Origin of the sequence: Haliscomenobacter sp., assembly GCF_040403615.1 — a bacterium.
Lineage (GTDB): Bacteria > Bacteroidota > Bacteroidia > Chitinophagales > Saprospiraceae > Haliscomenobacter.
Window position 1 is genome coordinate 17,673 of the sequence record NZ_JBBAKG010000013.1, and the last position, 57,671, is coordinate 75,343.

The following is a 57,671-nucleotide window of genomic DNA, read 5'->3' on the forward strand; positions in this document are numbered from 1 at the left end:
CCCTTCGGGGTTTTGGATTTAGGGGCATCCACGTAGGGATGCCCCTACTGTTTGCGTTTTTCTTTACCCAATTCCGCGTACTTCACGTTCGCTTCGATGCGGTGACCGGGGCGCGACCATTTGATTCCTTCTCCGGCTACGACCTCTTCTTCCTTGATTTCCGGAACAAAACCATCCGCAAAGGGGCGCTTGGGAATCAACCCCAGAGCCTTGAACATGTCCATGTCTTCGTAGGCATCAGGATTGGGAGTGGTGAGCAGTTTTTCACCTGCAAAGATCGAACCTGCTCCGGCCATAAAGCACAAAGCCTGACCTTCCTGGCTCATTTCAGTCCGGCCTGCCGACAAGCGCACGGTGGTTTGAGGAATCACAATCCGGGTAGTGGCCACCATCCGGATGATGTCCCACATGGGGATCGGTTCCAGATTTTCCATCGGTGTACCTTCTACCGCCACCAGGGCGTTGATGGGAATAGATTCGGGTACAGGATTCAATTGAGACAAGGTCAAGAGCATTTTACAGCGGTCTTCCACCGATTCGCCCATGCCGACAATACCTCCTGAACAAACGGTCAGGTTGGCTTTGCGCACATTGGAGAGGGTTTTCAGGCGATCATCATAGCTGCGGGTAGAGATGATGTCGTCGTAGAATTCCTCAGAAGTATCCAGGTTGTGGTTGTAAGCGTATAAGCCTGCATTGGCAAGGCGTTGCGCCTGGTGTTCGTTGAGCATGCCCAGCGTACAACAAACCTCCATATCTAGCTCACGAACGGTTTTGACCATCTCAATCACATGGTCAAAATCGGCATCGTCTTTTACTGCTCTCCAGGCTGCTCCCATGCACAAACGAGAAGCACCAATGGCCTGTGCCTGCATGGCCGCAGAACGCACCGCATCCACACTCATCATCGGTTCGTTTTCTACACCGGTATGGTAACGGGCTGCTTGGGGGCAGTACCCACAATCTTCAGGACATCCGCCTGTTTTGACTGAAACCAGCGTACTGATTTGTACCTCACGTGGGTTATGGTGCTGACGATGTACCGTAGCAGCCTGAAATACAAGCTCCAACAAAGGGGTGTGGTAAACTTCCAGAATTTCCGCTAAGGTCCATTGTTTTTGTGTAGCTGCCATTATTCAGTTTTTGAATCCACTATCGTTTGCTTTTGGCAAAAAACAGTGATCTCCATGTATTAATATTTGTTTCCCTTTCTCAGCAAAATACTCACCGCATTTCCGCCAAACCCCTGCGCATTGACCAACATGGTTTCCAAAGGACGGTTTGCTGCTGAAGCGGCGGCAAGATAGGGAATTCCGATAAATCGATCATTCATTAACATCAACAAGGCGAATTCCAGGCTCAAGCCGCCCGAAGCGCCCAGGGTATGGCCAATCTTCCATTTGTTGTTGGTGATCAGCGGCAGGTCTTCTCCAAACACTGCCTGAATGGCTTTCATTTCCGCCGCGTCTCCTTGTTTGGTACCCGGAGCGTGGGTTACGATTGCATCTACTTTTGGGCAACCTGCTTCTTCCCAGGCCATGCGCATGGCCCGTTGCATGCCATCCGCATCTTTTGAAACATTGGTTGGCGTACCGCCCCATTCGGTTGAAAAACCTATCCCTTCGATCCAGGCCAAGGCTTCGCTGGGTTCTTTTTCCATACAAAAACAAGCGGCGCCTTCGCCAATGGCCATGGTATTGGCGGTTTTTTCCAAATCCAGCGCCCGCACCGGATAATCGTAGTCATCCACCCCCGCCATGATGCGCAGAGCTTTCATTTGGGCGATGGTGAAGGGTGTAAGGGGCGCTTCGGTTCCGCCAGCCAGGTAGCGGGTCACCCTGCCGCTTTCCAGCCAGGTTACCCCACTGAGGATGGCGTGCAAGGCGGTGCTGCAAGTAACCGAATGCTCGGCTACCATATCGCCCGAGCGCAGGTGATAGCCCACCCAAGAAGACAAGTTTCCGAGAGTAGTGAGCGGCGAGGTCATCGGAGACAAGCCGCCTTCGATGCCGCCTTCCCATTGTTGGTAGTAATGTTCCCAGGTATTGGTGGCCCCACGAGAAGACCCGATTTGAATGCCCAAACCCGGCCCTGCTTGCCAGCCCGCACGGGTTAACGCTTGCTCTGCCGCAGTGATGGCCAGAAGTACCGAGCGGTCGACCTGGAAATAGTACTTGTCGCTGGAGCACATTTTGATGATCCGGGACTCTGCGGCAACGGGCAGTCGCCCCATCCAATGCCCGTAAGCATCTTGTACCAGGTAATGCCGTTCCAATTGCTGGTAGCTGCCCCAAGGATCAAAGCCTAAAGCGGAGATGCTGCCCCAGCCCGTTATGCCGATTTTGTTTTTTCCCATTGTCGTTGATTTCGGAATCGGGACTTTAAACTTTCGGCTCTCCCAACGCACACTTGATTACAGCGTAAAATTAGAAGCCTACCATTCAAAATCCAGTGCCGCTTCCAGCGCCGTATACACTTGGTCCAATTGCGGATCGGTGATACAATACGGCGGCAAAACGTACACCACATTTCCTAAAGGCCGCAAAATTAAGCCACGTTGAAGGAAAAAACGGTACAAAAGGTCTCTTAAATTATTAAAATATCCGCTTTGCGTGTCGGTCTTGAATTCGATGGCCAGAATGGTTCCGGTTTGACGAGCGTTCTGCACTTGGGGGTGATTTTTGATTTTCACCAAAAAATCGGATTGCCGTTTCACCACCCTTTCGATATTCCCTTGTGTTTCAGCAGACAGCAGTAAATCCAGGCTCGCCAAGGCCACCGCACAGCCTAGGGGGTTGCCCGTAAAGGAGTGGCCGTGGTACAAAGCCTTCATTTTGTCATCTGCATAAAAGGCCTGGTAAATGGCCTCGGTGCAGGTCGTTAGGGCCATGGGCAGCATGCCTCCAGTCAGGCCTTTGGAAAGGGCAATGATGTCGGGCGTCTCCTGGCAATGTAGGGTCGCAAAAAGCTTACCGGTGCGCCCAAAACCGGTCATGACTTCGTCGGCAATGCACAAGGCGCCATGTTTTTTGCAAAGCGCCATCAGTTGATCAAGCACATCAGGGCTGTACATCAGCATTCCACCTGCTCCCAGCACCAGGGGTTCGAAAACGAATGCAGCCACATCGCCTTTTTGAAGGTATTCTTCCAATGCAATAAGGCAAGCTTCCTCTTGGCCAGGGATGGGTGTAGGTATGCGTTCCACCTGGTACAAAAAATCCTGAAAGGCGTTGTGAAACGACAAATCTCCACCTACCGACATGGTACCAAAGGTATCGCCGTGGTAGGCCAAATCAAATGCGATGACTTTTTTACGCGCTATGCCCTGGTTGTAAAAATACTGGATGGCCATTTTGATGCCCACTTCCACTGCGGTGGAACCATTGTCGGTAAAGAAAGCCTTGCTTTGGCCTGCTGGCAACAAGGGCAACAAACGTTCGGCCAGCTCTATCGCGCTCGGGTGGGTGAAACCTGCAAAGATGACGTGTTCCAGGGTACGGGCTTGTTCGGCCAGTTTTTCGGCCATATAGGGGTGCGCGTGGCCATGGATATTGGTCCACCAGGAGGCTACGGCGTCGAGGTAGACCTTGCCCGTTTCGTCGAACAGTTCGGCGCCTTTGCCCGCCACGATGGCGATTGGGGCGTCGGCGGTTTTCATTTGGGTGTAGGGGTGCCAGATGTGGGCACGATCGCGGGTGATCCAGTTGGGTTGTGTCGACATTTTAATAACAGTTTGGTTTAGACCCATGCGGGTTCTATTAGAGTCAGCAAAAATGTGGACACAAAGTTCATTTTTTCAAGAAAGCGAGCAAATTTTTGAAGTCAGGAAATTCATTTTCGAGTTTGGTGGCATCTAAACGTTTGAGTAATTCAACGGCGTGTTTGATCTCATGGTACTCACCTTTTTTAGTTCCTTTGGTTGCTTTTTTGAGTATATCCTTAGGTTCAGGAATTTCCGCAGGCCTTCTTTTGGGGAGTTTTTTGGTAATATCAGCGTTAAAATAGTCATCTAATATGTCAGGTTGCGAAATGAACCAGGCTTCAACTGCTTGAATCATGTAGAAAATTTGATCCTTGTATTTTTCCAGTTTTTGTGCTTGCAAATCCTTGGTGCGATTCGTTTCGGGCTGATCCAAATCCATCAATAACCCAACCTCTTCACCTTCGTTTTTGAAGTGTAGGAACTTCTTTATTGCCTGGGATTTTCCGTTCCCAAGGATGATTTTGGGCTTATTTTGATCCATCTTTTTAGAAAGCAGCTTATCAAAACCTTGACGAAGGTCTCCATTGGTGGCATCACTACTTCCTTCAATGATTAAGGTCTTTTTAGTTGCCATATCTCACTCCCCCAAAGTCGCCTTGTTTCCACATTTGGCCGATGGTGTAATCTTCGTACCATTCAGCGAATTGGTCGGTGGAGAAGGATTTTACGATAGTTCCGTTTTGTTCGTCTTTTTCGAAAACTCGGAGATTTTCAATATCAAAGTAATTCAATAAACTCTCAGAATGGGTTAAAATGACAAAAGTCGAAGTTGCAGAAGCGTCTTTAATTGCATTTGCTAAATTTAGAATCATATCGGGATGCAAGCCCAATTCTGGTTCATCAATACAGATTAGTTTCCCGCGATTGGGATTAAAAAATATAGCTAAAAGGCATAAATATCTGAGTGTCCCGTCAGAAAAATTTGAAATAGGAATAGAGCGAGCAAACTCACGTTCTTCAAGTTGCAACTCAATATTTCCAGCAATGAAATGAAAATCAAAGCCCGTAAAATTAGGGTTGACCTCCTTAAATAATTCTTCAATTTTTCGAAAATTCCTCTTGTCATTAATCTTAATGATATTTAATAACTGAGTCAAATTTGCGCCGTCTAAAGAGAGTGCTTTTGTCGAATTTGAGTTCACCATTCTGCGAATGCCACTATTGGGGGAAGTATCAAAAGATTCATATACAAAGATTTCTTTTATGTTCTTTTTAAGTACCTCCAAGGCATTTAAATCGTCTTCATTTCTGAGTACGATGGAGCCTAACATTAACTCTTGTTCATCAAATCCTTTATTGTAATATACACTTTTACCATCTTCCTCAAATCCAAGCATAGAGAAAAAATATTTATAACCATCCGAACGCCAAAGGCTTTCTTCTGTAAAATAATCCGCCCCACCACCTATTTTACGATTTAATGTAATTGTATAGACTAAACTATCATCTTCAAATTTGTATTCATCCTTATATTTAAATTTACTGGTATCAAATGTAAACTCAAGTTCAATTTTATTTGAGTTTAATTCTCCTGGAAGCACAGTTCTATTGTAAACAGTATCAAACCCTCCTAAGTGGCGTACAAAATAATTGTATAACCCAATTCCATTTACTCCTTCCTTTAATATCCGAAGTGCTCTCAAGAAATTGGATTTCCCTGAGCCATTTATCCCAACCAAAATGTTGACTTCAGGGTGCAACTCAATTGTCGTTTTCCCAAAACTATAAAAATTCGTTAGCTCAACTTTTTTGATCATCGACCTCGATTTTGTACTGCAAGCTACAAAAATTACCCTGGATTCACAAAGGTTTCCCGCAACAACTCCGCTTGTTGCGCAATCGCCTCAGGCGAAATATGCCCCATCTCCCCCACTCTCCCCAACACCTTCACCCCACTCAGCGCCTCAATCGCTTTTTCCGAAGCCACATTCTCCGCTCCGTTGTACAACAATCCAGCCAGCACAATCCCCCGCGAACGCAATACCTCCAAACTCAACAAGGTATGGTTGATGCTGCCCAAATAATGCCGAACTACCAGGATAACGGGCAAGCCCAGGTTTTGCATCAAATCCAGCATGGTTTCCTGATGGTTGAGCGGCACCATCAAGCCCCCAGCACCTTCAACAATCAAAGGGCGATCGGTGGATGGCAATTGAAAGTCGGAAACCTTGATTTCCACCCCATCGATGGCAGCTGACGCGTGCGGAGACAAAGGCATAGTCAAACGAAACCGCTCGGGGAATATCCGGGTTTGGGTATTGCTGATCCAGTTTTGCACTTTCATGGAATCGGTATGATCCAGGTCGCCAGATTGAATGGGTTTCCAATAATCGGCTTGCAGGGCTTCGACCAGAGTTGCCGCAACCACGGTTTTGCCTATTTCGGTACCGATGCCGGTTACAAAGTATTGATGGTGCATGGTTGTTGAACTTGATGTTCACCACAAACATAAGTCCTCCCGATTTTTTGAAATACCCACTTTAAAGCCCCGTAGGGGCGAAATATGGGTAGAAAATGCGCCCGAGCTCCAATTCAAAGTCCCGTCAGGGACGAAATGTGGGTTAATTACATCCTAAATACCCACATTTCGTCCCTGACGGGACTATTAAAAGGTGCTGGTTATGCTTTAGCTACCCATATTTCGCCCCCAACGGGGCTTCAAACAAACCACGGTTATTATCAAAAATTCGATATAACTCCTATTTATGGCAAAATTTTTTTCTCCAATAAATCCAATAAAAGCCTAATCTGTTCTTCCGTATTAAAACTGTGCAAACAAATCCGCAGTCGCTCCTGTCCCTTGGGCACCGTTGGATGCAGAATCGGCCAAACCGCAAACCCTTGGTCTTGCAGCGTTTTTGCCAGTTCCCGCACCGCCGAGTTGCCCGGATAAACCAAACTCTGGATTGCACTGCGGCTCGGAATAAACTGTGGACGCAATGAAGCAGGAATTTGTTCGGTAAAAAAGCGGATATTTTGCTGCAAGGCTTCCAATGCCATTCCCTTTTGCATTTGATGGTAGGCAGCTTGCACACCCACCAAACCATGCCAGGGCAAGGCGGTCGTATAGATGAAAGGTTTGGAAAAATTGATCAGGTAGTCGATCAAATAACCTGGGCCACAAATCGCGGCGCCATGCCCACCCAAAGCCTTGCCAAAGGTGTAAATCCGAGCCCAAATCTGCTCTTCCAAGCCCAATTCAGCCACCAATCCACGTCCTTCAGGTCCCAATACCCCGGTCGCATGTGCTTCATCCACGATCAAGGCAGTACCGTATTTTTCACACAATTCGAGCATTTCGATCAAAGGAGCTTCGTCGCCATCCATCGAATACACACTTTCCACCACCACAAAAATCTGGCCTTTGGACACTTGCAATTTTTGCTCCAAATGCTGCAGGTCATTGTGCCGAAAAGAATAATGGGTAGCCAAACTCAGTTTCAATCCTTCCCGCAAAGAGGCGTGAATCAACTGGTCGTAAAGGATCGTATCGTGCCGTTCAGCCATACAAGACAACAAACCTTGATTGGCAGCATACCCTGAATTGAACAAAAGTGCTTTTTCACTGCGATGAAAAGCCGCCAAAAACTGCTCAAAGACTTCCATTTCCTGACGATTGCCACTGATCAGACGTGACCCGGTTGCACCCAAAGGGCCATCTTCCATTAATGCGGTTTGAATGGCTTGCTTCACTGCGGGGCTATGTGAAAATCCCAAATAATCATTGCTGAAAAAATCAATCAGGTTCCGTTCAGCGGGTAAGCGCCTCAACGCATCCGCAGAACGGCGTTCTGCCAAGGCGATTTCCATTTTTCCAGCAATGTTTAAGATCCTTTTCAGCATAAACTCCTTTTCTCTCGAACAAAATTTCAACGTTAAGCTTTCAATGATCAGCCCGACTTCGTCAGGCTGGGTAGTGTTTACTAGCAACAAATTTCACAAATTTTCACAAATCAAATTCTTCACAAATTCTATTTGTGAAAATTTGTGCAATTTGTGGCTAATAAAATTTCTTGAAATCATGGAATTTGGGAAACTCCCTGACATCAGCAAAGTCGATTTTAGCCTCCCAGGAGATGCTCCTGGTACGGCTACCACGCTGCGAAAGTACGATAAGTCGGAAAAATTTCGCGTTTACATTGGTGGCACAGGATGGTCGATGAAGGAATGGGTGGGTAGCATTTACCCGACAGGTACCAAAGCGGCAGATTATTTGCGGGCTTATGGCCTGCAATTCAACACGATCGAGTTGAATACCACCCACTACCGCATTCCCGATTTGGCCACCATCGAACGCTGGAAGGCGGACACGCCAGGTGATTTTCGGTTTTGCCCTAAAATCCCGCAAATACTGAGTCACAGTCGGGATTTGGGCTTGAGCAATCCTGCTTTTGGTCAGTTTTGCGAAGCGGTATTGGCTTTAGAAGAAAAATTGGGCGCTTGTTTTTTGCAAGTGCCGCCTCATTTTGGTATAAAATCGAGAGGCGTGCTGGAAAAATTCATCCACCATTGGCCTCAAGGCATTCCCTTGAATTTGGAAATGCGCCACGAATCCTGGTTCGATGGAGAGGCTACAACCGAAGTAGAGGAAGTTTTTGGCCTCATGTCCGAAACGGAAATGGGAACGGTTTTAACCGACGTTGCAGGCAGACGCGACGTACTGCACATGCACCTGACCTCGTCCATCGCCATGATCAGATTTGTAGGCAATGGCTTGCATCCCACCGATTACAGCCGGATTGATGCCTGGATTCCCCGTTTGCGCCAATGGCATCAGCAAGGGCTTAAGGAGGTGTATTTTTTCACCCATGAACCCGACAACCTTTTGGCTCCGGAGCTGGCCAAATACCTGGCCACGGCTTTGAAGGCGTTTCCTGAAATTGAATCCCGCGGCCCGCAAAAAATAAATTCCGACAGCGCTGGTCAAATGAGTCTATTTTGATGAAAGCACTCGAACTCAATACTGACTTTAAAATTGCCCTTGACCTGATCGAAAAAGAAGGCAAGAACTTATTCATCACCGGACGAGCAGGTACGGGTAAGTCAACATTGTTGCAATTGTTTCGCAATACCACCCGCAAAAAAGCGGTCGTGCTGGCGCCAACTGGTGTAGCCGCCCTCAATGTACAAGGCCAAACCATCCACTCTTTTTTTGGTTTTCCGCCCCGCTTGATTTCAACTCGTGAGATCAGCAAACGCAAAGACCGCAGGCTGTATCGCAACATGGAAGTGTTGATCATCGACGAAATATCCATGGTGCGTGCCGACATGCTGGACAACATCGATTACTTCCTGCGCCTCAATCGCGACAGTCCGCTGCCCTTTGGTGGGGTGCAAGTGGTGTTTTTTGGAGACTTGTTTCAACTTCCCCCCGTTGTAGCCAGCGATTTTGAGCAAGAGGTTTTTAGCACCTCGTACGATTCCGCTTTTTTCTTTTCTGCTCAGGTTTTCAAGCGGGGATTTGAAATCGAGATGTTGGAATTGCGGAAAGTGTACCGCCAGGACAATCGGCATTTCCTGCGCCTCCTGGACGGTATTCGGCTCAACCACGCCGATCAGGACGATTTGGATGAATTGAACGAACGTTTTGATCCAAATTTTGAGCCCGAAGATTTTTACATCACGCTCAGCGCCCGCAATGCGACCTCCGACCGCATCAATCAGCGGGAATTGGGCAAAATTGACTTGCCCGAGCGCAAGTACCTGGCCACAGTAACCGGAGAATTCAACCCGACCCAATATCCTGCGGAGGCAGCCCTAAGCCTGAAAATCGATGCCCAGGTGATGTTGCTCAAAAATGACCCGGATCGCCGGTACGTCAATGGTACGATTGGCAAAATTGTGGCATTGGGCAATGAATTCATCAAAATTCAGATTGAAGAGAAAAGTGGCGATTTGAAGGAGATAGACATCGCACCAGTCACTTGGGAAATCATCCGTTACAAGAACGATCCCACGCAAACCGAAGACATTCAAACCGAAGTAGTTGGCACTTTTACACAGTTTCCTCTACGTTTGGCCTGGGCCGTGACCATCCATAAAGCACAAGGCAAAACCTTTGATCGGGTGATTATTGATTTAGGTGGCGGGGCTTTTGAGCATGGCCAAACCTATGTGGCACTCAGCCGCTGTCGAACGTTGGAAGGCATCGTACTGCGCCAAAGAATTCGGTCTCAGGATATTTTAACGGATATGCGCATTCTGGATTTTTACCAACAAATGAGGGGCCAATAATTATGGCTGAACAGTAACTCAAATTGCGCAATAGCAGCTTCGCTGCTGTAATTCTTTCACCACCTTAGGCACCTAAGATTAACCTTAGAATCCAAATTGTATTGCCTCAGGTGACTCTTAGGTGTCTGAAGTGCCTCAGGTGGTGGAAAATAGAAGCAGCGAAGCTGCTCGCAATGCGAGTCAATAACTCCGATATCCCCGAATGCCCGAAAAAATCCGCTCAATAAATCGCCGCTCTTCCGTGATGATGCGGGCTTCGCCGAACAATTCCTCGTCGGTAGGCACTTGCTTTCTGGCAGTTGTCATCATTTCTCTTGAAAATGCAACTTCTATGGGTACTTCAACTTTCTGGCCATCGTCTCGTGGAGAAAGCGATTTCCAAACAACCCGACCTTCCAATACGCCATATTCTTGATAATCCAGACTTTCCAGACGCACGATTACTTTTTGGTTCACTTTAACCTTACCAGAGCGTTGAAACGGAATAAACATTTTGCCTACAATCTCTTTGTCTTTGGTGGGCACGATGACCATCAATTGCTCATCCTTGTATACAAAGTTGTTTTCGGAGACGTTGCTGCCTACAATTTGCACCAACCCACTCGTTGGCGCTTCAATGATGTAGCGTTGCTTCCAGGTAATTACCCCTGCGCGCAGGCGCAAAAAGGATTCCCGCAATACGTCTGAGGCAAAATTGGACTCGTTGTCTGCTCCGCTTTCAATGCTACGTATTTTAATCCGCAAAGCAGAAAGTTCTGACTCCCGATCCCGAATCTCACTTTCCGTGCGCGACAATTCCTTGTTCAAGTCCATAATGCGGCGGATTACCACGTTGACATGATCCTGCGAAGCTTGATTCACCGACACCAGGTGTTCTTTGTTTTTGCGTTCTTGATCTGCCTCCGCAATTTGCTCCTGGATTTGAGCCCGTATTTTTTTTTGGAAATCAAGGCTTCGATCCAGGCGACCAATCTGACCTTGAGAAGAGCGCAAATCCGAGGTTGACAGGTTTTTGTACATTTCAGAATTGTACTTGACCTGCACATCCTGAAATTCATACAAATCTGCTTGAAGTTCGCCCAAAACCAGGTTGCTGGGCACTTTAAATTTCAGCAAATCCTCATCTCGCAAGCTGGACAAAGCCGTGATGTAATCTTCCAAAGTCAATACATGTCGAAAATTGGCGGTACTTCGAAAAGCAATCAAAGCCTGTCCAGAATCAACCCGCGTATTGTTGCGCACGATGACCTCTTCAATCCGAATGGCATTGGGTGCAGTCAACCGTACCGGGGGGTCTTTGGAAACCAGGCGGATGTTGGCTTCTACCACTTCAGGGTATTTGACCAGGAAAGCCAGCCACATCAACAACACAAAAATGGCGAGCGCAGTCAGGCTTCCCCAACGCACCATCCAGGATGGCGGTGTACCCAGGATTTCCTGTACCTCCTCACTGCGGATTTCTATGTTGTCCAGTTCCTTCACTTCTTTTATTTGCTAGAACTACGATCCGAGTTCCAACTGATTTTTTACCAGTTGGTAATAAGCCCCACGCATGTAGGTCAATTCTGCATGCGTGCCCTGCTCTACGATTTCACCATCTTCCAGTACGATGATGTTGTCGGCGTTCATCACCGTACTCAAGCGGTGCGCAACAATAATGATCGTTTTCCTTCGGAAGTACTCATTGAGGTTTTCCATGATCACCATTTCGTTGAACACATCGAGCGCGGTGGTGGCTTCGTCAAAAAACAGGTAATCCGGATTTTTGTATACTGCTCTAGCAATGTACAAACGCTGTTTTTGTCCCTGACTCAACCCCAATCCTTCCGAGCCAATCTTCGTATTGTAGCCCATGGGCAAAGCTTCAATAAAGCTCTGGATATTGGCTACTTTTACTGCACGAAGCAGTTTTTCCTTGTCAATGATCTCGTCTCCAAGTGCTACGTTACGGGCAATGGTATCATTGAAAATATAGCCTTCTTGCATGACCACCCCACATTTTTCACGCCAAATGCGGTTGCTGAGGTTGCGCATCAGCACATCACCAACCCGAATGGTGCCTTCGGTGGGGTCATAAAAATTGAGGAGCAATTTGAGTAGCGTGGTTTTACCGCTGCCACTGCGGCCCACGATGGCGGTGGTTTTGCCTTTGGGGATGCGCAGTTCTATGCCCTTCAATACCATCGGAGAGCTGGGGCCTTCATAATGAAAACTGAGGTTATCAATGACGATGTCGCCGGTTTCGGGCAAGATGGTCATTTTCTCCTGTGGATTCTCCTCGTCTTCCTTGAGGTGGATTTCGTTGATGCGTTCCATGCTGATCGAGGCTTCCTGCCAGGATTGCATAAAATCTACGACCCGGTTGATTTGGCTATTCAATTGACCAATGATGTATTGCGCCGCGACCAACATCCCGAGACTCATTTGGGATTTGACAACAGCTTGGGCAATCAGGTAAATGATCAGCAGGTTTTTGCCTTCATTGATGGCGATCGCACCTGCGCGTTGAAGTTGTTCTATGCGCAGTTCGCTCATGTTGGTGCGAAACAAGCGGGCTTGTCCGCGCTCCCAGGCCCAGCGTTTTTGCTTCTCGGCATTGTACAACTTGATCTCCTGCATACCGTTGACCATCTCCATCAGGTTGACCTGGTTTTCGGAAGACTGGGCAAAATGGCGGTAATCCAACTCCCTTCTTTTCTGCATAAACCAGCTTACCCAGAGAAAATTGATAAAGGTACCCACCAAAAAAACCAGAAATACCCGAAGGTTCCAAGAAGCCAGGATGATGCCAAAAGCCAGAAGGTTGAAAAACGAAAAGGCCGAGAGCAAGGTCGTGGAACTCAAAAAACGCTGTACGCGCTCGTGATCCGAAATGCGTTGCAACAAATCACCAGTAACCCGACTATCAAAAAAACGAATGGGCAGCCGGGTCAATTTGATCAAATAATCTGAAATTAAACTGATGTTGACCCTTACCCCAACGTGTAAAAGGATAAAGGTGCGGATGTATTCAACAATAACCTGAGTCAAAAACAATACGCCTTGTGCCACCAATACCAGCGTAATAAAATTGAGGTTGCGGTTGCCGATGCCCACATCTACAACGCCCCTGATCAGGAAAGGAAAGATCAATTGCAACAACATACCCAAAAACAAGCCCACACAAAGCTGAATGACCAGATTGGAATAGTTGCGGAAATACTTGGCAATGTAGGCGATGCCCCCTTTGTTTTGTTTTTCCCCATCGCGAGAATAGAACTCTGGCGTGGTTTGCATCAGCAAAACGATGCCATGAGACTCTTCTTCTTCGGATTCAGAAATCCAGTGGCGCAAAAACTCATCTTTGTCCAATTGATATCGGCCCTTGGCGGGGTCAGCAATCCAAACGCGGTTTTTGTAAATGCGGTATACAACAACGAAGTGTTCATTCTCCCAATGGACAATACAAGGCATCGGGATCACGGAAGACAATTGCTCAAACGTGGTTTCAACGGCCAGGGTTTGCATACCGATCGATTCGGCGGCGTCGCTGATGCCCAACAAAGTCACGCCTTGACGTCCAACGTGGCTCAATTCTCGCAGGTGTTCCAGCGAATAATACCGACCGTAATGGCGTGCAATCATCCGTAGACAGGTTGCACCGCAGTCCATTTTGTCGAGTTGTTGGTATGTTGGAAAGCCGTCGTAAATCATGGTTTTCTCTCCGCTGTAGGGCAGTTTTATTGTTGTATTACTGCCAGTGGTTGCCTTTAGACGTAAAATTCTTTACGCTGATACAAATATTAAAGGGCAATATAAGTTTTTTGATTGAAAAATGTAACTATTTGGTTAAAATCTAAAATTAAAGTATAAGCTAAGCCTCTAATTTTCATTTTTTTACCAAGTAAAGATACTTCCGTTCCCATTTTTCCAACAGCGTTCTTTTTTCTTTGCCCTTGATCATTTTTACTTCAAAGCACTTTTTTTCAAGCCAATTGTCTTGTTCATCATAGCGGTATTCGTAGGCATGTTGGGGGTCTTTGATCAGCTCGCCTTGTTCGTTGTACTTTTCGCCAGGAGCAGGAATTTCGGACACCTTCAGCGGATCCAGCACGAAAGTATCACGGGAGGATTCCTTGCCCATAGCGTTGGTTTTTTTGACAATGTAGCGATTGATTTCGGGCAAATATTCTGCTTCTTCACTGGAGCCTTGAGGGTTGTCATTGCCATCGAATTTATCCAGTAAATAGGGCAAGCCCCGACCCTGATTTTTGATGCGGGTTTCATAGCGCAGATAACCCTTTTCACTGAATTCCCGAATGCGCACCAAAAAGCCCCGTGTATCGTAGATGTAGTTTTCGGTACGGCGCTGGTAGCTGCCATTGACATCCCAGGTTTCCAAAATGGAGGCTTTTTTTACCCCCCCAGGACTGTAGTAAGTGATGGTGTCTTTGGAAAGTCGCTTGTCACCTTCAAATACTTCTTGCAAGATGAGTTTTTGCATGGCGTCAAAACGTTGCAGGACTTTGGTTTTGGGGGCACTTTTTTCTTGTACAGGAAGGTGTGTTTCCAGTACCTCCAGCACAATTTTTTCGCCTCGAAAAACTACTGGATGATTGAGGTACAATGCCCTGCTCAGGTTTTGGGCAGAAGCATACCCGCAACCCATCAGGAACAACGGCAAAAGTAGAATCAACAGCGGCTTCATATCGTTATTTTGCCCACAAAATAGACCTATTTTTCGTACATTTAAGGCAACAATATCACCACTATGAATGTAGAAGAACTTTGTGCGTATTGCCTGAACAAAAAAGCCGCAGAAGATACTTTCCCTTTTGGCGAAACAACCATGGTGTTTAAAGTTATGGGGAAAATGTTCGCCATCCTGCCATTGGATGTAGAAGAAACCAGCATCGCCCTCAAATGTGACCCCGATCGCGCCATCGAATTGCGGGAAACTTACCCCGATGAAATTGTTCCAGGCTATCACTTGAACAAACAGCATTGGAATACGGTACATACCGAAAATGGCCTTTCTCCCAAAATTATCCAGGAATTGATTGATCACTCCTATGAGTTGATCGTCAAAAGTTTACCCAAAAAAATCCAGGCTGAACTGGAAAATCTTATATGAAAGTTGATTTCTTGATTGTTGGCCAGGGACTGGCTGGCTCCCTTTTGGCCCATTTCCTGGAAAAAAAAGGCGCATCCATCTTTGTGATCGACCCCGACGGCGAAGGTTCCGCTTCTCGCCGCGCAGCAGGGTTGATCAATCCGGTTACAGGGCGTTATTTCGTGAAATCTTGGCGGGTCGATGAGCTGATTCCTTTTGCGAGGGAAACTTATCAAAGCCTTGAAGCCTTGTTGGGCGGTTCTTTTTACCACGAACGCTGTATTTTGCGCGCCCTCGGCTCTCCCAAAGAAGAAAACGATTGGCTATCCCGTGCCGGAGATCCAGGTTATCAACAGTACATGGGAGACCATGCTCCTGCTGGCGATTTTCAAAACCTCCTTTACCCTACTCTAGCCTACGGCCAAACCCTACAAAGTGCGCAGCTCAACGTCGCAGTTTTTTTGGGTTTTTATCAAAAATATTTGATGAGGAAAAATTGGCTGAGTAAAAATAAATTCCATTACGATGAATTGATCAGGCGGGATGGAGGCATCACTTACCAGGACATCCAGGCCAAGGCGGTTCTTTTTTGCGAAGGCTTTGGTGCGGTCAAAAATCCGTTTTTCAACTACCTCCCCTTCCGAGGCGACAAGGGAGAAGCACTGATTGTAAGGGTACCCGAAGCCAATTTTGACCAGATCGTCAAGCAAAACAACACCTTTATCGCTCCGCTCGAAAATGATTTGTACTGGATTGGTGCTACCTACGAATGGCATTTTGACAATGACGCCCCCACGGAGAAAGCCCGTCTGGAGCTATTGGATCGCCTGGATACCGTGCTGAAAATGCCTTATGAGGTGATCGAGCATTGGGCAGCCATCCGTCCAACGGTAAAGGATCGAAGGCCGTTTTTGGGGCAACATCCTCAATTTCCTCAACTGTGGATATTCAATGGATTGGGTACAAAAGGAGCTTCATTGGCACCGTTTTGGGCAAATCATTTGAGTGAAGCGATCCTGAATGATTCGGCATTAGATCCAGAAGTGTCCATTGAGCGTTTTAAGCAATAAAATCAAACCGGAAATAGTTAAGAAACGGAAACATTAAAAGCCCAGATCAATCATTTTTTGTGTAATTTTATACGTCTTTGCATCCGGTGCTAGATAAACATACCAAGATGAAAAACAATCGAAAATCACTAATCCAATGGACATTCCTAATCCTCACAAGTTTGCTGGTCATTCTGACGGGGTTTAGTAAAAACGTTTTTTCAAGCAAACGGCCAATGATCCTAAAAGACTATCCAAAAGAATGGAAACAGATCGACTCTCTGGAAAGCCAGGGGCTGCTGCGGTCTGCCCTCGAAAAAGTAGAGGCCCTTTACACCAGGGCCAAACAGGAAAAAGAATCCGCACAATTGCTCAAAGCCCTGATTTACCGCTGCAAGTACATCAACAACCTGGAAGAAAACGGTGAAGTACTGGCCATCAATCGTATGCGCGAAGAGCTGAATGCAGCCGATTTCCCCGAAAAACCCATCATTCAATCCATGCTGGGTCAATTGTACCAAAAGTACCAGGACGAAAATTACTGGCGTTTCAATGATCGCACCACGATAGAAGCATACAAACCCGCTGACCTGGCTACCTGGTCACTGGAACAAATTCAGGATGAAAGTGCCAAGCTTTACCTGGCTTCAGTTGAAGACCAGCGTTTGCGCAGCAGTACGCTCAAATCCCTGGATCCAATTTTGCTGCCCGGCATCAACACCGAAGGCCTGCGCCCTACCCTCTTTGATGTGTTGGCCCATCGCGCCATCGCACATTTCTCCAACTCCCGCAGTAGAATAGCTACTCCAGCCTACAAGTTCAACCTCGATTCGCCCCTGGCTTTTGCGGAAGCGGCCAGTTTTGTCAATGCCAATTTCCCCAGCAAAGACGAAGTTTCGTACCAACGCCGTGCCTTGCTCTTGTACCAGGAAGTGATCAAATGGCACCTGAAAGACGCCCAACCCGATGCCTTGATTGACGCGGATTTGTTGCGCCTCGATTTTGTCTACGAAAACGCAACTTTGCCCAACAAGGATGAATTGTACCTGGCGGCTTTGGTAAATTTGGGTAAAAAATACCCCACGCATCCTGCCTCTGCAGGTGCTGCCTACCGCACTGCGCAATATTATGCCTCAAAAGGACGCCAGTACAATGCCCAAGATAAAAATACCGAAAAATACCGCCTGGATCTGAAAAAGGCCAAAGCGATTTGTGAAGACTGCATCAAAATATTCCCCAAATCCAGTGGTGCAAAATCCTGCAAAAACCTGATATTCAGCCTACTCAATCGCAGCCTCAACCTGCAGTTGGAGGAAGTCAGCAGTCCGAAAAACCCGATCCTTATCCAGCTTGGTTTTCGCAACACCCCTAAGACCTTCATGCGCTTGGTGCTCCTTAGCCCCGAGCTACGCGACAAACACCGCAAATTGCGCCAAGAAGAAGGCGATGCTTTGCTGCGCAAAATCAAACCCTTGCGCAAATGGATGGCCACGCTACCCGATGATGGAGACCTTCAGGAGCACTTCACCGAAATCAAAACCGAGGGACTCGACCTGGGTTTTTATGCCCTCCTCGCCGCCGATGATGAAGCGATGGGCACCAAAGACAATCGCCCGGCGATTGCGTTTTTCCACGTGTCCAATTTTGGCATCCTGACCCGCAACGACGATACCGGCGCCTTAAACCTGGTGGTAGTCAATCGCGAAACGGGCGAACCTATTTCTGGCGTCGAAGCCACTTTCTTCAGCAATGAATACAACCGCAGCTCGCGGGTTTACGAGGACAATGAAATTGGCAAAGGAAAAACCGATCAGGATGGATTCATTTCTTCCAACATCCGCGATCGTTCCATTCGGGTGCGTTTCACCCAAGGTAAAGACCAATTGTACCTCAACGACAGTTATTACAGCTACAGCCGGGAAATTCGGGAAGACATTACCCAACATACCCACTTTTTCCTGGATCGCGCCATCTATCGCCCCGGCCAAACAGTATATTTCAAAGGCATTGCTGTAGAAAACCGCAGCAACGAGAAGCCAGTTATTTTGGCCAATACCAAAGTCACCGTAACTTTTTTTGACGCCAACCAACAGGAAATTGAACGCAAGGAATTGGTCTCCAATGCCTACGGATCTTTCAACGGTACTTTTGTAGCCCCTCCTGGAGGCTTGCGCGGGCGCATGAGCCTGATCAGCAGCATTGGCGCTTCTTCCACTGGTTTCAACGTCGAAGAATACAAACGCCCTACGTTTGAAGTGGCACTGAAGCCATTGGAAGGCGAAGCCAAACTCGACGAGCAAATCACCGTAAAAGGAGAAGCAACGGCCTTTGCTGGAAACAACATCACTGGAGCGAAGGTGACCTACCGCGTAGTACGCCAAACCCGCATCCCCTGGTGGATGATGTGGCGCTGGGGTGGTTTTTGGCCAGGCAAATCTGAAGAGCAAGAGATTGCGCTGGGTGAAACCCAAACCGACGACCAAGGAAAATTCAGCGTAAGCTTCCAGGCGCAACCCGATCGGGATGTAGCACCTGCGGATAAACCAGAGTTTCAGTTTACGGTATATGCCGATGTAGTGGACATCACGGGTGAAACCCACTCCAGCGAGCGCAGCGTAACCATTGGCTACGTGACCCTCAACGTGGATTTGAATTTGGCCGAAATCATGGATCAATCCAAGACCCAGCACCTGGGCATTGACACCAAGAACCTGGATGGTCAGTTTCAGGCTGCCGCTGGCAAGATCAAGATTTACGGCCTGCAAGGCCCCACCCAGCCCTACCAAAACCGCTTGTGGGAAGCACCTGATCGCCCCAGCATCCTGGAAAAAGATTTCCGTGCCAGCTTCCCTACCCTACCCTTTGGAAAGGAAGATCAGCCCGCCAACTGGCCCAAACAAGACTTGATCCTGGAAAGCAATTTCAATACTGCCCAAAACGATAGTCTGGCGCTTCCGATGAGCCAACTCGCTCCTGGTCATTATGCTGTAGAAATCAGTACCCAGGACGCTAAGGGAGAGAAAATCGAGTTTACGAAATACTTCCAGACCTACAATAGCCAAACCAAACAGGTAGCTGCCAATACCATTTTTTGGAAAGATTGGGCCAAGGTCAAAATTGAACCCGGTGAAATGGCCAATCTGTTGTTGGCCTCTGGTGTGAAAGACCTGAAAATACTGATCGAAACCGAAAAGAACAGCCGCATTCGCACCCGCAAATGGGTCAATCTAAAAGGCTGGTTGGAAGAAAGCTACACCGCCAAAGAAGCCGATCGCGGCAACATTCAATACCTGTTGGCCTATGTTTGGAAAGGCCGCGCTTACAGCGACAACCTTACGCTGGAAATCCCCTGGAGCAGCCAGGAACTGAAAGTGGAATACCAGAGTTTCCGCGACAAGCTCAAACCTGGTCAGGACGAAGAGTGGCGTTTGCGCATCAGTGGCCCCAAAGGCGAACAAGTAGCTGCTGAAATGGTAGCCGCACTGTACGATGAGTCACTGGATCAATTTGCTGCCAATTCCTGGTCGATGTGGCCATTCAGCACTCAGGACTATTCGGCGTACCGCTGGGGCAATCAGGCTTTTAGTGCGGTATCTGCCAATTACTACCTGTCTACCCGACAGGAAAATGAGACCGGGAAAGCTTATCCTCGCCTGAATTGGTTCGGCTACATTTATGATGGCGAAGAAGGCGATTTTCAAATGGCCGGTCGCCCCCGGAGAGCGATGATGCGCAGCGCACCTGGTGCACCCATGATGGATTCGGCAGGGGCTCAAGAGTATTCGATGGCGGCACCTAGTGCCATGGCATCCGAAAAATCAATGGTAACGGATCCGGTAACTTACAAACAAAAAGAAGAAGTTTTAAAAAAGGATCTTTCCGGAAACGAACCTGAACCCAAAACCAACAAACCCGCACCAGCTGATTTCCAGCCCCGCACCAACCTCAAGGAAACGGTCTTTTTCATGCCTGAATTGGCCACGGATGCCAGCGGCGCGATTGTCATCAAATTCAAGATGAACGAGGCGCTGACCCGTTGGAAATTCCTGGGCTTGGCGCATACCAAAGACCTGAAAATTGGCAGCACGACCCGCTCGGTAGTGACCCAAAAAGAATTGATGGTTCAGCCCAACGCACCACGTTTCTTGCGCGAAGGCGATGAGATAGAATTTACAGCCAAAGTGAGCAACCTGAGTGGCCAAGCCCTCAACGGCACTGCTTCCCTGCAATTGTTTGATGCCGTGAATGGCCAGGCCATCGACGTGGCTTTTGCGAACACCAATAGCTCGAAAGCATTCAATGTCGCAATCGGGCAATCTGCGCCCTTGTCCTGGAAGTTGAAAATCCCCGTAGGCGGTGCCAGTGCGGTGACTTACCGCGTGATGGCATCTGCGGGCACCTTCAGCGATGGAGAGGAGAATGCTTTGCCTGTATTGAGCAACCGCATGCTGGTGACCGAAACGCTGCCCTTGTTTGTACGCAGCAAACAGACGCGCAATTTCACCCTGGCTTCCATGGCAGAAGGTTTCAAGTCGAACACCCTGCAACCCCATCAGTTTACGTTGGAATTCACTTCCAATCCGGCCTGGTTGGCAGTCAAGTCATTGCCTTACCTGATGGAGTACCCACACGATTGTTCAGAGCAGATTTTCAGTCGCTTCTACGCCAATACCCTGGCGGCACACGTGGTGGATCAACACCCCAAGATCCGCATGGTGTTTGACAAATGGAAAAATTCCGCCACTGCCCTGCAAAGCAACCTGCGGGCCAATCAGGAACTGAAATCAGTACTTCTGGAAGAAACGCCCTGGGTACTGGAAGCACAAAGTGAAGAAAAACAACGCCAACAAATCGCCATCCTCTTTGACCTCGACCGCATGGCCAACGAAGAAGTGGCGGCACTGGGCAAACTCCGCGAGCGCCAAATGGCCGACGGAGGCTGGAGCTGGTTTCCCGGCGGAACTGGCAGTTGGTACATCACCCAACACCTGGCTGCGGGTTTTGGTCACTTGGCTGCACTGGGCGTAAAACCCAAGCTGGCCAGCGATGAAATGTCCCTGAAAGCCATTGAATATTGCGACAAACAAATCGCCGAAGCTTATGCGGATCTGAAAAAAGCGGAACGGGAGAAACGCCTGAAACTGTCGGACGATCACCTCGGCGACATGTACATCCACTACTTGTATACCCGCAGTTTTTATGCCAAAGCCAACTTTAGCAAAGAGGCCAGCGAAGCGCGCAACTACTTCCTGCAACAGGCCAAAACCTATTGGAACAAGAAGGGCAATTACGCGCAAGGCATGCTGGCACTGGCCCTGCACCGCTTTGAAGACAAAACCACACCTGCCCAAATCGTCAAGTCACTAAACGAACGCGCCATCCGCTCCGAAGAGCTGGGCATGTACTGGAAATCGCCCGCAGGCTACTACTGGTACGAAGCACCGATCGAAACACAGGCACTGATGATTGAACTCTTTGCCGAAGTGGGCAAAGACGACAAAGCGGTAGACGAGCTGAAAGTGTGGCTGCTGCGCAATAAACAAACCACCCATTGGAAAACCACCAAGGCTACTTCCGAGGCGATCTACGCCCTGCTAGTGACCCAAGGCAAGGTAGACATGCTGGCGGACGCGCAACAGGTGAAAATTGACTTCAAACAACTGAAAGACAAAGTTGCTGTAGCCACCATTGGCAAAGCGCAAAACGACGCCGAACCAGGCACTGGCTACTTCAAAACCTCCTGGAAAGGCAAAGACATCCAACCCGGCATGGAGCAGGTAACGGTGAGCAATCCCAACGCTGGCATCTCCTGGGGCGCGATGTACTGGCAATACTTCGAGCAACTGGACAAAATCAAAGGCTTTGAAGCAACGCCACTGACGCTGCGCAAAAAACTCTTCAAAGAGGAAAAAACGGCCACCGGCCCGAAATTGCGCGAAATCACCGCCACGGAACCCCTACACCCTGGCGACAAACTGATCGTAAGGGTAGAACTGCGCTCCGACCGCGACATGGAATACATCCACCTGAAAGACATGCGCGCCTCGGGCTTCGAACCGATGAACGTACTCAGTCAATACAAATACCAGGGCGGCCTGGGCTACTACGAAAGCACCGGCGACGCTGCAACGCACTTCTTCATCGATTACCTGCGCAAAGGGACTTATGTGTTTGAATACCCACTGCGGGTGGTGCACAAAGGGGCTTTTTCGAATGGCATCAGTAGCATTCAGTGCATGTATGCACCGGAGTTTAGTAGCTTTTCGAGTGGGGAAAGGGTTGAGGTGAAGTAGGAGAGCTTGGTTCTTAATAAAAACTCCACTATTTTTGAACAATAATGTATCAATATGCCGAAACGAGATTATTATCACCACGAAATCAGTAAGGCTTTTGAAAAGGATGGTTGGACTGTAACCGACGACCCTTTACAAGTATTGTGGGAAGATCGGTTACACTTCCCCGATCTTGGGGTGGAGCGAGTAATTGCGATTGAAAGAGGAAAAGAGAAATTGGCCGTAGAAATTAAAAGTTTTTTAGGCCAAAACTTCTCTCATGACTTTTACGAAGCAATGGGGCAATACGACAATTACTATTTTGCATTAGCAGAAGTCCAACCTGACAGGGAAGTTGTTTTGGCTATCTCAAGCATTACTTATGAGAAATTCTTCCAAAAGAAATTTGTCGTTCGATTGATGGAGTTGAAAAAAATTCCTTTGGTAGTGATCGATGTTGAAAAAGAAACAATTCAGTTATGGATAAGATAAATCAATATCAAGAAGCAATTCTGTCCTTGCTGACAGATTATTCCCAGTTTGGAAAACCTGGCGCAGGACTGGAAACGCAAATTATCGCCGATAAAGAAAGAAATCACTTCCAATTGCTGACTGTTGGCTGGCAGCATAACTCAAAATTTGTTTATGCCATCGCTTTTCACCTGGACATCAAAGATGGTAAAATTTGGGTGTATCAAAACAACACTGATGCCATGATTGGTGACGAATTGATGGAAAGAGGGGTGGATAAAAATGATATTGTACTGGCATTTCATGCGCCATCAGAGCGGAAGTATACGGGGTTTGCGGTGGCGTAGGAAATTCCCAGGTTGGATCAAAATCTAGCGCATTATGGCAAAGATAAAGGCACTCATTCGATTTGACTGGTTTGTAAAATTCTTTCAAAAAGAGAAGAATGAGGCTTACTATAAGAACTTGCGCGAAGAAAATTCCTGGGCACGGACACTTAGGGCGGAACTCAGAGCAGCGAAAAAAGAGCAGGCACTGGATATTGCCCGAGAGATGAAAATGGAAGGTGAACCTGTTGAGAAAATTAAGAAATATACGGGGCTGAGTGACGACGAGATTGAGGGATTGTGAAAGGGCTAGTTATCTAAAGGTAGGTCATTGAATTTGTTCATTATTGCCTTAATTCAAAGTTATGTCTGAAGCAGTATTGTATCAATCGGTTCTGCAAAAACTGGGGCAACTTTCTCCGCAAAAATTGGTAGAGTTGGATGCGTTTTTGGCGGTTTTGGTAAAGAAACAAACCAAGGGTGTCGAGTCTGTTGCAAATGGGAAGAACCCGGTGGATCAATACTTTGGAGCCTGGAAGGATTGGGATGATGAAGAGTTTCAATCTTTTTTAGGCATGGCAAATGTTCAGGACATTAAAAAGCCAAAATTTGGTTTTGGAAAGTACAAAGTTGAAATCAGCGATGATTTTGATGCGCCATTGGAGGACTTTAAAGATGAAAGTATTGCTGGATAGTCATACCTATTTTGGGTAAAGGTTGAGAAATCTCGACTAAGCACCCCAAGCATTGTTAATTTTGAAACTTGTTTACTAAAAATGTTGCAATTCGAACACATTACGACTAATCCCAAAATTTTGGGTGGTAAACCAATCATCAAGGATACCCGCATCAGCGTGGAATTTATTCTGGAGCTTTTGGCTTCGGGGACGGCGGTGAAGGATATTGTGGAGGCTTATCCGCATTTGTCGGAGGAGGCGGTGAAGGAGGTTATATTGTATGCGGTATTCCAGCTTAAAAGCAATGTCTTCATTGATATCCCATTGAATGCTTCATGATGTTTTCAGAATTCAAGATCCTCTGTGATGAAAACATTCATCCTGATGTTGTTGATTACTATTAAATATCTGTACTGCCTCATAACCTCCCCACCCTTCAACCATTTCAACCTGCCCACTGTTGTTATTTAACTACTGATTGACCCAAGCACCAACTTTCATCCAAACCAAAATTCAATGAAAACGATCCATATTGTATTGCCCTTTTTAATCATTTTGAGCCTAAGCTCCTGCGGACAAAAACAAGGGTTTCCAAGCTCCAAATCTTCAGCAGCTGTACGCGCAGCTGTAAAGATCCCTCCGGCTGAATTGGCCAAATACCACAAGGCTGTTTTTGCGGCGGGCTGTTTCTGGTGTGAAGAAGCGGTATTCGAAAGCATTCAGGGTGTGGCCGAAGTCATTTCGGGTTATGCGGGCGGCACCACTAAAAACCCGACTTATGAGCAAACGGGCACTGGAACAACCGGACACGCAGAATCGATTGAAGTGTATTACGACACCACCGTGATCGATTACAAAACCTTGCTTCGGGTGTATTTTGCCTCGGGAGACCTGACCCAGGTGAATGGCCAGGGGCCAGACGTTGGATCACAATACCGCTCCATAATTTTTTACAAAAACCCGGTAGAAAAAGCCTTGGTGGAAAATTATATTGCTACACTCAACGCCTCCAAAAAGTACAAGCGCCCGATTTCCGTAGATGTGGTTCCATTTACCGAATTTTGGGTGGCTGAAGATTACCACCAGAATTATGTGCCACAGCATCCTGAAAATCCGTATGTGCAAAATGAGTCCATTCCAAGGTTAAAGCGAGCACAGGCGCAACTGAGTGATTTGCTAAAACCAGGGTTAGTGCAGCATTGATTTCAGGGTTTCCAACCAAAAGATAGCAAGAGGCATTGGTACTAGAGTCAGCAGAAATGACTTAAATCAGCAACCCAAAAAAGTTATGAGTTATGAGCACCAACTCATAACTCATAATTCATAACTCATAATTCACAACTTCTTACTTCGCTCCAGTGTAATTTTTGCAATCCACTTTAAAGTCGATGAAGTACTGGTTGTTGGTTTCGCTGATTTCAGCAATTTTCAAGCCTGGATCAGCAATTCCACCTAGGTAGAAGCCTCGTCCACAGTAGTTGTGCAAATCAACCATTGGCAATTGCAAACCGCTCAGGTAGTATATATAAGAAGCACCAGGGGCAAGGGTTTTGGTGTTGGAAATCCGGCCACCGATCACCAGTTTGTCTTCAGGAAACTGACCCGCAACTGCCAGCGGTGCATAAGCCATAGGGGCAGCAGTGTTGGAAGAAGTGATGATGTCGACCATGTAGCCATTGACGGGATCAGAATCCGTTCCAATTGCGGGTGCGCCACCAATGTTTTTCACTTCTACTTTCAAGTCGGAAAAAGTCAGGCCTGGGCCGCCTACTGGGTTGGCCAAAGCCATGTAAGAGATAACCAAATCAGGGCGAGGCGCAGTGGTTGGGCCATCACAAATGATTTTGAAGCGGGTAAAGTTCGTGTTGTCGACTTCATTGGTTTCTGCTACTTTTTTGCCTGGGTCAATCACGCCACCGAGCGCAACATAACCCATTTGACAAGGTTTGACCATTACTTTAGGTAGAGGGAAGCTCAGGGCAAAAGTCTGTTGCATACCAGGGGCAAGGGTAGGTGTGTTGCTGTGGCGTCCGCCAATCACCAACATGTCTTCCTGAAATTCATAAGGGGCAGGAACCGCGGCAAAAACAATGGGTGCAAAAGCATCAGTAGACAAAACAGCGTCCAACATGTAGCCTTTGGTGGCGTCATCAAGAGTACCAATGGCTTTTGCGGAGCCAATGTTCTTGAAAGTAATTTTGCAGTTTACCGTTTCGCCCAAAACATATGTTGCTTTATCAGTGACAACACTGGTGACAACCAGGTTTGGCGCAGCAGCAGTTAGACCTAGCCCGTCCTGTGCGGAAACTGAAATCATGGGAAGCAAAGCAACTAATGTCAACAATGAATTGATGCATAGCTTTTTCATAGGGATATGTGTTTTTTGGTTAAAAAGTTTTTAATGTACCTGTTGTACATCCCTATGTGTGGCTACACCAGGAGGGCGTTCCAGCGTTTGCAGATTTTTTTGAAATTTTTTCTAAAGTCAGGATTCAACTACAAATACAACTGTACCATTTTGCGCCAATACCGAGCGCGGTGTGCTTCGCCATCCCAGATATGGAGGGCATGAGGGATGTCTTTAGCAGCAAGCGTTTCGCTCATGTGCTGATTGCTGCCCAAAAAAACGTCCTCCTCTCCTACCGCCATGATGATCTCCAACTTGCGGATGGCTTCAAGTTGTTGATCTTCGTCCAGGTTAGGCATATAATGACTGGGTGTGATGAAATACAGGTCTTCATCGTAGTAACCCTCCAACAAATCCTGAAAAACCCCAACTGGGGTAGTCAGGTCATACCGCCCACTCATGGCCACCACTTTGGCAAAAGACTGGGTGTATCTGAAAGCAAAATTTAAGGCATGATAGGCCCCAAAGCTACAGCCTGCCGACATAAGATAGGGATTATCGTTTTTTTCAAGGCTCATCGGCACTATTTCCTCCATGATGTATTTTTCATACTGCAAGTGCCGTTCGATGCGCCCACGGGGCCGGCGCCAATAGGAATAGAAGCTTTCTTGATCTACGCTGTCCACGCAATAGATTTGCAACCAGCCCTGCTCAATTTTTTCAGCAATAGCACCAATCACCCCCCAGTTTTCGTAATCGTAATACCGCGCCATCCTTGTTGGAAAAAACAAGACCCTTGCTCCGCTGTGCCCAAACACCAGGAGTTCCATGTCGCGATGCAAATTGGGGCTAAACCAGCGGTGGTATTCTCGGTGCATTTTACGTGTTTTGAGTTGTGTCGGTCTATAGCAGGGGGACAGGATATTGAAGTAAATGTTCTTTCCAGCACTGATACCCCAATGGGCTCAAATGCAGGCCGTCTGGCTCAAAAAGACTGGGGTCAGGGCGGCCATTTTCGCCAAGCATGGCATCAAAGATGTTTACAAAATGGTAATTTCCACCGCGCGCAAGCAACTCCTTTTCCACCAGTTGATTGGTGTATTTTATGTTTTCCACAATGTTCCAGCGCTTGATGCTGGGCTTGATGGAAATGAATGCGAATGGTATGTCTCCGAATTGCTCATGCACTTTGGCCAACAATTGTAGAAAAAACCCGAACACCTCTTCAGGATTTCGACCATCACCCAAATCGTTGTCGCCGCCATAAAAAATCATGGATTTCGGCTGATGCGATACCATCACTCTTTCAAAAAACCACACGCAAGCGGCCAGTGTAGAGCCTCCAAAACCCAAATTGACTACGTTTCGGTTGGGGAAATCCTGTCCTAAAGTTTTCCATTGGGTAATGGAAGAGCTTCCGTAAAACAATACTTCGTCTTGGTGCGCCACTTGATCGCGCTGATGCTCTAGCCTCTTAATTTCTTCTTCGTACCAAATCATTTACACAAGCTTTCTTTTGCAATTGGGCGTAAAATTAGTTTTCTCAAAATCAACATTGAGACTTTATACATTAAGTTTAGGTTTATTTTTTTGAGATCGACGTTCAGATCGACGTTTACTAAACTTTTGAAGTTTAGTAAACGTCGATCTGAACGTCGATTGTTAAAATCTATTCTGCCCCATCTTTTTTAGCCCGGTTCACAGCATACACTGCCACTTTTTTTCCTTGTGCCAAACCAGCCTCCGCATCAAAGCGGTAGTGGATACCGCCATAGATCCGGGATTCGGCTGCTTCGCGGGCCCAAGTCTGGCATTGCTGCGCTTCTTCTGGAAAAATATAAGACAGCACCTCTGCTCCTGCCGCAGAAAAAGTGCTGTGCCCAGAGGTATAAGCCGGGAAGTTGGGTGTCCCCAGGATCGTTTTAAACCCAGGAATGGCCTGGATCGGTCTGGGATAATGGTAATAATACTTGGTATCCCAGCAACTGATCCCCGCATCCATAATGGCCATGTTCATGTAAGCCAAGGTGCGCGCTGAGCGCAAGGGATTGAACTTGTATTTGATCAAAAAATTCTTGGCAAAGCGATTCCAATGCCCTGGAGGCGTATAGGTGTTCAAGCCGTCCGACCACCAGTTGGCGATTTTGCGTTGCTCGATAGTCAAATTCTTGGTGATGTCCTGCAATTCCTGTACAGCAACGTTGAATTCTGCCGAGCCTGGCTTAGGCGGTACAGGAGATCTTACCTCTTCCACCATAGGCACGTTCCACATTCTGACTTTGCCAAACAGTGGGGTAAGACCAACTGGTCGGGTTGGGGTTTCCTGATTGTCCCATTGCCAGCCAAAACGATTGAGTGCAGCAGCTTTGATGGAATCAGACACCGCTCTGGGCGTCTGTGCTTTTTTCATGCCATCACTTCCCGCTCTTTGCAAGGCAACTTTTGCAACCTCCGAACCAATAATTGCCCCCGCGTCCAGATCACTTTGTACGTTTACTCCAGCCCAGGTCAAACAAACCATGTTCTCGTTGGCTTTGGCAATCAGGTAATCTTTTTCAAGGGGGAACATCGCGATCAGGATGTCTCTGGAAGCCGCGGCAACCACCGCACCATCGGCAGGATAGGCGGGCAATGCGGTTTTGGCATACGCCGGAACAATCGAATTGTCTACTTCATATGGTGCTTTCCGGTTGTACTTGAATTTGTAATTCCAGGCGCTGATCAGGCCATCAAATTGTGCCACACTCAGGTAAGCCAAAGCTCTACAGGTGTACGGCGGATGCGAATACGGAAACAAAGGGTACTTGCCGGGATTGGCCGCATCCGGTACTGGATAAGACCCGTCCGCATTCGGTTCTGGAATCAGGTTGTATTTGGTGGACAGTTCCAAGGCAATTTCGTTCCAGCGCAAAATGGGGTTGTTGGTCCAATAGGCAATTTTCTCGCGTTGCGCACTGCTCAAAGTGGACATGGCCAATTTTACATTGTTCAATTCAGCTTTGTATTCGTCTGAAGTCACTTCTTTCGGCGCAGGGATCACAATTTGGCTTGCTCCCGAAAGGAGTATTGGTTTCCAACTGCCTCCTTTTTCGTCAATGCCTGCAAAGGCATAATCGGTGTAATCAGCACGGGTAAGCAATTCTTTCTCGCAAGAAAGACCAAACAACAAACCCAAAGTGAGGACGATAAAAATGTATTTATTTTTCATAATGAAAATGCATTTGATGAGGTGAACTAGTGAGTTCCGGTGTTCAGATTTTGAATTGATAGGTGATGCCAAAACCGTAGTTTTGAAACTGGCCCATGTTGCGGCCATGAATCATTTTGGAATAATAGGCGATGGCGCCAAAACCATGAATCGACTTAATGTTCTTAAAGTAGTACTGCGCAAAAAATCCCACCTGATCCACCTCTACCTTGTTGGTTGGTTGGGGCGAATTGTAAATGCGAATGTCGTCGCCACTGGTCGACCGCAATCCCATGTAATTGGCCTCGATTTTCAGGCTGCTGTTGAACAACCAGGTTCCTACGGAGCAATTATAGTTCAAGGCATTTGGTACATCCATCCACTGTGAATAATAGGCTCCATTGTTGTAGTAAAAATTGCGCTCTACCTTGGTTTGGCCGCGCCACAGGTGTGCTGCCGCCCCACGAACATAAATTCCGTTGTCGAAGCGGTATTGCAAAATGCCACGCAGACTCCATTCATTGGTACCCAAGCCCAGACTAAAAGGCTGGTAATCGGACAAGTAATTCGACACTGGTGTACCAAAACCACCAGTAGCCAAAAAGGAGATTTTCCCAGGCCCTACTTGTTGATTGAAAATTTCACCTTTGATGGCAATGTTCAAGTCCTGGATGCCACCAACGCCTTTCAATTGACCACCAGTAGCCTCGGTCTGGATGTAGGGCAAGGTGGCAATCAGGTTGATTTTGTTGGTAATGCCATAGGCAACCATTGAGGTCGCGGCTTTTTTGGAAAAGGTACCAATGTTGGCGTTGCTTCTAAGGCGCGCCCCTTCCCAGTATTGATCCCAGGAACCTGCATCGTACAGCAGGGCAACACAAAATTCGCGCTTTTGCATCAATAGATCGTCGCTGGGAGTTTGGGCTTTTAGTGCGCTCAAATAGGCTATAGATAGTACAAGGAGAAATATCCGTATAAGGTGATTTTTCATCGGAATTGAAATTAGAAAATAGAGAAATTACCTTGTAGAAGCGCGAAGTAGCGCTTTACAATGTTTAAACAAACGTAAAGAAGTGGCGAATGCCAAGGGGTTATGCGCCTTGCGGTGGCGGCTTAGGAGTGGAGTGGTCAGACAAATCGATCAAGCCCACAAAATTTTGGGGCTGAGCAGTTTTTGTGTGGTCAACAACAATTGGGTTAATAACTATAAGTGCATGTTCTTCAAAGTAAAAATCGGAGAAATAGCGCTCCGTGAAGGTTTTAGGTGCAGAACGGTCTTCTTGGTTTTGTTGGGCATCGACTTTGTACTCGTGTCGGGTACCATTTGGCGATTTGGAGTCTACGGTATAGTAGTTCGTTTCGCCATTTTCTTCGTCTGAAAAAAGGAAAGGCGCACCGTAGCCCATCCCTTGTATCACTTTGATGTCTTCTTTTTTCTGAATTTTGATGTGGGCGGTAACGCCAAGTTCCGCTTTCATCTTTTGGGCAATGGCGGTTTCTTTGGCGTCCATGATCGACTCGATCCGGGCAGTGTACACCACATGAATGAACACACGGCCTCCCACCCACTGCATAAAGATCAGTAGAATGAATAGCCATGCGCAGATGGGCCGCAATGTTTGCCTGAATTGGTTCACCGCACTTCGTTTATTTATGAACGAACCATGAAACAGCATTTGCCGTTTGGCTGCAAGAACGGAATAATCTTAAAAAATGCAAAGGGATGGCGGTATTTATTTTGGGTAGGCAGGGTGAAACCCCTTTTAGCGTAAATCAATTTCTATAATTTTCGCCTCCCTATCTGCTGATAAAATAACTTCCTCAATCCTCGTGACAAATTGAACGAGGGTCTTGTAACGATTGTCAAACGTTTTAATAACAATTAATTTTACAGGATATTTATCTAGATTTTGTTGATTTTTAAGGTTTTTATCGGCAGTCATTAAATATTCGAAACCTGCTTCAAGCATTGAACGAATTAGATCTCCATTCTTTTTTTCTGCCCAGCCCATATCATGTACTGATGTGACTTCAAGTTCAGTAGAAAAATGTTTCACCAAAGGCCGTGGCAAATTTTCATCAAGCAAGATTTTCTTCATAGGTATTGAAAGTGAGGTAAGCCTGCATCAAGTTAATCAAACTCAAGACTTGTTCTTTCTGAACAGAAGGAAAATCATTTAGAAACTCTTCGATGGTATCTCCATTTTTAAGATAATCGAAAAGAATTTTGATTGGGACGCGTGTTTTTGAAAAAACAGGCGTCCCACTTTGAATCTCGGCTGAGATGGTAATGATGTCTGCAATCATTTTGATACTTTGATTACAAAAATAAACATTTAATCACGAAGAATGACGCAAAAAATTACTTCCCGATTTTTTGAGCCGCTTTTGATTAGGAAGCTCACTTGAAATGAACCGTTCGATTTCCTATTCAAAACCCAAAATCGAGAAGTTAATTTTTCTGCTTAAGAATCCAGTTTTGGTTTTATCAACGCCAAATCCCCTTCAATTGCCAGATCTGCCCTTTCAACAACTCCACTTTTCCGCCTTCAGAAAACAAGGAGATCGAATCAAAGGGTTGGCTTGGGAAAAACAAATCGGTCAGTACTACCTTACCTTGGTCTGCAAAAAGTTCTACAGAAGAAACATCCAGCAGGAGGCGTATTTGCACTTTTCGATCAGCGCTTTCCCGTACCGCAAAATGCTCCGCCTTGGCAAATTCTTTGGAAAAATCAGCGTTCCCCGCTTGTCTGCGGTCGCTGAAAAAGCGCTTTTGGGCAGCGTCCAGGCCGATGCGGTATTTTTCTCCGGCGGCATTGCGCAATTCGATGCCCCAGATAGCTTTTTGATCGGCAGGCAGCATGACTTCCAGTTCTACTTCAAGTTGAGCTGGAGACAAGTCACTTTTTTTGCCAAGATCCAATGTCCCGGAAAGCGATTGTGCGGGTATGTTGTAAGTTTTGGCGCGCAATTTGGCCAAACTGGCCACCGGTTGGGCGCTCAGTCGCAAACCATCGGGCGTTTGTACCAATTTCATCTCACGGGGCAAGGTGTTGGCGCTGCGCCAGGCTTGAGTTGGCACGCTGGTTGCGTACTGCCAATTGCTCATCCAGCCCAAAAACAAACGGCGGCCATCCGGGGCATTTGACCAGGTGACGCCAGCGTAATTGTCGCGGCCCCAATCTACCCACAACACTTTATCTGCTGGGTTGCTGTTGCTGAAGGTTTTTCCATCAAAATCTCCCACAAAGTACTGCGTGGCCGAGCCACCATTAGGGCCGCCACTGCCGATGCTTTGGAGCAACACCCATTTTTCGGTTTTGGTACCTTCTACTTTGATCGGAAAGAAATCGGGGCATTCCCATACGCCGCCGTGATTGCCCTGTTTTTCGCCAAAATCACTCAGAAAAGTCCAGTCTTTGAGGTTGGGCGAAGTGTAAAACTGGACTTTGTTTTGTGCAGCCAATACCACGATCCACTTTTTAGAAGGCTCATGCCAGATCACTTTGGTATCCCGAAAATCGCGGATGCCCGGATTGGGAATGACGGGGTTGCCTGCGTATTTGGTCCAGGTACGGCCCTTGTCCAGGCTATACGCAATGGATTGGCTTTCTACATCGACCCTTTGGGCTTTTTCGTGATCCATGTTGTGGTGCGTAAACATGGCTACCAGTGGCACGATTCCGTTTTTTCCAAAACCGCTGGTGTTTTTCCAATCTACTACCGCACTTCCTGAGAAAATCAAGCCCAACGAATCAGGATACAGCGCAATGGGCAGATTGCTCCAATACACCAAATCTTTGCTCACTGCATGCCCCCAGTGCATAGGCCCCCAAACATTGTCTTTGGGGTAATACTGGTAAAAGAGGTGGTATTCACCCTCGTAGTACACCATTCCATTGGGGTCGTTCATCCACATTTGCGGTGGAGAAAAATGGAATTGGGAGCGGTGAGGCTCGTGGTAATGGTTGGTTTGGGCGTTTAAACCGTCAATTGTAACCAGGATGAACAGTATAAAGTGAATGAACTGCTTTGCAATCTTCATAGATAAATTTTATAGACTCATTTTTGAATAAGACCCTGCAATTCCTCCAACGAAATCACTGGTGTTCCTCCCTTATGCGTAGCGGTCAGCGCGCCCATGCCACATCCGAAAGCCAGGTTTTGGGGTGCGGCGTTGCCTTCCAGTAAGCCGTGCAGAAAACCCGCCAAAAATGCATCGCCACTGCCTACCGTGTCTTGAACCATCACTTTGAAACCCATATGCTCGCTGAACTGTTGGCCATCGAAATAAATGGCCCCCTTGTCGCCCCGGGTTTGCATGATGCCTTTCAGGGAGAAACGTTTGACGAGTCCTTCCATCTGATCCATGTCGTTGCCGGCCAGTCCGAACCATTTGCTCAACAAGATCAATTCTGCATCGTTGAGCTTCAGGATGTCGGCTTCAGCGCCTAATTCATCGATTAACTCGGGACTGTAAAAAGGAGTGCGCAAATTGACATCAAAAACCGCAGTTTTCACCTGAGGCAAAAGGTTGAGCAAGGTTTGTTTGCTGTGTGCATTGCGGCAGGCCAAACTGCCGTATACCAAGATTTTCACTTCTTTGGCCAATTTTTCCAATTGGTCATTCAGGCCAATATAGTCCCAGGCCGAAGGCTGCACGATCTCGTAACTGGGTTGCCCCGCAGCCGTCAACCTGACATTGACGACCCCAGTGGGGTATTCGGCGTCGATTTGAATGGTCGATACACCTACCCCTCGGGCATCCAAAAAACGCAGGATGTTGTTGCCCAAATCATCCATGCCCACGCTGCTGACCATGGCAACGCGATGCCCCAGGTTGTTTAACTGACAAGCAACATTCATGGGTGCTCCACCCGCTACTTTGCCACTGGGAAGCAAGTCCCACAATACTTCTCCAAAACAGGCGACTTGTGTTTTCATAAAATCCAAACTGATAAATTAGTGCTTAAAGGAAGCAGGTGTCTCGGCAGACATGCTGTCCCCCAGTTCTTCCAAAGATTTGCCTTTGGTTTCGGGCATTAAGAAACGAACAAAAAGCAATTGCAACACCATCATCGCAGCAAAAAACACAAACACTTTGCCGGGTCCAAACTGGTTGGCGATGTATGGGAAAATATTGGCAATTATGGCCGCAAAAATCCAGTGGGTAAAGCTGCCGAGGGATTGTCCCGCTGCTCGAATTTGAGTAGGAAAAATCTCTGAAATGAACACCCAAATCACTGCACCTTGCCCAATGGCGTGCGCTGCGATGAACATAAACAGATAAAGGGTAATTCCTCCAAAAGACTCAGTAATGAAGGCAAAGGCAATCAAAGACAAGGAGACGATGTAACCAAAGGAACCGATGTACATCAAAAGCTTGCGGCCATAGCGATCGATCAGCGTAATGCCAATCATCGTAAAAATCAGGTTGACCACCCCAATTCCGGTAGAAGACAACAAAGCCGTAGCTACTTTTTGTCCCGCCAATTCAAAAATGCGCGGCGAGTAATAAATCACTGCGTTGATACCCGAAACCTGATTGAAAAAGGCAAAAAGGAAGGCCAGCATAATCGGCCGATAGTGGTTTTTTGAAAAGAAGGGTTCTTTGGTTGCAGCCCGGTTACGCTGTGCATTTTTTAAAATGCTGTTCAGTTGCTCTTCTGCGGTATAAGGGTCAATGCTGTCCAAAATTTGGCGGGCTTGAACCAGGTCGTTTTTCTTGACAATCAACCAGCGTGGGCTTTCGGGTACAAACAATACTGCAATTAGAAAGGCCAACGAAGGTACTGCAATCCAGCCCAACATAATCCGCCAAGAACCATCACCCCCCAGGCTCTGAATCAAATAATTGGACAAATAGGCCACCAAAATCCCAAACACGATATTGAATTGAAACATGGCCACCAAACGCCCTCTTGACTTGGCAGGCGCAATTTCGCTGATGTACATCGGCGCAGTTACCGAAGAAGAACCAATGGCCAAACCGCCCAAAAAGCGGAATACAATAAACGTATTGACATCTGGTGCCAGCGCTGATCCCAGCGATGAAACCACAAACAGTATCCCAATGATGAACAGGGTGCGCTTTCGCCCCAGCCGATCGGAGGGAATACCGCCCAACAAAGAGCCGAACACAGTGCCCCACAACGCCATCGCCACCGCCAGGCCATGGGTAAAATCATTCAGGTTCCACAATTTTTGAATTGCCTGTTCAGCCCCGGAAATTACCGCTGTATCGAGACCAAACAAAAAACCGCCCAACGCCGCTACGACAGACCATAGCAAAACTTTATTTTTCATTTTTCAAATTTTATTTGTTTGGTAAAAGTAGTATTTTCTTACTCAAGCTGGCTATGCATTGATATTTTGTAAAAAATGAAATTAGCGGTTGGTATTCAACGAAAACAGTTTTGAAATTTGAGCTATTCCATTAATTGTAAAATTTGTGTTGCGGAATCCATGCCACTCCGTACCGCCCCATCCATGTAACCTGGAAACGCAGACGCTGTTTCGGTGCCTGCAAGAATCAACTTACCTTCAAAACACGCCGCTCTTAGGATCGCGTCACCATTGTTTTGGTGGGGCAAAATATACCCGGAGTATGGCGCAAAAGTTTCTGGTTCATACTGCCAGGCACAATCAGAATAAGTCAGGTAGTCCTGCGCTTCTTTGCCAAAGTATTTGACTAATTGTTGCAAAACAAGGTTTTTGCGCTGTTCCTGACTCGCTCCATGAAAAGCGCCACCCATGAATCCCTTCAAGGCAAAGTGAGATGCTTCCACATTGGAATGGTCGTACAGTTCGGAAATGGGGCCAACATTGCTAAACACCGAGCCAGAGTAGCCATTTTCGCGCCAAAAAGCCCGTTTGTAGGTAATGGCCACTTTGATGGATTCCCCCATCCAGGTATGGGTTTGTTTGGCTTTTTCCACCAAATCAATCGGCAATTCAGGAGAGAAATTAATGTTTTCCACCAATAATTTAGGTGGGATGGTTGACACAAGTACATCACAGGAAAAATGCTGTTTTTCACTTTCTAATACAAAGCCCCCATCCTTGTAGTCCACTTTTTGAATGCGCTGGCTCAATATCAGCTGCGTTGAATCCAAATGGCTCAACAACTTGGCAATAAGTGCATTACTTCCCCCTGCTATCCGAAAATTGGGTGCTTGGTTCGGCAACAAAAAAGGCTGAGGTGGCGAAGTAGAAATAGGCTCATAAAAGGTCAGTCCTTGCAGAAATTGTTCGAAAAAAGGAATTTGCAATTCCGCCAAAAGTGCCAATAAGGCCTCGTGTTTTTCCCCAAACCAGGTTGCCCCCATTTCTACAGGGGCTTGTGCTTCGTTGTACAATGTATGAATGCGGCCGCCAGGACGATTCCGTGCCTCTATCAGGGTTGCTGATATGCCTGCTTTTTTGAGTTGGTAGGCCAACGTGAGGCCGGTTAAGCCAGCCCCCAAGATCGTTATTCTTTTCATTGATTGAATTGTATGCCTAGCTCGGCAGGAGAAGTCATTTTATCAAAAAATCGTAACTCCCCGCTTTTAACTGCTTTGTAAAATATTTTTTTGATTCCGAAACCAGGATTTGCCCTTTATTTGAAACCTTTTGTCCGATTTCCAAATCCAGCCTCAAAGTCGCAGTACTATTAGCAGGCACAATCACCTCGTATTCAATACCTTTTGCTGTTTTCTTCCAACTCGACAACAGTTCTCCCTGCGGTGTTTTAAAGCTGGCGCTAAACTGCTCCAATCCCGCCACAAAATGGGGCTGCAACAGGATGTTTCTGAACCCTGGTGAACCTGGATCGGGTTTGATTCCACCCAGCGCTTTGTAGTACCAGGCTCCAATTTCACCAAACATGATGTGGTTCATCGAGATGTCCGATTTGGCGTCGATGGGCCAGTTTTCGTACAAGGTTGTTGCTCCGTTTTTGATCCACCAGCCCCAGGAGGGGAAGTCTTCCTGTGCCGCCATTTGGTAGGCCAAGTCAGCGTAGCCATTGTCGCTGAGGGCATTGAGGATGGTTTTGGTGCCCAACAAGCCGACATCGAGGTGCACATTGTCGGCTTTTACGCGTTGAGCCAGATTGGCTGCCACTTTGGCTTTCAGTTCAGGCGGTACGATTCCCCAATGCAGGGGTGCGCTGAGTTCGGTTTGGGTGCCATTTCCGTAAATTCCTTTTTCAACGTTGAGGTACTTGGCGTTGATGGCAGTTTTGATTTGTTGGGCCAGGGCGGTGTATTTTTCATAGTCCGCAGTTTTATTTAACAATTTTGCGGCTTTCGCCAAAATCGTTGCATCGGTGAAGTAATAGATCGATGAAGTCAATTCAACCGGAGCCTTGGATTTGACCGGCACCCAATCGCCCAATCCCCAGGTGGTCAACCCATTGGAGCTGCGGGCAGTAATGGCCTCCACATAACGCTTGATGTTGTCGTAACAGTCGCCCAGCAATTTGGTATCGCCATAAAACAGGTAGATGTTCCAGGGAATGATGGCCATACTGCTCGTCCAATCGGGGCCATTGCCCCATTCGTAACCCCAACCACTGGTGGGAATGATCGAAGGCAATACGCCGTTGGGTTGCTGTTCATCGCGGTGATCCGCCAGCCATTTTTCATATACAGTAATGCCGTCGAAATTGTACAGTCCAGTTTCGCTGGCGATGTGGGCATCCCCGGTCCACCCATTCTTTTCGCGTTGGGGGCAATCGGTCGGGTAGCCAAAGAGGTTGGAAAGGTAAGAGTTGTTGGCAGCGTACCAGATTTTGTCCAAAGTTGGATTGGAAGATTGAACTTGTCCCAGCACCGGCAAATCAGAGTGCATGAAATAGCCCTTCAAACTGGCCGCTGTCAAGGCAATCGGGCGATTGGCAGTTACCTCCACATATTGAAAGCCTTTGTAGTTGAAGCGGGGTTTGAAGCTTTCCTCGCCTTCGCCTTTAAGGATAAAAATATCGGTTTGGAATGGGTCTGAATCGTCAGTGGGTCGGTAGTGTACATCGATATTGGACAGATCAGCCCTACCCTGCTCGTTGAGGAGTTCGGAATGTTTGAGCCGAATGCGCGTTCCTGAGGCGCCGTTCACTTTGAGGCTACTCACCCCGGAAATATTGCGCCCCAAGTCAAACAAGTAGGTAGTATCGTTGATTTTGCTCATTTTTTTCACCGCGATTTCTTCTACGTCGCGAATGGGGTGCATGAGTTGGGAGACGACATTGGTAGAAGGAGCAGCCCGAAACGTGACTTCTTTCCATTTGGAATCATCAAAATTGGGCAGGTGCCAACCTGCTTGTTCGAGGCGGGCATCGTAGTGCTCGGCGGTATAAATGCTGTTGAAAATCACAGGGCTTAAGTCCGTTTTCCAGTCTTTGCCCGTCCGTATGGTCTCCGTAGTGCCATCGGTGAACGCAATGCGCAAATCCAGACAAAAGGTAGGCCGATTTCGCCAGGGGGCTTCGTGAAAAAACCAAACCGCAGTTGATTGGTGGTTGTACCAGCCGTTGCCCAGCAATACACCGATGGCATTTTGGCCATTTTGGAGTTGGGCAGTCACATCGTGGGTGACGTACAAGGTACGGCGATCAAAACGGGTATACATGGGATCCAGGCGTTGATTGCCAATGCGTTGACCATTGAGGTACAATTCGTACAAGCCTGCCACCGCAATGTAAGCACGGGCAGATTTTATTTTTTTTGTGACCCCAAAAGCCTTTCGAAAATACGGTGCTGGTTTGAGGTTGACATCGCGTCCATCCGAAATCCAACTGCCTTGCCAATTGGATGCCTGCAACATGCCCATTTCAAAACTACCGATATTTGCCGTTGACTTTTGTCCATCGCTTCCCCACACGGCCACCGTCCAAAAGTATTTACGGAAAGCTTGCGTAGGTTTCCCGGTGTAAGTTTGCAGCGTTTGGTTGGACGAAATTTTACTTGATGTCCATTCCAGCCCTTTGCCCTGCAACAAGCCGAGAGAATCTGTTCCAACCCAAATTTGATAAGCAATTTGTGCTGCACCTTGGCTAGAATCATCCAATTGCCAACTCAGGCGCGGCGCAGCGACATCTACTCCGATGGGGTTGATGAGGTATTCACAGCGCAAATTGATCGGTTTGGCCACGCCAAGGGTGGAAACCAAGACAAGCCAGGCACAGGTTGCAATGAAGGAAGTACGCATGTTGATAGAGCTAAATGGTGAGGGATGGATTATTCAATAGAGAGCTTGCCAAACCGCCGAGGTCGGTGAAAAGCAGGTGTTTTGCCACTCAACGTCGAATTCCAGCAAAGGAACGCACAATTGTCAGTAGAGCAAGTCCAATTTTTCACGGTCGGCGCTTTGGTGGCTACAATACGGTAAAAATTGATGCGGTAATCCAGGCTTTTCTCTCCCGGAATCAAAGCCCATGGAATGGACAAGCTTCCCGACCAGGCTTTCTTCGTTTTGCTTGCACTGTGTACAATCTTGCTGGCTTGAGGTTCTACCATTTCCGCTTTGATGTCGCTTTTATCCCCACGGGATGGATTGTGGATCTGTCCAACCCAGATGGCGTTGTTGGGATTGATTTCCAGTTCCAGGTAATGATCTGGGTCTTCTTGTCCAGAGGCGATAAAAACCTCAAACACTTCCTGATTGTACAAAGGTTGATTGTGGATGAGGTAGGTGTTTTGATCAACAAATTCATCCTTGGAGCAGGCAAAGGAGACGTGTAGGTACGTCTCATCCGCTTTGATTTTGACTACAGTGGGGTAATCTGCCGCTTTTCCGTCGGTAGCATGCAAAAAATGAACGTCCTCTAAATCAACCCATTGATTTTTTACGATGCGGATTTCCTTATTTATGTTGTTGTTCATGCCCGAGATTAAAATGAATAGAAGGAGTAGTGTCATATTTACAGAATAAACGTGTTGAACAAAGATAATCAGGTATTGCTTTAACAAGCTTTCAAAAACAAAAACTAGCGGCGCACTGTAAAAAATCTTATCTTTGCAGTGATTTTAATACTTGATGTTGATTTGTAGCTCAAGATACGGAAGAGCCACTTACATTCGTTTTTCCGGCTCGGTATTTTGCCTTGCTCTCCTTGTGATTCATTCAATTTCAGGCTAACTTATTGGCGTACGCTGGAGCATCAATACTCCAGGCTGTATTTCCATTTATTTGCTACTGAAGTAATGTGTCTGAGGTAGCTCCATCAAACTCAACCAATGACTTTTAAGGAATTAAATTTAGTTGATCCCATTCTTGATGCCTTGATAAGCGAAGGCTATACCACTCCAACTCCCATTCAGCAAAAAGCCATCCCCATTCTTCTGGAAAGAAGAGATCTATTGGGTTGTGCCCAAACAGGTACCGGAAAAACGGCTGCATTTGCCATTCCAATTCTTCAATTGTTGTACCATGACAAGGGCTTGCAAAAAGGACCGCGCCAAATCAAGGCTTTGATCCTTACGCCTACCCGTGAATTGGCCATCCAGATTAGTGAAAGTTTCAGCGCTTATGGCCGCAATTGTGGCCTAAGACACGGCGTAATCTTTGGTGGAGTCAATCAATCCAAGCAAGTAGAAGCCATCCGCGGTGGTCTGGACATTTTGATTGCCACTCCAGGGCGTTTGCTCGACTTGATCAACCAACAACTGCTCACGCTTCAGCATTTGAATACTTTTGTGCTGGACGAAGCCGACCGCATGCTGGACATGGGTTTTGTGCACGATGTAAAGCGCATCATCTCCAAGTTACCGGCAAAACGCCAGTCGCTCTTCTTCTCGGCAACCATGCCACCAGAAATTCAGAAACTGGCCAATACCATTTTACACAATCCGATCAAAGTAGAAGTTTCCCCAATTTCCTCCACCACCGAAACGGTTGAGCAATTGGTCTATTTTGTAGAGAAAAGAGACAAAAGAGCCTTGTTGATTCGCCTGCTGAAAAACCCAGAGGTTAAATCTGCACTCGTCTTTACCCGTACCAAACATGGTGCAGATAAAATCAATCGCGACATCATCAAAGCGGGTATTCGTTCCAATGCCATTCACGGCAACAAGTCTCAAAATGCGCGGCAAAGTGCGCTGAGTGGCTTTAAGGAAGGGCGTTTGCGCGTACTGGTTGCGACCGATATTGCGGCCAGGGGCATTGATGTCGACAACCTTAGCCACGTGATCAATTACGACCTGCCCAATATCCCGGAAACTTATGTACACCGGATTGGTCGTACGGGTCGTGCCGGAGCCAGTGGCATTGCAGTGTCGTTTTGTGACAGCGAAGAAAAAGCTTATTTGCGCGACATCAGCAAGCTGATCGCAAAAACCATACCTTCTTTGACGTACCGTCCAGAAATGCAAGTGTAGAGATGCGATTTATCGCGTCTGCTTTTTGCGGATAGAAGACGCGATAAATCCAACTCCTATACATAAAAAAAAGCTTCTATGCATCTCGAGTCAACAGTTGGTTTTTTCAATTATTATTCAGTTCTTTGCAAAATTGAACCATTTTTGAACACTGCTGTTTGGTGCTAATAATAGATTGCCGGGTATGAGCTTAGCAAAAAAAGTAAATTTGATCATTTACCGCTTCCGCGAACGGGGGCTGGAAATATTTCTGGTCAATTCTCCAGATAGCGAAGAGTGGACTATTCCACAAAAAAACGCAGAGGAACACAGTCCTCTAAAAGCGAATGTAGACCGGTTTATTGAACTGGATCCGGTTGAGCCCGAAAATGGCGCTACGGAAGAAGCCTACGCAGTTGAAGGCGAATGGCACGATATTCCTTCCCTCAAATCTATGTTGTTCGAAGATGCTGTCTACCTCAAGGACAAGCTGAAAAACGAAATGGATCAAGGCACGTTTGTTGCCTTCAAGGAGGCGTTCAAAAAAGTGATGCCCCATCAATATGCTTTTCTGAAGGAATTGAAAGATATTTTGACGGATCGGAATTCGGTAAAGGATTTGTAGGCAAGGGTTTTAGTATCGCGCTGAGTCCCTCAATTCAAAGGCCATACTTCGACACCAGGCCAAATAATCCTTCATGTAAAAACAAGCTCGATCAATTTTTTTCTGAAGGAAAGCTTTCTTTTCTTTTGGGAGTTTAGTGGAATCAAGTTTCGGACTCAAGCGGGCGAGTAAAAAAGTAATCCCAGTGATGTGCTGATGTACCGCAGAATCACAGCTCTCCGCAATCGGCTTCTTGAGTTTCTGGCGCGCCAAGATATAATACCTTCCAGCCTGATCCAGGTCTACTGCCAATTTTTTCAAATCAGTTTTTTCCAGTGTTGTTTGGGCCAGGTACAAAGTTTGCAGGCGCAAACCAAGGTTGTAAACACTTGGGTCAATTTGCTGTCTTTCCAGCCGATTTTTAGCTAAGTTCAGGCGAGAATGCAGGTTTTCGATATTTATTTTTATAGCGGTATCGATGGGTCGGTCTAACCATTTTTGGGCTTTTTGCTGAGCCATTGTCAAAAAAGCCAACTGCTTCTGCAAAGTGGAAGTATCCAGCGTTTCCAACCACTGCGGCTGATTCTTTTCCCAACTGCTCCATTGGTGCTCGGTTTTGCGTACCCAATTTTGAGCACTTTGATTGGGTGAGCAGGAAAAAGAACTGGCAATAACCAGCAAAATCAAGAGTTGAAGTAGGTGGGAGAACTTCATAGTCAAAGCAAGGTATTAAATGATTTTCATACGAGAACTTGCCAGCAGTACTCCAATTGCCAATTGTTCTTCTGGACTAAGGTTGCTGTTGTCGATTACAATGGCGTCAGGGGCTTTCATCAAAGGGCTATCAGAACGGGTTGAATCGATGTAATCGCGCTCGTAGAGGTTATGCAAGATCTCTTCGTAATCTACAACCATTCCTAGTTTGAGGAGTTGCAATTGGCGGCGTTCGACTCGGCGTTCGACCGTTGCGGTAAGAAAAATTTTCAATTCCGCGTGGGGAAAAACGACGGTTCCAATGTCTCGCCCATCCATCACGACACCTTGATTTTGAGCAAGCTCGCGTTGTCGTTGCACCATTTTACGGCGCACCTCTGGGATGGTGGCAACGGGACTTACCCTGGCTGCAATCTCCATCTCTCGGATGCGCTCTTCTACGTCCCGTCCGTTGAGCAAGGTTCGATTGCCGGAGGGGGCAAGTACAAAATCCACTTCCGTTTTGGCGAGGTATTCCTGAATCTGGTGGTGATTGAAGAAGTCTACATTGTTTTCTAAAAAAAACAATGTAACTGCACGATACATGGCGCCTGAATCGATGTAGATGAACGCTAATTCCTGGGCAAGCGCTCTTGCCAGGGTGCTTTTACCACAGGAGGAATGGCCATCGATGGCAATTTGAACCATAACTTAATGTTTAGGGTATGGGTGTTGGAGTAGCTTTTATCCAGAAAGGCAAAAAAAAACCCCGCCGTTGGGCAGGGCCTCTATTTCGTGTCTGAATTGGGCGAAACCCAGATCAGAATTCGTCTTCATTGAAGAGGAAGTCTTCCTTGGAGGGATAATCAGGCCAAATGTCCTGTATACTTTCATATATCTCATCCCCCTCTTCTTCCATATCTTGCAAATTCTCGATGACCTCCAATGGAGAGCCATGACGAAGTGCATAATCAATTAACTCATCGCGAGTAGCCGGAAATGGGGCATCTTCAAGGTGAGAAGCAAGGTCTAACGTCCAGTACATATTTGATACAAAATTTAAATGAATGCCAGAATTGAGCGTATGTTTGCAGGGTACGGTAAAAATTGGAGCAAAGCAAGCGAAAAAGTGCAGAATCAATTGAATTGTCCAATTATCTCGTATTCCTGACCTATAAATTCTTCAGGCAACCTGCCGATCTCCGAGGAGTTGGCTGGCCCTGTCGGATCACAAAAGTAGTATTTTCGTCCCTGATATTCAATAGCATCTCCATCAAAATCAGGAATTGATACAGCGATGGTCAAATGATCTGGAAAACCAATGATCAACATCGGCCAACCCAAAAGCTCTTTAACCAAATTGAAGTACAAAGCAGAACGATCTTCACAATCTGAAAACGGATAATGAAAGACCTCGTCGGGAACCATCGGCTTGCTACGGCCAAAAAATTCTTTGTCTTCTTTGTATTTAAAACAAGAACGGGTAAATGCAGTGAGTAGTTCCAACGCTTCAAAACCCGTTTTCCCTTTAATCAAAGTAGTCATTTGTGGAAGCAAACTATTGCGCAACGCTTCTGACATGGGGGCATTTAAATACTCCCTTTCGTCAATCAGCGGATGATGTTCCATAACTCGCACCAAATTTCGATCCAGGCTTACCTCCAAAGGAAAAACTTGTCCTTTAAAGGAAAAATTAATGCTTCTTTTTTCAACCAGCGGTTTGATCCCTGAAGTTCCACCCAAATGAAATGAAAACGCTTGTCCATTTGGTTTAGGTGAAAAATCGAGCAAAAAAACGCCAGCTTCACCCCCTTTGGTATTCTCTAAAGCAGTAATATTTACAAAAGTACGATCATGATCCTCGATCAATGGTGCCTCGTAGATTTCATCTTTGGTGTATACACATACAAAGACGCGTTGATCTCTAAAAGTCACTCGGGTATCAAAACCACTTTCGGAAAGACAAAACCAGATCAGCAAGTTTTTTTCTGCTGCCGATCGTCCATTCAAAATTTGGTCTGTTGCACTGCGCACCATTTCATAAAACAACCAGTCGTTCAGGGCGTATGCATCTCGCTGCCGTCTCAGATCTGCTACCAAGGTTTGATAAGCGGTCTTCAGTAGAAGTGTATAATGGTTTTTGATGCTTTTCCCTTCCACACTTGGCTTGGGCAGCAGCAGCAGATCCGAATTAAAATTGAGTTGTATTTTTTCGGTATAAAAACCAAAGGATACGTTGCGAACTTCCCCAAGAAGAATTTGCTTGTTCAACATCAACAAAATGAAGGCAAACAGGAGAATGGGAAGACGCACAGTTCATAGGTTTTTCAGGCTTCAGGTTTTGAGTTTTGAGTTGCACCGCATCTTAATATGACGCAAAAAATTATTTCCCTTGACAGGAAGAGTTAAGTGTAACTCAAAACCCAGAACTTGAAACCTATATGATCATCATCGAATCACCGTAACTAAAGAAGCGGTATTCTTCTTTTATGGCTTCTTCGTAAGCTTGCATGATGAGTTCGTATCCTCCAAATGCACAAATCATGATCAACAGACTCGATTTTGGCAAATGGAAGTTGGTGATCATCGAACCTGCGATGCTGAAATCGTAAGGAGGATAGATGAACTTGTTGGTCCATCCTTCGGCTGGTTTGAGCAATCCTTCGGCTGAAACTGCTGACTCTATGGCACGCATTGAGGTAGTCCCAACTGCACAAATGCGGTGGTGCTGCTCTTTGGCTTTGTTTACCAAATCTACTGATGCAGCCGGAATGCGAAAGTACTCGGCGTCCATTTTATGTTTGGACAAATCTTCTACATCAATACTCCGGAATGTTCCTAAACCTACGTGAAGAGTAAGGTCAGCAAACTCGATTCCTTTCAATTCCAGGCGTTTCATCAACTCCTTGCTAAAGTGCAAGCCTGCCGTTGGTGCAGCAACCGCTCCAATTTCTTTGGCATAAACAGTCTGATAACGGTCTCGGTCAATTTCCTCGGCATTGCGAATGATGTACTTGGGCAATGGTGTATTGCCTAAAGTAGCAAGTTCTCTTTGAAATTCGTCATCGGTGCCTTCATACAAAAAGCGAATGGTTCTTCCGCGGGAGGTCGTATTGTCTACTACTTCTGCAACCAGGATGTCGTTGTCGTTGTCATCACTGAAATACAACTTATTCCCTACCCGGATTTTTCGGGCAGGATCTACCAAAACATCCCACAAGCGGGACTCATTGTTGAGTTCGCGAAGCAGAAAGACTTCTATTTTTGCTCCCGTTTTTTCTTTGCGTCCATACAAACGCGCTGGAAAAACTTTGGTATTGTTGAAGACCAATACATCGCCCTCATCAAAAAAAGTCAAAATGTCTTTGAAGATCTTGTGCTCAATTGTACCTGTCTGCCGATTGACAACCATCATTCGAGCCTCGTGTCGGTTATCAGCGGGATATTGTGCAATAAGTTTTTTCGGCAGTTCGTACGTGAATTGAGAAAGTTTGGTCCTCATCTCTACAGTTTGGTTTTCCTTTTAATTGTCAAAGATAAAAAGCACAAAGATAGAAACATTGTTGGAATTTGGACTATTTGCAACTTTTTTTGCTTCATCCAACATGATCAATATGCACAAAGTGTAACGTTTAACAGGAAAAAATAGTTGTTGATCGATTGAAAATGACGGTTTGAAAGGCATTATTTATGTTTGTACCATTGTCTCCCACTCTCAATTCATCCTTATGGGCATTTTTTTACGGATTATCTACGAAAGTATCGTACAAGCACTGGGTCAACTCAATTCCAATCGGTTGCGCAGTTTCTTGTCCTTGCTGGGTATCACCATTGGTATCTTTTGCATCATCGGCGTTTTTTCAGCAGTAGATTCGCTGGAAGACAATGTAAAAGGTAGTCTAGCCAAGTTAGGAGATGACGTGATCTACATTCAAAAGATTTCCTGGTCCGACAATCCCGACAACTGGTTCAAGTACCTGCGCCGACCAAGTGTGGATTACGAAGATTACGAAATCGTCAAGTCAAAAGTTAAATCGGCCCAATTGGCGGCATTTTATGTAGGCATCGGTCAAAGAACCGTTAAATACATGAAATCCAGTGCCGATCGCGCTTATATGTTGGGAGTCACTAGTGAGTTTGCAGAAATGTTCAAACTCAATTTTGATCGGGGGCGCTTCTTTTCTCCCAACGAATATTATTACGGAGCAAATAAATGCGTGCTGGGATTTAAAGTGGCAGAAGCTGTTTTTGGCAGCTTGGATCCCATCGGAAAATCGGTCAAAATCAACGGAAGGCGCTACGAAGTAGTTGGTGTGCTGGAAAAAGCAGGGGAGAGCATCATCAACGTGATGAACTTTGACGAAGTCATTTTGGTCTCCTATGAACTGGCGCGCAAAATCGCCAATCTCAAATCGAGCGACCTTTTTCAGGATGCTTCGGTTTGTGCCAAAGCGGGTGAAGGTGTTTCCGTGGTACAGATGAAAGACGAGATCATTGGAAAATTGCGCTCCCATCGCCGCCTGAAACCCAAACAAGACGATAACTTTTCATTGAATCAGCTTTCCATCATCACCAATTTCCTGAGTGGATTTTTCAACGTACTCAATATTCTGGGGATTTTCATTGGCGGCTTTGCCATTTTAGTGGGCATGTTTAGCGTGGCCAACATCATGTTTGTGTCTGTCAAAGAACGCACCCGGCTCATCGGCATCAAAAAAGCCCTGGGCGCCAAGCGATATATTATCCTGCTTGAATTTTTGATCGAATCCATCGTCCTTTGTATACTTGGAGGTATCACTGGTTTGTTGCTGGTAATGGCCGCAATGGCAGGACTTTCGCAAATGTCAGATTCATTTCAGCTTTATCTCTCGGTCAACAATGCCACCCTTGGGATTGTATTGTCAACCGTCATCGGGGTATTGGCAGGGATGATTCCGGCCATGCAGGCATCCCGCATGGACCCAGTAGACGCCATGCGCAAGTAGCGACACCCCTTCGTGGGTGTCGTTGGTATTGGGCGACCACGCAGGGTCGCCCCGACAGGCCTGTTAAGAGGACGAAACGATCCCATAAAAAAGAAATATGTTCTTCATCTAAAAAAACTGCATCTTTGCAGGGAATTTTAATTTTTTGTTCCAAGAAAATATATTGAAGTTGAATTTCACCGAATTTGGCCTACATCCTGACTTGTTAGACGGCATCCAGGCAATGAATTATAAAACGGCCACCCCGATCCAAGAAAAAGCAATCCCTGTAATCTTAGAGGGAAAAGACCTTATCGGCATAGCCCAAACGGGCACAGGCAAAACTGCAGCTTTCATCCTACCCGTTTTGAATGAAATCATCGAGTCTGGAGAAGCCAATAGCACGCAAGCACTGGTCATTGTACCTACCCGAGAGCTGGCCGTGCAAATCGACCAAGTCATTGAAGCCTACTCCTATTTTACTGGAGTTTCTTCCATGGCCATTTATGGCGGTGGGGACGGAAAAGAATTTGCCCAAGAAAAGAATGCCTTTGTGAAAGGGGTAGACATCGTAATTGCCACTCCAGGCCGTTTGATCTCCCACCTCAATATGGGGTATGTCAATTTTTCCAAACTGCGTTTTCTGATCCTTGATGAAGCAGACCGCATGCTGGACATGGGTTTCCAACCCGACCTGATGCGCATCATCAGCAAATTGCCCCAAAAGCGTCAAAACCTCTTGTTTTCGGCTACCATGCCCGATGGGGTGATGAAGTTGGCGCGCACCTTGATGAACAGCCAGCCGATAACCATCAGCATCGCCTTGTCAAAACCCGCTGAAGGGGTTACCCAACGCGCGTATGTGGTTTACGAAGAGCAAAAACTTGCGCTGGTTACAGAATTATTAAAAGACCGCAAAGGCCAACGCATTGTGGTGTTTTGTTCTTCCAAAGCCTCGGTTAGTTCTTTGTACAGCAAGCTGCAACGCAAAAACCTCTCCGTTGGCCAAATGAGCAGCGATGTGGAGCAAGACCAACGGGAAGAAACCATGTTGGCGTTTCGCAACAGCAAAATCGACATCGTTGTAGCCACAGACGTAATCAGTCGCGGCATCGATGTAGATGGTATCGATTTGGTGGTCAACTACGACGTTCCGCGCGACCCCGAAGATTATGTGCACCGGGTAGGTCGTACGGCCAGGGCAGAGCGCAAAGGGGAAGCAATTACCCTGGTAACGCCAATGGATCAGCACCGCTTCAGAAGAATCGAAAAATTGATTGACAAAGACATCGAAAAATTAAGTCCGCCACAAAGTTTAGGCGCTGGCCCCGAATATGCACCGAATGCGCGTAGAGGAACCAGCACTGGCCCTCATTCTCATCGGCCACCTAATGGACATGGTGGTGGACAAAATAGAAATGCTTCTAGTCAAGGTCCAAACAAAAAATCAGGCACCTCGCGCTGGAACAATAAACCCAAGCCCAAAGGTGAACAGACTGGCCCTAGAAGGGACGGGGGTGGACAGAGGCCGGATTAAGTTATAATCAGGCTTCTTCCTCACGAAGTACCCACTCCAAATGCTTCCACACCAACTTGATTTCTCCATAGGAAAACTCATCACCTAAAGTAGCTTTGACCTCCGAATGTGGAGCATCTTCGTGCGCTTTGAGGTAATCGGCTATACTTGCATACTTTTCTTCCGAGATTAGATCAAAAACATCCAATTCTCCCAAGCCCACAAAATGGGCCAAATGCCCTTCAATAGTGCTGGGCACAAAACCACGTGCTACGGCAATTTCTTCGATGCTTTTGCCTTCTTTGAACATTTCTAAGCTCAATAATTTGGAATCTGGTTTTACCGGCTTGGGTACTTCAACCGGATCTGGCAGAAACAGTTGCATCTCTTGCAATTGATTGGAATCCACGTAGTTTTTGACGAGGGTCAATAACGCAGTGCCAAACTGCTTGATTTTAGCCTGGCCAATTCCTTTGACTTTCTTCAGCGCGGCAGTACTGATGGGCAGCAATTCTACCATGATTTCCAGGGCCTTGCTGGGCAATACCAAATAGGGCTCAATTTCATAGGCGGCAGCGGTATCTTCCCGCCATTTGAGCAAGGCGTGGTACAAGTCAGGGTGATTTGTTTTTATGGCAGCGGTGCGCTTTTTGGGTGCAGCCCGGGCTGGCGCGCGCAGGTAATCGATTTCCGCGTTGGCTTTGGTTTGGAGGTACTGCTGGGCCACAAATATCTCCCTGCATTTGCTAAAGCAAGCCGTTTTGACAAACAAGTCTTTGTGCAGGTTATCAAGCGCCTCGGAAGCTGCTTTTTCTACCGTTTTGTTGTCGGTGATCAGCGGGATATCTTTCAGCAAGGGCAACAGTACCGCCCCCACCTTGTCTTCAAAATACACGCAAGCTTTCTGAATACGCTCTTGCAATTCGGCATTGTGCTCGGGGAGATTTCCTTGCAAGAAATACATCTCCATCTGGGGCCTGAATTTTTGCGCAATGCTGATCACCTCGGTTTGGGCTTGTTGTTCCAAAGCCAGCAGTTGAGCTACGGAATCGGTAGACAAGGTATTTTCATGGGCCAAAAAAGTGCGTTTGGCTTGTTCCAAATAGCGTCTCAAGGGGTTAAAATCAAACAACTCCCGGATCAACGTTTGTTGGAATTCGGCTTTGGATTCGGTCAAATGAGCCTCATCTGGGGCATTTTTGTCGGCATCCTCGGTATAGTTTTTGACGACCGTATCTGTACGCACACTTGATTGTACGATTTTGGAGTGCAGCACAATGCCTTCAAAGCTTTTGCAGCGGCTCAGCGCCACGTATACCTGTCCATGCGCAAAGGCAGCCTGCGCATCAATGATGGCCCGCTCAAAGGTCAAACCCTGGCTTTTGTGGATGGTGATCGCCCAGGCCAACTTTAAAGGGTGATGCGTAAATGTGCCAAGGGTTTCTTCCTTTACTTCTTTGCTTTGCTCGTCAAGGGAGTATTTGACGTTTTTCCACTCATCGGGTTTTACGTCAATCTCAAACTGATCACCAGGACATTTTACATAGATGGTTCCATCAGAGATCCTGACGACCTTTCCTATTTTGCCATTGTAGTAGCGCTTGTCTTGTGAAACATCGTTTTTCACAAACATCACCTGCGCATTTACCTTGCACTCCAGGACTTCATCGGTAGGGTAGGCAAAACTGGGGAATTCTCCGGTGATGCTGGCGTTGAATTTATATAGTCTCCCCGGTATTTCAGCTAGCTTATTGCCATTGATTTCTCGGGCGGAAGCGTTGTGGGCAGTGAGGGTGATGTAGGCTTCTTCTTCTTTGGGTTGAAAATTGGGAACGTAACGGCTGTTGAGCAAGCTCAAGACGTCTTCATCGATCTTGTTGTCGCGTACTTTGTTCAGCAGCTCAATAAAATGGCTATCCGACTGACGGTAGATGTGCTTGAGTTCTATGCGTACCGTATCGGTTTGTTGCAGGGCGTGGCTGCCAAAAAAATACGCGGTGCGGTAGTGCTCGCGCAGTAGGTTCCATTCTTCATCCTTTACTACTGGCGGCAATTGGTGCAAATCGCCAATCATCAACAATTGGACGCCGCCAAAAGGCAAAGACCGGTCGCGGTAACGCCGCAGCACTTCATCAATGCCATCCAGTACATCTGAGCGCACCATGCTGATCTCGTCGATGACCAACAAATCCAGGCTTTTGATCAAGCGGATTTTTTCCCCGGTAAAACGGCGCATCCGGCTGGGGTCTTCCATTTTGCCCGGCAAATAAGGACCGAAGGGCAATTGAAAAAACGAGTGGATCGTCATTCCACCAGCGTTGATGGCGGCCACTCCAGTGGAAGCCACGATCACCATCCGTTTGGTTGATTCATTTTGGAGGCTGCGCAAAAATGTCGTCTTTCCTGTACCCGCTTTACCGGTCAGAAAGATATTTTTGCGCGTATTGCGCACATACTCAAAAGCAAGTTCCAATTGTGGGTTGGACTGTGGGTTCATCGAGTTCCGTTTTGCGGTAGTAAAGTTAAAACATTGAAAAGTATTCAAGCCAAAAATCAAAGCTTGAGCACAAAACGAAAGGTTAAATTCAAAATGTAGTTTGTAACGGAAAGGCAAAACAAAAATATGGATGTTTTTTGAATATGCAAACATTCTGGCTAATTTTTTCGCACGGCAATATCCCCTACCCCATTTTCGTTGAGTTCTTTTCAATCATCACGCGCTCCCCAAACTCAAATCAATCATCATGTCTGATCATTCTCCATACCATCCTATTGTATTGAAACAAGAAATTGCCAACAGTATTTCCCACGGTTTTGGCATTTTATTCGGTATCGTTTTTATTCCGTTTTTACTGGCATTGACGGCCAAAAGTGGCAATACCACCGCCACTGTTGGGGTTAGCATCTACGCATTCAGTTTTTTGATGGTGTACACCAGTTCTACCTTGTACCATGGCTTTCAACAACCATTTGTCAAAAACGTCTTGCAAATTCTTGACCACATCAGCATTTATTTCCTGATCGCGGGCAGTTACACCCCTTTCATCCTGTTGTTTTTGTTCAATAGTGCAGGCATCACCCTGCTTTGCATTTTATGGGGATTAGCGTTGGCTGGCACGGTTTTCAAGATATTTTTCATCAATAAATTCAACTTTCTATCCACCATCATTTACCTCCTGATGGGTTGGATGCTGCTGGTGGTGGGCAAAACTTTTTTTGTGAGTGTTCCATCCAACATCCTGATGTTCATCGTGATTGGCGGCATTCTGTATTCTCTGGGCGTGGTATTTTACCTCTGGAATAAGTTTGTGTACCACCACCTGGTATGGCATTTGTTTGTACTGGCGGCAAGTATATGCCATTTTGTAGCCGTTTTGCTAGCAGTCTCCTAAGCGACGTTTACAGTAAATCTCAAAATCTTGAGGTACTCTGTTGGGGCCAAAGTTGTATTTTTGCAAAAAAAACATGCACGCCAAATTAGTTTCTATCCTGGGGTTGTTTCTGATCACCTTTTCCTGTATCAGTCAAAATGTGGAAGACCCCAAAGCCGCCCAAATCATCCAACAATGCATCGAAGTACACGGTGGCCGCAATTACCGCAATTTCGACGTTTCCTTTGATTTTCGGGCTTTTCAGGTGCAACTCAAACAAAAAGGCGGAAAATTCCAGTACGAGCGCAGTACCAAAGATACCCTGGGCAATACCACTGTAGACATCCTCAGCAACGAAGGTTTCTCAAGAAGCATCAATGGCAAAGCCCAAAAACCGGAAGAAAAATACAAGGAGAGTGTCAACGCCCTGGCCTACTTTGTATTATTGCCGTTCAAACTCACTGAACCTGCCGTCAACCTCAAATACGTCGGCGAAAATACCATCGACAAACAGACCTACGACAAAGTAGAAGTGACCTTCGATGCTGAAGGTGGCGGTAGCGATCACGTAGATGTGTATTGCTACTGGATCAATCAAACGACACACACCATGGATTACTTGTCCTATTCTACTGGCGGGCCGCGCTTTAGAAAAGCCATTAAAAGGGCCACGGTTGGGGGTATTGTTGTCCAGGATTACGAAAACTACGAAATCAAAGACACCAAGCTGGCTACCCGCGATTACGACGAGGTGTTTAAAGCGGGCAAAGCAGTGCTGTTGTCAAAAATTGAACACACGAATTTGGTTTCGCACAAATAATCTTTACAATGTTAGCTGCCTACTACGAACAATTCCGTGGCCCCATTCAATTGGCTACGCTACCCGACCCCACTCCTGGCGCCGGAGCAGTGGTAATCCGCGTGCATGCCACCGGCATTTGTCGCAGCGATTGGCATGGCTGGCAAGGCCACGACTCGGATGTGCACCTGCCCCATGTACCCGGACACGAACTGGCCGGAACCATTGAAGTCGTAGGAGCGGGTGTGCGCAAATGGCGGCGAGGCGATCGCGTTACTGTGCCGTTTTGTGTCGGTTGTGGCGATTGCCCGCAATGCCACCAGGGCCAGCAACAAATTTGTGACCATTACTTCCAACCTGGATTCACTGCCTGGGGCTCGTTTGCAGAATACGTAGCCATCGATCACGCCGACCACAACCTGGTGCGTTTGCCTTATGAAATGGACTTTACGACCGCCGCAGTCCTGGGTTGTCGCTTCATTACGGCCTGGCGGGGAGTCACCGCGCAAGGTCGGGTGCGAGGAGCAGAATGGGTAGCAGTGTATGGCTGTGGTGGCGTAGGCTTGTCGGCCATCATGATTGCCGCTGCGTTTGGCGCACAAGTGATTGCAATAGATATCGATGAATCAAAACTGGCCCTCGCCCTGGAGTTGGGTGCGGCAGCTGGAATCAATGCCCGATTATCAGATGACGTGGTTGGAATGGTACGCGAAATCAGCAAAGGCGGTGCACACCTGTCGGTAGATGCCTTGGGTAGCCACGAAACTTGCCGCAATTCGATTCTCAGTTTGCGCAAGCAGGGGCGTCATGTACAACTGGGCTTGCTCTCCGGCAGCGAAGCCAATCCGCCTCTGCCCATGGGTGCCGTGATTGCCAACGAACTAGAAATCATCGGCAGCCATGGCATGCAAGCCCACCAGTTTCCAGGTATGCTGGACATGATCGTCTCCGGGAAAATTCAACCCCAACGGATGCTGGGAAAAGTGGTCAGCCTGGAACAGGGCATCCAGGAACTGATGGACTTGAATTCGTTTAAGGGAACGGGCGTGACGGTGATTGGGTTTTAGAGCATGCTCTTAAGGGGGAGAATTTTTGAAAAAATCACAACCCATACCGCCGCACCAACCAAATCGTTGGTACCGCAATGGCACGCGTCATTGCCCAGGGCAAGCGACGGAAAAAGGACAAGTGCCGATCGTAAACCAGGTTGAACTCCAAAAAAGCCTGTGCGCCCCGCAAGCGCTTGAAGTGGGCAGCGCCCGAACTCATGTTGAGCAACATGCCTTGTTTTTCGGCTTCCAGCATGGTTTCCATGGTGAGCAAGCGGTACAAACCTTCTTTTTGGGGGTACGCTTGATCGTAACCAATCAAGGGGTTGATCATCACGCCATCCAGGGTAAAATAACCGGTGAAAGCCACGATTTTTTCTCCATGCCACAACGCTTTGATGCGGATGATGCCACCAGTAAACAAGTGTTGAATAAATTCCAAACTATACTGTGGATTGAGCCGCGCATATTTTTCCAAATACAACTGATTGTACAATTCCAGGATGCGCTCAAGGTGGACTTCCTCCCCAACTTGCAGTTCAGACCAGCGCAAGTGCTTTTGCTTATTGGCCAATCGGGTGTCGATTTCCAGGGCGCGTTTGAGGCGATGTGCGCCTTCGTGGGCACGCAGGAGGTACACCTGCCGGCTGAATACGGCTTTATAGCGCAGGTTTTTCAAAGCTTCGTACCAGGCGGGGTAAACTTCAGGACAAATGGAACGAAAAACCAGCGCTCGATCTGGGAATTGTTTTAGAAGAAATTGGTGCAAGGCATCCAGATCGTAGTCGATGGTTCGGGGGTATAAATTCGTAGAGAAAAGCAGGTTGTCGATCAAAACGACCTGGTCAAATTTTGCCCTGCGGCATATTTTACCCAACAAATCAAATACTTGGTTGGCCAGAAAATTGAGCCAACGCAGCTTGCCCAGTTCCAGTGCGGTTTCGTAGCGGCCATAATCTACGTATTGCCCGTAGGGCGAGGCTACATAAGATTCATCAGGGAAAGCAGCTTGCTTCTGCGGCAGGACGAGTCCCAATACCCGCGCACCAGTACTCAACAACTGCACTTCTGCATGTACATTCTGAATGAGTTGGTTGGTTCCACGAACCATCAACGGCAAGTAGAGCGCCTTGATTAACGCCGCATTCTCGGGATTTTCATCCAAAAAATCATTCAGGTTTCGCGCGTCGCTCAAAGTAAAACCTGTGCTCATTCTCCTGATTTCCGTTTGGCCATTTGAACGAGCTTCCATTCTCCCAACCAACTATTGGCCTTTTTTTCCGGTTGTAAATTGAATTTGGCGATGGTATTGTCGCGGATGTAATTGGTTGCTTCCTGGATGTCGTCAGTTGCGAGGTAGAGCTTCAGGTCACCTGGAGCAATCGCACCATAATTTTTCATCAATTCGATGTGTTCCAGGATTTCCTTATGGTAAGCGGTATCGAAGATCACGATCGGGAAATCAAAAATCTTGTGGGTTTGGATCAAAGTAATGGTTTCAAAAAACTCATCGAGGGTACCAAAACCACCTGGCATGATCACAAAAGCGTAGGAATATTTGATCAACAAGGTTTTGCGCACAAAAAAATAGCGGATGGTTACCCACTTGTCCAGATAAGGATTGTGTTGCTGTTCCATTGGCAAGCGGATGTTGCAACCTACGCTACGGCCACCTACGTCTTTGGCGCCCCGGTTGGCGGCTTCCATGATGCCTGGGCCACCGCCGGTCATGATGGTAAAACCCAGTTTGGCCAATTCACCAGACAATTCACGGGTTTTCTGGTAATCTTTGGTTTCTTCGCCAAAGCGAGCAGAGCCAAACACGCTAATGCAAGGCCCTACAAAATGCAGCGCACGGAAGCCTTTGATGAATTCATAAAATACTTTCAGGGTAAAACTGAATTCTTGCCAACGCGAGCGTGGGCCTTCTAAAAATTGGATTTCGGTATTCGGCATGAGCTGAGTGATTGTTATTTAGGCTAGGAAAAGCGTTGCAAAGTAAAGCAAGGATTTTCCCCGATCAATAGACTGCCAATGATAAGGAAATTAAAATTGAAAAAAAAGGGTCATAAGTTTGAGTACTTACAACCCTCCTAATTTGCTAAAGCAGTTTGTTGTGGAAAAGACCTTTATTGCTAAGATTACATTTAATTTCCGTTGCGCAACATTGTGTTTGTACCTGATGGTGACCCATTTACATTGGCATCCATCATTAATGGCATTCCTTTCCCATCTGTAATCACAATTTTTGTATTTGGTGATTTTGCCAATTCCATAAATGCTTCAATGGCTTTAAATTGCAGTAATTCCTGGGTCAAACCTTGGCTGATGATGTTTTGGGCATCGCGAACACCTTGTGCCTGAATTCGCTTGCGTTCTGCTTCGCGCTGCTCTTGTTGTAAAACAAATTCCATGCGCTGTGCGCCTTGTTCGGCCTCCAACTTCTCCTCAATGGCTCTGGCAAGGCTTTTGGGCAACTGGATGCTTTTTAGTAATACAGACTCCACCTTGATGCCTTTCTCATTCAGTGTTTTGTCCATCAGTATACGAATTTGTTCTTCAATTTGGGCGCGTTCTCCAGTATGCATGTCCTTGGCAAAAAACCGCGAACTTACATCTGCAACTGATGAACGAAATACAGGCAGGATGAGGTTTCTTTCAAAATCAGGGCCGATTTGTCGCAGTACATCAGCGGCCCGATTGCCCTGGACATTGTACAAGATGGAAACCTCAGACAGGATCGTAAGCCCTTCTTTGGAAGGAATGCTCAGCGAAACTTCCAAATTAACTGTTTGTGTCGGTACTTTAATTACGGTTGTAACAAACGGATTGAAGAAGCGTAAGCCATCATTAATCGGGCGGTCACTGTATTTGCCCAATGTTCTGCGCACGCCTACTTCTCCCTGACGTACAACGGTACAA

Annotated in this window: 51 protein-coding genes (1 of these 51 only partly in view); 18 read left to right on the forward strand and 33 right to left on the reverse strand. The window is 46.9% G+C overall.

Annotation, left to right across the window (positions count from 1 at the left end):
• Nucleotides 1-44: 44 nt before the first annotated feature.
• The 7 genes from bioB to ABW391_RS06250 form a co-directional block, all read right to left on the reverse strand.
• Nucleotides 45-1,133, reverse strand: coding sequence for a biotin synthase BioB (gene bioB / locus ABW391_RS06220; protein ID WP_353480973.1), 1,089 nt, complete (start codon nt 1,131-1,133; stop codon nt 45-47).
• A 59-nt stretch (nt 1,134-1,192) separates the two neighbouring features.
• Nucleotides 1,193-2,356 carry a beta-ketoacyl synthase N-terminal-like domain-containing protein gene (locus ABW391_RS06225; RefSeq protein ID WP_353480974.1) on the reverse strand — a complete coding sequence of 388 codons (1,164 nt, stop codon included), beginning with the start codon at nt 2,354-2,356 and terminating at the stop codon, nt 1,193-1,195.
• Between the two features lie 78 nt (nt 2,357-2,434).
• A complete protein-coding gene (gene bioA, locus ABW391_RS06230; RefSeq protein WP_353480975.1) occupies nt 2,435-3,721 on the reverse strand; it encodes an adenosylmethionine--8-amino-7-oxononanoate transaminase in 1,287 nt (428 codons plus the stop codon).
• A gap of 67 nt (nt 3,722-3,788) precedes the next feature.
• On the reverse strand, nt 3,789-4,337 hold the full coding sequence (locus tag ABW391_RS06235; RefSeq protein WP_353480976.1) for a DUF4276 family protein: 549 nt from the start codon (nt 4,335-4,337) through the stop codon (nt 3,789-3,791).
• On the reverse strand, nt 4,327-5,520 hold the full coding sequence (locus ABW391_RS06240) for an AAA family ATPase (protein ID WP_353480977.1): 1,194 nt from the start codon (nt 5,518-5,520) through the stop codon (nt 4,327-4,329). The genes ABW391_RS06235 and ABW391_RS06240 overlap by 11 nt, the downstream gene beginning before the upstream one ends.
• Before the next feature lie 32 nt (nt 5,521-5,552).
• Nucleotides 5,553-6,182 (reverse strand): dethiobiotin synthase, encoded by a 630-nt coding sequence (gene bioD, locus ABW391_RS06245; RefSeq protein ID WP_353480978.1) that lies wholly within the window; start codon nt 6,180-6,182, stop codon nt 5,553-5,555.
• A gap of 284 nt (nt 6,183-6,466) precedes the next feature.
• Complete coding sequence (locus ABW391_RS06250) at nt 6,467-7,606, reverse strand: aminotransferase class I/II-fold pyridoxal phosphate-dependent enzyme (protein ID WP_353480979.1); 1,140 nt, start codon at nt 7,604-7,606, stop codon at nt 6,467-6,469.
• Nucleotides 7,607-7,784: 178 nt separating this feature from the next.
• On the opposite strand from ABW391_RS06250, the gene ABW391_RS06255 reads away from it, so the two are divergent.
• Both ABW391_RS06255 and ABW391_RS06260 read left to right on the forward strand, forming a co-directional pair.
• Nucleotides 7,785-8,705, forward strand: a complete 921-nt coding sequence (locus tag ABW391_RS06255) for a DUF72 domain-containing protein (protein WP_353480980.1) — start codon at nt 7,785-7,787, stop codon at nt 8,703-8,705.
• Nucleotides 8,705-9,997: an ATP-dependent DNA helicase gene (locus ABW391_RS06260; protein WP_353480981.1), complete on the forward strand. Its 1,293-nt coding sequence runs from the start codon at nt 8,705-8,707 to the stop codon at nt 9,995-9,997. Before ABW391_RS06255 ends, ABW391_RS06260 begins: the two co-directional genes overlap by 1 nt.
• Nucleotides 9,998-10,177: 180 nt before the next feature.
• Here the strand turns inward: ABW391_RS06260 and ABW391_RS06265 are convergent, their stop codons facing one another.
• The 3 genes from ABW391_RS06265 to ABW391_RS06275 form a co-directional block, all read right to left on the reverse strand.
• Nucleotides 10,178-11,479: an HlyD family secretion protein gene (locus ABW391_RS06265; protein ID WP_353480982.1), complete on the reverse strand. Its 1,302-nt coding sequence runs from the start codon at nt 11,477-11,479 to the stop codon at nt 10,178-10,180.
• An 18-nt stretch (nt 11,480-11,497) separates the two neighbouring features.
• Nucleotides 11,498-13,690, reverse strand: a complete 2,193-nt coding sequence (locus ABW391_RS06270) for a peptidase domain-containing ABC transporter (protein WP_353480983.1) — start codon at nt 13,688-13,690, stop codon at nt 11,498-11,500.
• Nucleotides 13,691-13,865: 175 nt separating this feature from the next.
• Nucleotides 13,866-14,684: a hypothetical protein gene (locus ABW391_RS06275; RefSeq protein WP_353480984.1), complete on the reverse strand. Its 819-nt coding sequence runs from the start codon at nt 14,682-14,684 to the stop codon at nt 13,866-13,868.
• 63 nt (nt 14,685-14,747) lie between these two features.
• Between ABW391_RS06275 and ABW391_RS06280 the strand changes: the two genes are divergently transcribed.
• The 9 genes from ABW391_RS06280 (at nt 14,748) to msrA (ending at nt 25,087) form a co-directional block, all read left to right on the forward strand.
• The gene (locus ABW391_RS06280; RefSeq protein WP_353480985.1) at nt 14,748-15,110 is read left to right on the forward strand and encodes an MmcQ/YjbR family DNA-binding protein; all 363 of its coding nucleotides are present in this window, start codon (nt 14,748-14,750) and stop codon (nt 15,108-15,110) included.
• Nucleotides 15,107-16,159 (forward strand): NAD(P)/FAD-dependent oxidoreductase, encoded by a 1,053-nt coding sequence (locus tag ABW391_RS06285; RefSeq protein WP_353480986.1) that lies wholly within the window; start codon nt 15,107-15,109, stop codon nt 16,157-16,159. The genes ABW391_RS06280 and ABW391_RS06285 overlap by 4 nt, the downstream gene beginning before the upstream one ends.
• Before the next feature lie 107 nt (nt 16,160-16,266).
• A complete protein-coding gene (locus tag ABW391_RS06290) occupies nt 16,267-22,431 on the forward strand; it encodes an alpha-2-macroglobulin family protein (RefSeq protein WP_353480987.1) in 6,165 nt (2,054 codons plus the stop codon).
• A gap of 54 nt (nt 22,432-22,485) precedes the next feature.
• Nucleotides 22,486-22,902, forward strand: a complete 417-nt coding sequence (locus ABW391_RS06295) for a XisH family protein (RefSeq protein WP_353480988.1) — start codon at nt 22,486-22,488, stop codon at nt 22,900-22,902.
• Nucleotides 22,890-23,228: a XisI protein gene (locus ABW391_RS06300; RefSeq protein WP_353480989.1), complete on the forward strand. Its 339-nt coding sequence runs from the start codon at nt 22,890-22,892 to the stop codon at nt 23,226-23,228. The genes ABW391_RS06295 and ABW391_RS06300 overlap by 13 nt, the downstream gene beginning before the upstream one ends.
• Before the next feature lie 34 nt (nt 23,229-23,262).
• Nucleotides 23,263-23,511 carry a hypothetical protein gene (locus ABW391_RS06305; protein WP_353480990.1) on the forward strand — a complete coding sequence of 83 codons (249 nt, stop codon included), beginning with the start codon at nt 23,263-23,265 and terminating at the stop codon, nt 23,509-23,511.
• Nucleotides 23,512-23,644: 133 nt separating this feature from the next.
• Nucleotides 23,645-23,902 carry a hypothetical protein gene (locus tag ABW391_RS06310; protein WP_353480991.1) on the forward strand — a complete coding sequence of 86 codons (258 nt, stop codon included), beginning with the start codon at nt 23,645-23,647 and terminating at the stop codon, nt 23,900-23,902.
• An 81-nt stretch (nt 23,903-23,983) separates the two neighbouring features.
• Nucleotides 23,984-24,223: a DUF433 domain-containing protein gene (locus ABW391_RS06315; RefSeq protein ID WP_353480992.1), complete on the forward strand. Its 240-nt coding sequence runs from the start codon at nt 23,984-23,986 to the stop codon at nt 24,221-24,223.
• A 177-nt stretch (nt 24,224-24,400) separates the two neighbouring features.
• Nucleotides 24,401-25,087, forward strand: coding sequence for a peptide-methionine (S)-S-oxide reductase MsrA (gene msrA, locus ABW391_RS06320; RefSeq protein ID WP_353480993.1), 687 nt, complete (start codon nt 24,401-24,403; stop codon nt 25,085-25,087).
• A 142-nt stretch (nt 25,088-25,229) separates the two neighbouring features.
• On the opposite strand, the gene ABW391_RS06325 is transcribed toward msrA, so the two are convergent.
• The 14 genes from ABW391_RS06325 to ABW391_RS06390 all read right to left on the reverse strand — a co-directional run bounded on the left by ABW391_RS06325 (nt 25,230) and on the right by ABW391_RS06390 (nt 40,316).
• Complete coding sequence (locus ABW391_RS06325) at nt 25,230-26,252, reverse strand: hypothetical protein (RefSeq protein ID WP_353480994.1); 1,023 nt, start codon at nt 26,250-26,252, stop codon at nt 25,230-25,232.
• A gap of 128 nt (nt 26,253-26,380) precedes the next feature.
• Complete coding sequence (locus tag ABW391_RS06330) at nt 26,381-27,109, reverse strand: esterase family protein (RefSeq protein WP_353480995.1); 729 nt, start codon at nt 27,107-27,109, stop codon at nt 26,381-26,383.
• Nucleotides 27,110-27,134: 25 nt separating this feature from the next.
• Nucleotides 27,135-27,731, reverse strand: a complete 597-nt coding sequence (locus ABW391_RS06335) for a GDSL-type esterase/lipase family protein (RefSeq protein ID WP_353480996.1) — start codon at nt 27,729-27,731, stop codon at nt 27,135-27,137.
• A 169-nt stretch (nt 27,732-27,900) separates the two neighbouring features.
• Entirely contained in the window at nt 27,901-29,439 is a 1,539-nt protein-coding gene (locus ABW391_RS06340; protein ID WP_353480997.1) for a vanadium-dependent haloperoxidase, read from the reverse strand.
• A 43-nt stretch (nt 29,440-29,482) separates the two neighbouring features.
• The gene (locus ABW391_RS06345) at nt 29,483-30,409 is read right to left on the reverse strand and encodes a transporter (RefSeq protein ID WP_353480998.1); all 927 of its coding nucleotides are present in this window, start codon (nt 30,407-30,409) and stop codon (nt 29,483-29,485) included.
• Between the two features lie 100 nt (nt 30,410-30,509).
• A complete protein-coding gene (locus ABW391_RS06350) occupies nt 30,510-31,055 on the reverse strand; it encodes a hypothetical protein (RefSeq protein ID WP_353480999.1) in 546 nt (181 codons plus the stop codon).
• 126 nt (nt 31,056-31,181) lie between these two features.
• The gene (locus tag ABW391_RS06355) at nt 31,182-31,517 is read right to left on the reverse strand and encodes a DUF5615 family PIN-like protein (RefSeq protein ID WP_353481000.1); all 336 of its coding nucleotides are present in this window, start codon (nt 31,515-31,517) and stop codon (nt 31,182-31,184) included.
• Nucleotides 31,498-31,725: a DUF433 domain-containing protein gene (locus ABW391_RS06360; protein WP_502916314.1), complete on the reverse strand. Its 228-nt coding sequence runs from the start codon at nt 31,723-31,725 to the stop codon at nt 31,498-31,500. Before ABW391_RS06360 ends, ABW391_RS06355 begins: the two co-directional genes overlap by 20 nt.
• A gap of 181 nt (nt 31,726-31,906) precedes the next feature.
• Complete coding sequence (locus ABW391_RS06365) at nt 31,907-33,463, reverse strand: glycoside hydrolase family 32 protein (protein ID WP_353481001.1); 1,557 nt, start codon at nt 33,461-33,463, stop codon at nt 31,907-31,909.
• A gap of 17 nt (nt 33,464-33,480) precedes the next feature.
• The gene (locus ABW391_RS06370; protein ID WP_353481002.1) at nt 33,481-34,362 is read right to left on the reverse strand and encodes a carbohydrate kinase family protein; all 882 of its coding nucleotides are present in this window, start codon (nt 34,360-34,362) and stop codon (nt 33,481-33,483) included.
• A gap of 18 nt (nt 34,363-34,380) precedes the next feature.
• Nucleotides 34,381-35,724 carry a sugar porter family MFS transporter gene (locus ABW391_RS06375; protein ID WP_353481003.1) on the reverse strand — a complete coding sequence of 448 codons (1,344 nt, stop codon included), beginning with the start codon at nt 35,722-35,724 and terminating at the stop codon, nt 34,381-34,383.
• Between the two features lie 122 nt (nt 35,725-35,846).
• The gene (locus ABW391_RS06380) at nt 35,847-36,902 is read right to left on the reverse strand and encodes a flavin monoamine oxidase family protein (protein ID WP_353481004.1); all 1,056 of its coding nucleotides are present in this window, start codon (nt 36,900-36,902) and stop codon (nt 35,847-35,849) included.
• 34 nt (nt 36,903-36,936) lie between these two features.
• Entirely contained in the window at nt 36,937-39,606 is a 2,670-nt protein-coding gene (locus ABW391_RS06385; protein WP_353481005.1) for an alpha-L-rhamnosidase, read from the reverse strand.
• Between the two features lie 29 nt (nt 39,607-39,635).
• Nucleotides 39,636-40,316 (reverse strand): carbohydrate-binding family 9-like protein, encoded by a 681-nt coding sequence (locus ABW391_RS06390; protein WP_353481006.1) that lies wholly within the window; start codon nt 40,314-40,316, stop codon nt 39,636-39,638.
• Between the two features lie 318 nt (nt 40,317-40,634).
• Between ABW391_RS06390 and ABW391_RS06395 the strand changes: the two genes are divergently transcribed.
• Together ABW391_RS06395 and ABW391_RS06400 are read left to right on the forward strand one after the other, a co-directional pair.
• Nucleotides 40,635-41,774 carry a DEAD/DEAH box helicase gene (locus ABW391_RS06395; protein WP_353481007.1) on the forward strand — a complete coding sequence of 380 codons (1,140 nt, stop codon included), beginning with the start codon at nt 40,635-40,637 and terminating at the stop codon, nt 41,772-41,774.
• A gap of 184 nt (nt 41,775-41,958) precedes the next feature.
• Entirely contained in the window at nt 41,959-42,378 is a 420-nt protein-coding gene (locus tag ABW391_RS06400) for a hypothetical protein (RefSeq protein ID WP_353481008.1), read from the forward strand.
• Between the two features lie 9 nt (nt 42,379-42,387).
• On the opposite strand, the gene ABW391_RS06405 is transcribed toward ABW391_RS06400, so the two are convergent.
• From ABW391_RS06405 to queA, 5 genes are all read right to left on the reverse strand, one after another.
• Nucleotides 42,388-43,071, reverse strand: coding sequence for a hypothetical protein (locus ABW391_RS06405; protein WP_353481009.1), 684 nt, complete (start codon nt 43,069-43,071; stop codon nt 42,388-42,390).
• A gap of 15 nt (nt 43,072-43,086) precedes the next feature.
• Entirely contained in the window at nt 43,087-43,758 is a 672-nt protein-coding gene (gene cmk / locus ABW391_RS06410; RefSeq protein ID WP_353481010.1) for a (d)CMP kinase, read from the reverse strand.
• Nucleotides 43,759-43,870: 112 nt separating this feature from the next.
• Nucleotides 43,871-44,095 carry a DUF2795 domain-containing protein gene (locus ABW391_RS06415; RefSeq protein WP_353481011.1) on the reverse strand — a complete coding sequence of 75 codons (225 nt, stop codon included), beginning with the start codon at nt 44,093-44,095 and terminating at the stop codon, nt 43,871-43,873.
• A gap of 92 nt (nt 44,096-44,187) precedes the next feature.
• Nucleotides 44,188-45,363: a hypothetical protein gene (locus ABW391_RS06420; RefSeq protein ID WP_353481012.1), complete on the reverse strand. Its 1,176-nt coding sequence runs from the start codon at nt 45,361-45,363 to the stop codon at nt 44,188-44,190.
• A gap of 124 nt (nt 45,364-45,487) precedes the next feature.
• Entirely contained in the window at nt 45,488-46,552 is a 1,065-nt protein-coding gene (queA, locus tag ABW391_RS06425) for a tRNA preQ1(34) S-adenosylmethionine ribosyltransferase-isomerase QueA (protein WP_353481013.1), read from the reverse strand.
• A gap of 226 nt (nt 46,553-46,778) precedes the next feature.
• Here queA and ABW391_RS06430 point away from each other — a divergent pair, with 226 nt between their 5' ends.
• Entirely contained in the window at nt 46,779-48,035 is a 1,257-nt protein-coding gene (locus ABW391_RS06430) for an ABC transporter permease (protein WP_353481014.1), read from the forward strand.
• 169 nt (nt 48,036-48,204) lie between these two features.
• On the forward strand, nt 48,205-49,551 hold the full coding sequence (locus ABW391_RS06435) for a DEAD/DEAH box helicase (RefSeq protein ID WP_353481015.1): 1,347 nt from the start codon (nt 48,205-48,207) through the stop codon (nt 49,549-49,551).
• A gap of 7 nt (nt 49,552-49,558) precedes the next feature.
• Here ABW391_RS06435 and ABW391_RS06440 read toward each other — a convergent pair whose 3' ends face one another.
• Nucleotides 49,559-52,027 (reverse strand): helix-turn-helix domain-containing protein, encoded by a 2,469-nt coding sequence (locus ABW391_RS06440; RefSeq protein ID WP_353481016.1) that lies wholly within the window; start codon nt 52,025-52,027, stop codon nt 49,559-49,561.
• 247 nt (nt 52,028-52,274) lie between these two features.
• Here ABW391_RS06440 and trhA point away from each other — a divergent pair, with 247 nt between their 5' ends.
• From trhA to ABW391_RS06455, 3 genes are all read left to right on the forward strand, one after another.
• Nucleotides 52,275-52,922: a PAQR family membrane homeostasis protein TrhA gene (trhA, locus tag ABW391_RS06445; protein ID WP_353481017.1), complete on the forward strand. Its 648-nt coding sequence runs from the start codon at nt 52,275-52,277 to the stop codon at nt 52,920-52,922.
• Nucleotides 52,923-52,995: 73 nt separating this feature from the next.
• A complete protein-coding gene (locus tag ABW391_RS06450) occupies nt 52,996-53,721 on the forward strand; it encodes a DUF6503 family protein (protein ID WP_353481018.1) in 726 nt (241 codons plus the stop codon).
• A gap of 8 nt (nt 53,722-53,729) precedes the next feature.
• Nucleotides 53,730-54,767: a zinc-dependent alcohol dehydrogenase family protein gene (locus ABW391_RS06455; protein ID WP_353481019.1), complete on the forward strand. Its 1,038-nt coding sequence runs from the start codon at nt 53,730-53,732 to the stop codon at nt 54,765-54,767.
• A gap of 34 nt (nt 54,768-54,801) precedes the next feature.
• Here the strand turns inward: ABW391_RS06455 and ABW391_RS06460 are convergent, their stop codons facing one another.
• From ABW391_RS06460 to ABW391_RS06470, 3 genes are all read right to left on the reverse strand, one after another.
• Nucleotides 54,802-55,962: a GNAT family N-acetyltransferase gene (locus ABW391_RS06460; RefSeq protein ID WP_353481020.1), complete on the reverse strand. Its 1,161-nt coding sequence runs from the start codon at nt 55,960-55,962 to the stop codon at nt 54,802-54,804.
• Nucleotides 55,959-56,705, reverse strand: coding sequence for an LOG family protein (locus tag ABW391_RS06465; protein ID WP_353481021.1), 747 nt, complete (start codon nt 56,703-56,705; stop codon nt 55,959-55,961). The genes ABW391_RS06460 and ABW391_RS06465 overlap by 4 nt, the downstream gene beginning before the upstream one ends.
• A 191-nt stretch (nt 56,706-56,896) precedes the next feature.
• Nucleotides 56,897-57,671, reverse strand: the 3' portion of a protein-coding gene (locus tag ABW391_RS06470) for a prohibitin family protein (RefSeq protein ID WP_353481022.1). 59 nt of this gene lie beyond the right edge of the window; 775 of the gene's 834 nt are visible here — the last part of the coding sequence; the start codon falls outside the window, past its right edge; it ends in the stop codon at nt 56,897-56,899.

Coding starts and splice junctions, on each gene's coding strand:
- bioB (WP_353480973.1), bottom strand. CDS start 1,133: ATGGCAGCTACACAAAAACAATGGACCTTAGCGGAAATTCTGGAAGTT.
- ABW391_RS06225 (WP_353480974.1), bottom strand. CDS start 2,356: ATGGGAAAAAACAAAATCGGCATAACGGGCTGGGGCAGCATCTCCGCT.
- bioA (WP_353480975.1), bottom strand. CDS start 3,721: ATGTCGACACAACCCAACTGGATCACCCGCGATCGTGCCCACATCTGG.
- ABW391_RS06235 (WP_353480976.1), bottom strand. CDS start 4,337: ATGGCAACTAAAAAGACCTTAATCATTGAAGGAAGTAGTGATGCCACC.
- ABW391_RS06240 (WP_353480977.1), bottom strand. CDS start 5,520: ATGATCAAAAAAGTTGAGCTAACGAATTTTTATAGTTTTGGGAAAACG.
- bioD (WP_353480978.1), bottom strand. CDS start 6,182: ATGCACCATCAATACTTTGTAACCGGCATCGGTACCGAAATAGGCAAA.
- ABW391_RS06250 (WP_353480979.1), bottom strand. CDS start 7,606: ATGCTGAAAAGGATCTTAAACATTGCTGGAAAAATGGAAATCGCCTTG.
- ABW391_RS06255 (WP_353480980.1), top strand. CDS start 7,785: ATGGAATTTGGGAAACTCCCTGACATCAGCAAAGTCGATTTTAGCCTC.
- ABW391_RS06260 (WP_353480981.1), top strand. CDS start 8,705: ATGAAAGCACTCGAACTCAATACTGACTTTAAAATTGCCCTTGACCTG.
- ABW391_RS06270 (WP_353480983.1), bottom strand. CDS start 13,690: ATGATTTACGACGGCTTTCCAACATACCAACAACTCGACAAAATGGAC.
- ABW391_RS06275 (WP_353480984.1), bottom strand. CDS start 14,684: ATGAAGCCGCTGTTGATTCTACTTTTGCCGTTGTTCCTGATGGGTTGC.
- ABW391_RS06280 (WP_353480985.1), top strand. CDS start 14,748: ATGAATGTAGAAGAACTTTGTGCGTATTGCCTGAACAAAAAAGCCGCA.
- ABW391_RS06285 (WP_353480986.1), top strand. CDS start 15,107: ATGAAAGTTGATTTCTTGATTGTTGGCCAGGGACTGGCTGGCTCCCTT.
- ABW391_RS06290 (WP_353480987.1), top strand. CDS start 16,267: ATGAAAAACAATCGAAAATCACTAATCCAATGGACATTCCTAATCCTC.
- ABW391_RS06295 (WP_353480988.1), top strand. CDS start 22,486: ATGCCGAAACGAGATTATTATCACCACGAAATCAGTAAGGCTTTTGAA.
- ABW391_RS06300 (WP_353480989.1), top strand. CDS start 22,890: ATGGATAAGATAAATCAATATCAAGAAGCAATTCTGTCCTTGCTGACA.
- ABW391_RS06305 (WP_353480990.1), top strand. CDS start 23,263: ATGGCAAAGATAAAGGCACTCATTCGATTTGACTGGTTTGTAAAATTC.
- ABW391_RS06315 (WP_353480992.1), top strand. CDS start 23,984: ATGTTGCAATTCGAACACATTACGACTAATCCCAAAATTTTGGGTGGT.
- msrA (WP_353480993.1), top strand. CDS start 24,401: ATGAAAACGATCCATATTGTATTGCCCTTTTTAATCATTTTGAGCCTA.
- ABW391_RS06325 (WP_353480994.1), bottom strand. CDS start 26,252: ATGAAAAAGCTATGCATCAATTCATTGTTGACATTAGTTGCTTTGCTT.
- ABW391_RS06330 (WP_353480995.1), bottom strand. CDS start 27,109: ATGCACCGAGAATACCACCGCTGGTTTAGCCCCAATTTGCATCGCGAC.
- ABW391_RS06335 (WP_353480996.1), bottom strand. CDS start 27,731: ATGATTTGGTACGAAGAAGAAATTAAGAGGCTAGAGCATCAGCGCGAT.
- ABW391_RS06340 (WP_353480997.1), bottom strand. CDS start 29,439: ATGAAAAATAAATACATTTTTATCGTCCTCACTTTGGGTTTGTTGTTT.
- ABW391_RS06345 (WP_353480998.1), bottom strand. CDS start 30,409: ATGAAAAATCACCTTATACGGATATTTCTCCTTGTACTATCTATAGCC.
- ABW391_RS06355 (WP_353481000.1), bottom strand. CDS start 31,517: ATGAAGAAAATCTTGCTTGATGAAAATTTGCCACGGCCTTTGGTGAAA.
- ABW391_RS06360 (WP_502916314.1), bottom strand. CDS start 31,725: ATGATTGCAGACATCATTACCATCTCAGCCGAGATTCAAAGTGGGACG.
- ABW391_RS06365 (WP_353481001.1), bottom strand. CDS start 33,463: ATGAAGATTGCAAAGCAGTTCATTCACTTTATACTGTTCATCCTGGTT.
- ABW391_RS06370 (WP_353481002.1), bottom strand. CDS start 34,362: ATGAAAACACAAGTCGCCTGTTTTGGAGAAGTATTGTGGGACTTGCTT.
- ABW391_RS06375 (WP_353481003.1), bottom strand. CDS start 35,724: ATGAAAAATAAAGTTTTGCTATGGTCTGTCGTAGCGGCGTTGGGCGGT.
- ABW391_RS06380 (WP_353481004.1), bottom strand. CDS start 36,902: ATGAAAAGAATAACGATCTTGGGGGCTGGCTTAACCGGCCTCACGTTG.
- ABW391_RS06385 (WP_353481005.1), bottom strand. CDS start 39,606: ATGCGTACTTCCTTCATTGCAACCTGTGCCTGGCTTGTCTTGGTTTCC.
- ABW391_RS06390 (WP_353481006.1), bottom strand. CDS start 40,316: ATGACACTACTCCTTCTATTCATTTTAATCTCGGGCATGAACAACAAC.
- ABW391_RS06395 (WP_353481007.1), top strand. CDS start 40,635: ATGACTTTTAAGGAATTAAATTTAGTTGATCCCATTCTTGATGCCTTG.
- ABW391_RS06400 (WP_353481008.1), top strand. CDS start 41,959: ATGAGCTTAGCAAAAAAAGTAAATTTGATCATTTACCGCTTCCGCGAA.
- ABW391_RS06405 (WP_353481009.1), bottom strand. CDS start 43,071: ATGAAGTTCTCCCACCTACTTCAACTCTTGATTTTGCTGGTTATTGCC.
- cmk (WP_353481010.1), bottom strand. CDS start 43,758: ATGGTTCAAATTGCCATCGATGGCCATTCCTCCTGTGGTAAAAGCACC.
- ABW391_RS06415 (WP_353481011.1), bottom strand. CDS start 44,095: ATGTACTGGACGTTAGACCTTGCTTCTCACCTTGAAGATGCCCCATTT.
- queA (WP_353481013.1), bottom strand. CDS start 46,552: ATGAGGACCAAACTTTCTCAATTCACGTACGAACTGCCGAAAAAACTT.
- ABW391_RS06430 (WP_353481014.1), top strand. CDS start 46,779: ATGGGCATTTTTTTACGGATTATCTACGAAAGTATCGTACAAGCACTG.
- ABW391_RS06440 (WP_353481016.1), bottom strand. CDS start 52,027: ATGAACCCACAGTCCAACCCACAATTGGAACTTGCTTTTGAGTATGTG.
- trhA (WP_353481017.1), top strand. CDS start 52,275: ATGTCTGATCATTCTCCATACCATCCTATTGTATTGAAACAAGAAATT.
- ABW391_RS06450 (WP_353481018.1), top strand. CDS start 52,996: ATGCACGCCAAATTAGTTTCTATCCTGGGGTTGTTTCTGATCACCTTT.
- ABW391_RS06455 (WP_353481019.1), top strand. CDS start 53,730: ATGTTAGCTGCCTACTACGAACAATTCCGTGGCCCCATTCAATTGGCT.
- ABW391_RS06460 (WP_353481020.1), bottom strand. CDS start 55,962: ATGAGCACAGGTTTTACTTTGAGCGACGCGCGAAACCTGAATGATTTT.
- ABW391_RS06465 (WP_353481021.1), bottom strand. CDS start 56,705: ATGCCGAATACCGAAATCCAATTTTTAGAAGGCCCACGCTCGCGTTGG.